We start from the raw sequence: 53,893 nt of genomic DNA, 5'->3' as shown, positions 1-53,893 counted from the left end.
CGCTACGGGTCCGGCAACGGGTCGGGAAGAGAACACCAAGAGGACGGCGATCTTCCGGACCCTGTTTCGCGCCATGCTAGTCACCCCGCGGAGCGCGAAGGCCGGACAACTGGAACAGTCCGCCCAGGAGCCGCCCGCGAGCGAAGTTCGTCGCGATCTCGACCCTCGAACATCATGTCGTGATAGAGGAGTTCGACCTCGATGTCGCCGCCGCCCCGGGCTCCGAAGCCGACATGGCCCCCAGCCCCACGAACCCGGTATCTTCCCCTCTCCGACCAGCCGTATTTCGAACGGCGGCCACCAACTCCCGGAGAGCGACCCCCTCATGACCAGCCGGCAAGCAACGACGACCCTGTGGCGCCCGACGGGCCCCAAGGAGCTGGACCTGGTCCGCGAGCTGAACTGGCGCGCCTGGCCGCCCCGCCTGCCCGAGCAGCCGATCTTCTACCCGGTGCTCAACGAGGACTACGCGATCAGCATCGCGCGGGACTGGAACGTGAAGCACGACGGAGCAGGCTTCGTCACCCGTTTCGAGGTCGACACGGGCTTCGTCAGCCGCTACCCCGTCCAGCAGGCCGGCGGCCGCACGATCCTCGAACTGTGGGTACCGGCCGAAGAGCTCGACGACTTCAATGCCCATATCGTCGGCGAGATCCAGCTGGTCCACGAGTTCCACTGAAGTCCGACTGATCGCGGCCCGGCCGCCGGAGAAATCGACGAGCCGTCGAGCGGCGGCCGCGGATATCTTCGGCGGCATGGTTGACGAAGCGTTCGGGAATCCGCGGTTCGCCGCGCTCTACGATCCGCTCGACCCCGACCGCGGCGATCTCGACGCCTACGTACGCATCGCGGGGGAGTTCGGTGCGCGTCGGGTGCTCGACATCGGCTGTGGGACAGGAGTGTTCGCGCTGCTGCTCGCCGATCGCGGGATCGAGGTCGTCGGCGTCGATCCCGCACGGGCGTCCCTCGATGTCGCCCGTGCCAAGCCGGGCAGCGAGCGGGTGCGGTGGATCTGCGGTGACGCGACGTCGCTCCCGCCGCTGCGGGTCGACCTGGCGACCATGACGGGGAACGTCGCCCAGGCCATCGACGACCCGGAGATGTGGCAACAGACCCTGCGCGGTGCCCATGAGGCCCTGCGGCCGGGCGGGCATCTGGTCCTCGAGACCCGGGATCCGGCCAGACGCGCCTGGGAGGAGTGGAACCGCGACGCTTCTTACGAGGTCATGGAGGTCCCGGGGGTCGGCGCGGTCGAGAAGTGGGTTCAGGTCATCGAGGTCAATGGCCCGCTGGTGACGTTCCGAGGGACCTGCGTGCTCGTCGCGGACGGGGAGGTGCTGACATCGCATTCGACCCTGCGGTTCCGCGAACGGGCGGAGGTCGAGGCGGACTTGACGGCGCACGGGTTCGTGGTGGAGGAGGTTCGTGACGCGCCCGATCGGCCGGGGCGCGAGCTCGTCTTCCTGGCGCGACGCCCGGAGGACGGTGCGAGCTGACCGCCGCGTGCCCGAACATCGCTACGGTGCAGGCGTGATCGGTTCCACGCTGCCCCTCCTCTTCCTCGACGTCGACGGCCCGCTCATTCCCTTCGGGGCGACCCGGCAACAGCTTCCCGACGGATATCCGACGTACGACAGCCCCTTCGCACCCGCGACGGCCGACGCGAACCCGCTGATCACCAGGATCGATCCGGCCCACGGCCGCCGCCTGCGGGCGCTGCCCTGCGAACTCGTGTGGGCCACGACATGGATGTCCGACGCGAACGACTGCATCGCGCCCTGGCTCGGCCTGCCGGAACTCCCCGTGGTGAGCTGGCCGGAGCCGTCCGGCGATGACGAGGCCGGTGGACTCCACGGGAAGACCCGCCCCCTGGTCGACCGGGCCGCGGGCCGCCCCTTCGCCTGGGTGGACGACGAGATCACGTACGCCGACCGCGCGTGGGTGGCGGCGCACCACCCGCAGCCGGCCCTGCTGCATCGCGTCGATGCCCGGCGCGGCCTCACCGACGAGGACTTCGCCACCCTCGACAAGTGGCTGCGCCTTCACGGGAGTTGAGGAATTCCCTCACAGCGGCAGCGGGCGTTCCTGCACCACGTGCTTCATCACGAGCGTGGAACTGAGCCGCATCACACCGGGGAGGGTGGCCAGCTTCTCGTCGTACAGCCGCTGGAAGGCGGGCAGGTCGGGGCTGACGATGCGCAGCAGGAAGTCGGGATCGCCGAAGAGGCGCTGGGCCTGCAGCACGTACGGGATGTCGGCGACGGCCGCCTCGAAGTCGGCGACGGTGTCCCGGTCCTCCTGGCGCATGGTGACGAAGACGAGCGCCTCGAACGTCAGACCCACCTGCTGAGTGTTGAGGATCGCGCGGTAGCCGCGGATGGCGCCGCTGCGCTCCAGTTCGCGCAGCCTGCGGTGGCAGGGCGAGAGGCTGAGCCGTACGCGGGCGGCGAGCTCGGTGACGGTCAGCCGGCCGTCGTCCTGGAGCTCGGCAAGAATCTTCCGGTCCACATCGTCCATGGGGGAGATTCTTCCACGACATACCGCTCTGGCGATCATACTTGGAAACATCTTTGGTCAAATCGGAACTAATCTTCTCTGTGCATCGCAGCATCGCATTCAAACGAGCTCACGAGCTCACGAGCTCACGAGCTCACGAGCTCACGAGCTCACGCGTTCATAGGAGAAGTGTTTCCGTGGCCATCAGCACCATCACCGCCTTCTGGGCGGTGTCCGTCCTCCTCATCCTGGTCCCGGGCGCGGACTGGGCGTACGCCATCACGGCCGGCCTGCGCGGAGGCTCGGTGGTGCCGGCCGTGAGTGGTCTGGTGCTCGGCTATGTGGCCCTGACCGCCGTGGTCGCGGGCGGTGTGGCGGCCGCGGTGGCGAGCAGCCCCGGCGTGCTCACGGCGCTGACGATGACGGGCGCCGCGTACCTGATCTGGCTGGGCGCATCGGCCCTGGCCCGGCCCGGAACACCCGGTGAGGCGACGGACACCTCGGGGGTCCCGCAGGGCGCCACCGGTGGCGCCTCCCGGGCTGCCGGGATCCTCAAGGGGGCGGGCATCAGCGGCCTGAATCCCAAGGCCCTGCTGCTCTTCCTCGCGATACTCCCGCAGTTCACCACCCCGACCGCCGACTGGCCGCTGGCCGCCCAGCTCGGCGCGCTCGGCATGGTGCACACGCTCAGCTGCGCGGTGGTCTACCTCGGTGTGGGCGTGCTGGCCCGCACCGTGCTGAGCACCCGCCCGGCCGCCGCCCGCGCCGTCACCCGCGCATCGGGCGCCGCCATGATCCTGATCGGCGCGTTCTTGATGGCCGAACGCCTGGCTGCGTAGCTCCTGGTGGGCGTGGCCGGAAGGCGTCCGCCCCCCGGCCGACGGGCCCCCGGCCGACGGGCCGCCCCGGCCCTCATCGCCGCCACAGCGAAGGGGCGTAACGTAATAAATGGGGCGCAAAGGTCATGCCGTTCTGAGGAGGGACCATGACACTGGACCCCGCGCGGCAGGAAGAATTCGCCGGCCTGATGGTCGACGTGCTCAACAAGGGGGTGCTCGCCCTCCTGGTCAGCACCGGCCACCAGGCCGGCCTCTTCGACACGATGAGTACGCTGCCGCCCTCCACCAGTGACGACATAGCCAAGGCGGCGCAGCTCGACGAACGTTACGTACGCGAGTGGCTCGGCGGCATGGTCCTCGGCGGTGTCGTCGAGTACGAGCCGGACGGCGCGACCTACCTGTTGCCGCCGGAGCACGCCGCGTCGCTCACCACGGCCGCGGGCCCCGACAACCTCGCCGGGATGACGCCCTACATCGGGCTGATGGGCGAGGTCGAACAGCAGGTCCTCAAGGCCTTCCGGGAGGGCGGCGGAGTCCCGTACTCGGCCTACCCCCGCTTCCAGGCACTCCAGGCACAGGAGACGGCCCGCGTGTACGACGCGGCCCTCGTCGACACGATCATCCCGCTCGTCCCCGGCCTCGCCGAGCAGCTGAGCAACGGCATCGACGCGCTGGACGTGGGCACCGGCCAGGGCCACGCCCCGCTCGTCCTGGCCAAGGCGTTCCCGCGCAGCCTCTTCCACGGCCTCGACCAGTCCGAGGAAGGCATCGCGGCCGCCCGCGATGAGGCCGAACGCCTCGCCCTGGACAACGTCCACTACACGGTCGGCGACGCGACACAGATCACGGGACGCTACGACCTGGTGACCGCCTTCGACGTCATCCACGACCTGGCCCGGCCACAGGAGACCCTGAACGCCGTCGCCGCCGCACTGCGCGACAGCGGCACGTTCCTGATGTGCGACATCGCCGCGTCCAGCAAGCTCGAGGAGAACCTCGACCACCCCTTCGGGCCCGCCCTCTTCGGCTTCTCGGTCTTCTACTGCATGACCACGTCGCTGAGCACGGGCGGCGCGGGACTCGGCACCATGTGGGGCGAGCAGACCGCACGCCGGATGCTCGCCGAGGCAGGCTTCACCGACGTACAGATCCGGTCGATCGAGGGCGACCCGCTGAACGCCTACTACGTGGCGCGGACCGTCGCCTGACTCCAGAACGCCCCTGTCCGACCCGAATCCTCGGGCTGACAGGGGCGGTCTGGCGGAGGGTCAGACGAACAGGACCGAACGGAGCTTGAGGCGCTCGCTCGCGCCGCCGGTGTAGGGGCGCAGCGTGAACTGGTCGCCCGTGCAGTCGGCGTTGGTGAAGACGATCGCGAAGCCGTCGGTGCGGTTCTTGGGCGAATGGGCGGGCGGCTGGGTGTACTCCACGGCTGCCTCGGGCAGCATGATGCACTCCCCGCTCGCGGGGTTGTGGAGGGTGGCCTGCCCCTCCTTGCCCGCGCTGTCGATGAACGTGTACCTGAAGTCGCCCTCGGCCGCGTGCGCGGCACCGGGGACGGTCAGAAGCAGCAGGGCGGCACCGGCCGCGGCGGCCAGTGTGTGACGCAGGCGCATCTAGGCATTCCTTTACCGGAAGAGCGATGGGACGCATCCCGCATTCCCGCACTGACCAGCGGTGATACCTGTGATTGCGGTGATCGGCGGAGAAAGCGGTTCGCTGTCACCCGATTGGCCCCTCGCTGTGATGCAATTCCTGGTGAGCGGAGTCCCGTTGGAGGGAACCCCGGTGAAGGAAGAAGGGACGGCAGGCATGCCGAACAGCGCTCTCCTGGTGATGGACATCCAACGGGACATCGTCGCCATCGCCGACGACGGCTCCGGATATCTGACCCGCCTGCGCCGGGCGATCGACGGTGCCCGCGCTGCGGACATACCCGTGATCTACGTGGTCATCGCGTTACGGCCGGGCAATCCCGACGTCAGCCCGCACAATCGCGCGGTCACCTCGGCCGTGCGGGCCGGTCTGTTCACCGAGGGCGACCACGGCACCGGGATCCACGACGACGTCGCGCCGCAACAGGGCGACATCGTGGTCACCAAACGGCGGGGCAGCGCGTTCTCGGGCAGCGACCTCGACCTGGTGCTCAGGACGCGCGGCATCGACAGCCTCGTCCTCACCGGCATCGCCACCAGCGCCGTGGTCCTGTACACCCTGTGCCAGGCCAACGACATGGACTTCGGCCTCACGGTCCTGCACGACGCCTGCCTCGACACCGACCCCGAGGCACACGATTTCCTCACCGAGAAACTGTTCCCGCTGTGGGCGGACGTCCGCACCGTGGACGACTGGGTGAAAGCCGTAGAGGCGCGTTAGCCGCGCACCAGGGCGAGTTGATGACGGGGCGGGGGATTCCGGCCGGGCTGCGACCCGCTCCGTTTCCCTGACAGGCATAGCCGTATGGGATTCTTCAGGCCACCGTCTTCCCGTTCTGGCGGCGCACCATCTCGCCGATCCAGGTGGGTGCGTACGGAGACGTGCAGCCCGGGGAAGTCGGATAGTCCTTGAGCACCTGCAGGCGCTCACCGATGTCGATGGCACGGGTGCGGTGCTCGGCGTGCTCGATCCCGATCTGGGCCAGGCAGTGGTTCATCGCCCACTGCAGGCGATCCGGGGCGTCCTTCATCTCCGCCTCGATGACGTCGAGCAGCCCGGCCAGGTCGAGGCCCTTGGGCTTCTTCGCCACGCGTTCGGTGGTCAGCGCCCAGCCGGCGCTCGCGACCACGGGATCCGGATCGGCGGACCAGGCCCGGCGCAGCTCTTCGGCGTGCGGGTTCTTCTTCACCACGTAGTTCACGAGCCAGTCGTGCACCTTGGGGGTGCGCGCCTCGCGCATCATGGCGTCCAGCGCGTCACCGTCGAACGCCTTCGGGCGGCAGATCAGCAGCGCGAGCAGCCGCGCCGCGGTGTCGTCCGTCTCCCAGAGCCGGCACGCGAGTTCCTGCTGCGTCTTCAGCCGCTTCGCGAGCGCGCGCAGCTTGCCGAGGTTCACACCGTGATCGTCACCGTGCTTCTCGTTCACCGCACGGGCCTTCGGGTCCTCGAGCCCGGCCAGCTCGGCCATCACCTCGGCCACCATCGCCTCGGACACCTCAGCCTCCTGTTTGGTGCGTCTGCTGCGTGCGCGTTGCGTGCGCGATGCAGCCTATGAGGGTCCTGTACGGATCAGGTCAGACCGCCGTGCGCTCCACGGGGATCCACAGCTCCGCGTCCGCCTGTGCCGCGTCCTGCGACAGGCGGGTCCGCAGGATCTCCGGGCCCGGCCTGCTCTCGTACGGGTTGGACGGGAACCACTGCGTGAACACGTCCCGCCACAGGTACTGGAGCGACTCCGGGAACGGGCCCGAGTTCTCGAAGACCGCCCAGGTACCCGCCGGGACGGCGAGCGCGTCCAGGTCCTCCGGCGCGGCGGTCGCGGTCACCACCGCGTGGTAGTAGTCGAGTTCGGTTCCCTCCGCACGGCTCAGGTCGAGGTTGTCACTGACCCCCACGATCCCCTCCGGCTGCTGGTCGGACAGCGCCCTGACGCGCTGCATCGTCTCCGCGTCGATGCCCCGGATGAAGTCGGCGATCGCCGGATTCATCCCCACGTGGACGAGAGGGACCCGGACCTTCTTGCCGACCACCTGGAACTCGTCCTTCTCCACGACCCGGTATCGCATGCTGCTACTGCCTTCGACAATGAGACGGAAGGACATCCGAGGGTGAGCGTGCAGAGCGGCACCGTCCCGCCGGGCCTCGCCCGGCCCCACACCGTGTACGGCGCGGAACGCACGCGCGAACGCTTCCCCCGAGCCGTAGCCGTAGCGCACCGCGATGTCCAGCAGCGTCCGCTCCCCGGCGAGCACCTCGGCGCCCGCGACGGTCAGCCGCCTGCGCCGGATGTACTCCGACAGCGAGATCCCCGCCAGCGCGGAGAACATCCGACGGAAGTGGTACTCCGACGTCATCGCGATCCGCGCCAGATCGGTCACCTCGATCCGCTGATCGAGATGCGACTCGATGTGATCCAGGGCCTCGTTCAGCCGCTCAAGCACTTCGGGCTTCCTTCCCTTTACGTCCTTCACATTAGGAAGGCCGCACCCTGCAGGACCCGACATCCTGTGCCCGGTCCGATCGGGTGCGACAGGGCGCCGACGATCCCCCTGAGCAGCAGATATACAGCACACGTCGCACGGCTCACTCGCGCAGGAGCCGGGCGATCCCGTCGTACCCCTGCTGCTCGGCGTGGTCGAGCGCGGTCGCGCCGTCCTTGTCCTCGATGGACGCGTCGGCTCCGGCGTCCAGGAGGAGCCTCACCGTCTCCTGATGGTCGCGCCCGCCGTCGCCGAGGATGACGGCCTCCAGGAGCGCGGTCCAGCCGAGGTTGTTGACGTGGTCGACGTCCACATCGATGTCCGGGTTGGTGGTGACCTCCCGGATATAGGCGACGTGGCCGTGCTCGCCGGCCGGGATGAGGGAGGTGCCGCCATACCGGTTGAGGATCGTGTAGTCGGGCTCGGCCGCCGCCAGAGTGCGCGCCATGGCCGCGCTGCCGGTCACGCCGGTCACCAGCCACGGGGTGTCGTGCTGCTGGTCCAGGGCATCCGGGTCGGCCCCGGCTTCGACGAGCAGCCGGGCGGCTTCGACGTGATCGCCGGTGGCGGCCAGGAGGAGCGGCGTACGGCGGCTGCTGTCGCGGGTCTCCAGATCGGCACCCCGCTTGATGGCGCCGCGCACCGCGTCGGCGTCACCGGATCGCGCGGCGTCGAGCAGGGCCCCGTCGGCGGCCGTCCCCTTCGGCTTCGCGCTGGGGGAGGGCGAGTCGGCCCGGGTGGCCGACGGCTTGCGCTCGGCGGCGGCGCCGCTGTCGGGCGCGGAACTTCCGGAGGCGGTCGCGAGCAGGCCCAGGCCGAGGAGGGGGACGAGCAGGAGGGGCGCGTGACGTGTGGAGGCCATGGTTCCTCTTTCGGTGGGGGTGGTTGTCCTTGCCGCCTTCCTCGGCTGGTGGATCGGCATCGGCGGCGGGACGTCATGCGCGGGCGGGGCGTGCGTCCTGGGCCCGCACTGTCCATGCTCGGGCGGTCCGGGGGCCTGAGCTGTCGCTGAACCGGATAGAGCTGCGGGGGCGTTGAGCCGACGTTCGTGTCAGCTGTTCGGTTGATGCGGGGGAGCGCATGTCTGTGGTGGTGCGTGGTGCGTGGTGCGTGGTGCGTGGTCCGTTGGGCGTGGTGTGGGTACGTCGTGCGGTCGCGGCCGATGTGGGGGCGTCGGCGGGTCGGGTTGCAGCGGCGTCGAGGATGTGGCGGTGCTGATCCTGGAGTGGCTCGGGGAGCAGGGCGTGGGGCGATGATCCGAGTCGATGCGGAGCGCTTGCGGGACGGACGGCCGGCGTGGACGTTCGCCGCCGGTGGTGGACCGTTGCCCGCCGGGCTGCGGGCCGACGGGCCTCGGTTGCCGAGTGCATGGACAGGGCGCTGCTTCGGCTGGGTGAGGCCGGGCCGGCTGTTCCCTTCTGAGGTTGCGCGGCGGCCGTTGTGTGTGGGTGATGCCTGGCAGCCACGAGGGCCTGGCTAGGGTTCGGTCGTATGACCGATCGCGTACTGGAGCTCTTGCGCAGCCGCCCCGACCTGGCCGAACTGGCCGCGTTTCCCTTCAACTTCGACGTGAGCCGGGCGTACCACGTCGAGGACGTGCACCTGGCGTCAGGTGCGTCGCTGGAGGCGATCGCCGGCGACGACACCGGCGGTACGTACTTCCTGTGCGCGGATCAGGCGGTGCTCCACGCGTCCTCCGAGGGTGACGCCGTACTGATCGCCGACAGTGTCGGCGAGGCGCTCGAGATGCTCGTCCGGTTGCCCGAATGGTGCGAAGGGCTCACCGCCGAGCTGGACGAGGAGGGGCTGCGGGCCCAGGTGCGTGCGGGAGACGATGAAGCCCGCGAGGAGTTCGCCCCCGAACTGGACGCGCAGCGGGCCGCGTTGATCAGTGGCCTTGGACTGCCGGACCGGCCGCTGGCCGAGCTCTTCGCCCTGACGGAGTCGGCCGCCGGGCGCACCGAACCCGACCATGTGCTGCTCAACTCCCGTGACCTGTGCGCGTACCAGCTGCACGAGTCCTATCGGCAGTGTCTGCGCGACGTCGTCCTCGGCCCGGGGCGGGAGATCCTGGAGCGGATGCACTCCGGCGACCTCGGCGCGCGGGAGGAGGCGGCCGCGGATCCGGTGCTCCGGGCGGGGGCGCTGCGGGCGGCGCAGTTCGACCGCCGGGACGGCGACCTGCCGTTTCTGCGTTTCCTGCTGGAGCGCGAGGGTGCCGAGCGGACCGAGCCGTTCGAGGAGCAGCGGCTTACCGCGGTGTTGGTGGCGTCGTACGGGCAGGACCAGGATGTTCCGCTGCTGCGGTCGGCCTCTTGGGGGCAGGTCACCGACAGCGCCGGTGCCGTGGAGTGGGCCCGCGCCGAGGAGGCGAAGCGGCACGGGCGGGATGCGGCTGCGGAGAGCGAGTTCACCTGGATCGAGCTGGCCCATCGGCAGGGGCGCACCGAGCACGCCCGGGTGGCCCTCATCCGCCTCCTGGACGACACGGGCCCGCACGCGGACCGGCTCCGGGAACTGAGCCGCGCGCTGGAGCGCATAGGCGACCACGCACAGGCGGCCCGCGCCCAGTTCAACCTCCTCTCGCTCCAGGACACCGCATGGGACCGGGCCTCGGAGGCGTACATCCTGGCCCGCCTGGAGCGCGGCAAGGGCGACCTCGCGGCAGCGGGACGAGCCCTGGAGCGGGCGCGGGCGGCGGTCGGCGTCAACGGCACGGCTCCGGACAGCACGGTGGCGGAGTGGCACCGCCGAGGGCTCGGCCGGCTGATCACGGAGCAGCACCTTGAGCTGACGCTGGCGGCGGTCGAGGCGGGCGACGCGGACCTCGCGCGGGCCACGATGACCCACGGCAAGCTCCTGCTCAACACGATCGCCAAGCAGTCGGCGAAGGCGCTGAGCGGCCTCTCGACACGGGCGAAGTGGGCGGTGGCCGGGCTGCGCGGGCCGGTGGCCTGACGCGGAGGGATCTCGAGCGGGGAGGGGCGGCGCGGCGGCTTGCGGGCATGCAGGCTTGGGTGGGCTGAGGCGTCCGGGTCTGGCTGCGATGGCCTGCGGCGTGGTCTCGGGCCGGGGGTGTCGGTCCGCCGAGGTGGGGCTGTGGTGGCGAGAGGGCGCGTCCGCTTCGGTGCGCAGGCTTGGGTGGGCTGAGGCTTCCGGGTCTGGCTGCGATGGCCTGCGGCGTGGTCTCGGGTCGGGGGTGTCGGTCCGCCGAGGTGGGGCTGTGGTGGCGAGAGGGCGCGTCCGCTTCGGTGCGCAGGCTTGGGTGGGCTGACCCTTCCGGGCCCGGCTGCGATCACCTCCGGCATGGTCTCGGGCCTGGGTTGTCGGTCCGCCGAGGTCGGTCCGTGGCGGCGGCTTGAGGGCGCGACTGCTTCGGTGTGCGGGCCCGGATGGGCTGACGCTTCCGGCCTGGCTGCGATGGCCTCGGGCCTGGGGCGTCAGTCCTCTGGCATCCGTCCGCACCGACCCCAGGGCGCGGCCGCACGCAGGCAAGCGCAGGCCGACTCCTCCGGCCAGGTCCCGGCCACCCTCGGCGCGAGCTCAGCGCAGGCTCGCATCACACCCCCGGCACCGGCCCACGTCAGCCCCAGCTGAACCGCCCACCGCATGTCCGGATGTGACAGGGAATCGTCATTGCGGCCATAGGCGGTGGCGGTGAGGATGGGGTCATGCCCACTCCGCACCGTGTCGTCATCGCGGTCTTCCCCGATGTCGATCTCCTCGACGTCACCGGCCCCGCCGAGGTCTTCGCGCTGGCCAACCGGGAAACCGCGGGCCGCGCCGGATACCAGGTCCGCCTCGCCGGGCCCGTCGGCGGCGAGGTGCGGACTTCCGCTGGGGTGCGCCTCGTTGCCGATCTCGCCTTTCACGAGGTCGGCGGCCAGGTGGACACCCTGCTGGTGCCCGGCGCGGTCGACATGACCGAGGACGGCCCGGTCGCCCGCATCGACACCGACGTCGTGGACTGGGTCAAGGAGACCGCCCCGCACGCCCGGCGCGTCGCGTCGGTGTGCGTGGGCGCACATGTCCTTGCCGCGGCCGGACTCCTCGACGGGAAGACGGCGACCACCCACTGGTCGACCGCCGCCCAGCTGGCCGCCGACCATCCTGCCGTCACGGTCGACCCGGACCCCATCTTCGTACGTACGGACCGGGGCCGGCTGTGGACCGGCGCCGGGATCAGTGCCTGCCTGGACCTCGCGCTGGCCCTGGTGGCCGAGGACCTCGGCGAGGACAGCGCGCTCGCGGTGGCCCGGCAGCTGGTGATGTACCTCAAGCGGCAGGGCGGCCAGAGCCAGTTCTCCGTCCCGCTCAGCCGCCCCGCCGCCTCCCGGCGTGACATCGACGAACTGCGCCTGTGGATCGCCGAGCACCTCGACGCGGATCTGTCCGCGGAGGCCCTGGCGGCCCGGATGTGCCTGAGCGAGCGGCACTTCGCCCGCGTCTTCAAACAGGAGACGGGCACCAGTACGGCCGGCTATGTCGAGGCCGCCCGCGTGGAGGCGGCCCGCCGCCTGCTCGAGACCACCGACTGCCCGCTCGACCAGGTCGCCACCGCCGCAGGGCTCGGCTCGGCGGAAACCCTGCACCGGGCGTTCAAGCGGCAGCTCGCGACCACCCCGGGGGCCTACCGCCGCCGCTTCCGCACCCAGACCACCTGACCCTCTTCACCCAGCCACAAACAGCCACACCAGCCACACCCATCCGCATCCATCCGCATCCATCCACATCCATCCATCTTTTCGTCGGCAGGCGAGCCCCCTGTGGCTTCGCCATGCCCTTTTCCCCTTGGAAAGGTTCCCCATGAGCACGAATCAGCCTTCGACGACCCTGCGTGACGTGATCGGCCTGGACAACCAGCCGCCCCGGCTCAGCGAATCCGTCTTGATCCTGATCGACTTCCAGAACACCTACCGCAGCGGCGTCATGGCCCTGGACGGCGCCGAGCAGGCCGTCGCGGCGGGCGCCCGCCTGCTGGAGCGTGCGCGCGCCGCGGGCACCCCGGTCGTCCACGTCATCAACGACGGCGGCGAGGGCACCCCGTACGACATCCGCGCCCACATCGGGGCGATCAGCGACGAGGTCGCCCCCGTGGACGGCGAGGCCGTCGTGGTCAAGCAGTTCCCCAACTCCTTCCACCTCACGGAACTGGAGAAGACGCTGACCGACCTCGGCGCCGCGCCGGGCAGCGGCAAGGACCTGATCCTCGGCGGCTTCATGACGCACATGTGCGTCAACTACACGGCCCAGGGCGCCTTCAACCTCGGCTACCGGCCCACCGTCGTCGCCGAGACCACCGCCACGCGCGCCCTGGCCACACCCGACGGCGGCGTCCTGCCCGCCGCCGGTCTCCAGTCCGCCGCGCTGACCGCGATCACCGACCTGTTCGGCACGGTCGTCCCCGACGTCGAGGCTCTCCCGGCCTGAAGGGACTGAAGAGACTGAGAGGACTGAGAGGACTGAGAGTTACGGCTTGCGGGCGAGACCGCCGTGCTCGCCAATGGGCTCCAGAGCAGCAGCGGTGCCGTCCGGCCGCCAGAGCGGGACCGAGACGACGCCGGGGTCCAGGAGTTCCAAGCCGTCGAAGAACGCCGTGATCTCGTCGACGGGGCGCAGGAAGTACGGGACGGCGCCGGTTTCGTTGTAGGCATCCTGGGCCTGCTCGTAATCGGCGTCCGTGCCCCGTGAACCGTCGTTGACGGAGAGATAACTGCCGGACGGCAGCCCCTCCATCAGGCGGGCGACGATGGATCGCGCCTGGTCGTAATCGGCTACGTGGCCAAGGATGTTGCTGAGGATCAGGCCCGTGGGACGCGTGAGATCCAGCGTCTTGGCGGCCGCCGCCAGGATGCGGTCGGGGTCGGACAGATCGGCGTCGACGTAGGCGGTCGCCCCCTCCGGGGTGGAGGTGAGCAGGGCGCGGGCATGTGCGAGCACCATCGGGTCGTGGTCGACGTAGACGATCCGGGTCTCGGGAGCGAGCCGCTGGGCGACCTCATGGGTGTTGTCCCCGGTCGGCAGTCCCGTGCCGATGTCGAGGAACTGCCGGATGCCCGCGTCGTCGACCAGGTACGTGATGTTCCGGCGCAGGAAGGCGCGGCTGCTGCGGGCGACGGTGACGATGCCGGGGAAGACGGCGCTGTACGCGTCGCCTGCCGCCTCGTCGACGGCGTAGTTGTCCTTGCCGCCCAGCCAGTAGTTCCAGATCCGCGCCGAGTGCGGCACAGAGGTGTCGATCTGCTGCTGCGCCGCAGACCCGGGCGTCGTCGCAGGGTCGGTCATGGGTTCCGTCCGTCTTTCCACCGAGGCGTGAACTGTTCCACCGCACAACCTACGTCCCAACGATCAGTGCGTGTACACCAGTTCATGCTGTCGGCCCCGGCCTCGAAGCGGTGGCCAGCGCCGCGGCCGCGGCGTCGAGGATGCCGCCGAACGTGCGGGTGATGATCGGCCTCGCGAGGCGCCGGGTGAGCAGCGGGCCGAGCAACGGGACGCTGATCTCGGCACGGGTGGTCCAGCGCACCAGGGTGCCGCCGTCGACCTCCTCGAACGTCATACGGCCGATCTCGTGCCGGGCCGGCGGCAGGCTGCGCTCGACGACGTACTCGGTGGCGTACGGCGGTTCGTAGCGGGTGATGCGTTCCCGGAACCAGCCGATCAGCCAGAGGTGACTGCGCACCGCGCCGACGCCGTAGGGCGCGCTCTCGCCGCGCCGCGTCAGGCGGCAGCGCACCACCAGGGGCGAACGCGTGTAGTTGGTGGTCGTGGTGAGCCAGGCGAACACCTCCTCGACCGGAGCGGCGATGACGCGTTCGACCGTCATGGTTTCCATGGTCAGAGACCTCCTCTGTCGAGTGGACGCACCGCGTCGGCGCGGCGCAGCTTGTCCGGGTTGCGCATGCCGTAGAGGCCGGTGATCCGTCCGTCGTGGATCTCGAACGCGACCAGCCAGTCGAGTGCGTCGCCGGTCAGGAACCGGGCCGCGGGCATGCCGTTGTAGGTGGCGGGCTCGACACGGGTCGTCGAGCCGGTGGTGCGGATCACGCCGAGGACGAACCGGGCGACCTCGTCGCGGCCGGTGATCGGCCGGCGGGCGGCGACCACCTTCCCTCCGCCGTCGGAGATCTGCACGACATCGGGCGCCAGCAGATCCATCAGATCCTGGATCCGGCCGGTCGACGCCGCGAGCAGGAAGCGCTGGACGATCTGCCGGGTGGCGTCGGAGTCGGGCTCGAAGCGGCGGCGCCGCGCATGGACGTGCCGGCGTGCGCGGTGGGCGATCTGACGGACGGTCGCCTCGGCCTTGCCGATCGACGCGGCGATCTCGCCGTGGGTGTAGCCGAACACGTCGTGCAGCACGAACACCGCGCGCTCGGTCGGATTGAGCGTCTCCAGGACGAGCAGCATGGCCATCGACACCGACTCGGCCAGGATCGCGTCCTCGCTCACCTCGGGTACGGTGCGGATCGGCTCGGGCAGCCATGGGCCGACGTACTCCTCGCGCCGCGCCCTGACCGCGCGCATGTGGTTGAGGCCCTGCCGGGTCACCAGGCGGACCAGGTAGGCGCGCGGATGCTCGACCGTCGCCGGATCGACCGCGCTCCACCGCAGATAGCTCTCCTGCAGCACGTCCTCGGCGTCGGCGGCGCTGCCCAGCATCTCGTACGCGATGGTGAACAGCAGCGGACGGTGCTCGGTGAAGGCGTCCTCAGCCATGGCCCGCCCCCGCGGCGAACACCCGTCGGTACCTCGGCATCACACCCGGCTCCTCTCGTCGGACTCGTCGTACGCCCATCGAGACACTCCGGAGCGGCGAACCGTGACAGTCCGCCGCGGTGATTCACTTCACATCCGGTCGGGGTGGCCGGTCAGCGCTGCCGCGGGAGGCCCAACGTCCTCACCAGCTGGGCGAGTTCCTCCTGGAAGAGCTTGTCCGGGCTTGCGGTCTGGGTGCGCAGGTGGCCGTAGACCTCTAGTGACACCAGGCCGTGCAGATGACCCCAGATGCGGAGCGCGAGGGCGACGGCCGCCGGCGGCAGCTCCGGGAAGGCCGGGCGTACCTTGCCGAGCAGCCCCGCGTCGAAGTCCGACCAGGTGAACTCGCTGCCCTCGTAGAGGCGTTCGGCGTGCGGCCAGGCGGCGGCCGCCAGGGCGGTGAGCCCGGTGCAGACACGGCGTGCGGCGTCCGGGGCGGCGCCGCCTTCGGGGGAGTGGTAGCCGGGAACGGGATCGCCGTAGATGAGCCGGAAGCCCTGTGGATTGGCCAGGGCCCAGTTCCGGAAGGTGCGGGACCATGCGTGGATCCGCGCGGCCGGGCTCTCGCCGGAGGTGGCATCCCAGGAGCTGTCCACGGCGTCCGCGAGGGCCGTGTACACGTCGTTGATGAGCGTGGTGATCAGGTCGTCCCGGGTGGCGAAGTACCCGTAAATAGCGTTCGCGGTCATGCCCATCTCGCGGGCGATGGCCCGCAGAGTGATGGCGTCGGGACCGCCCGATGCCATCAACGCCAAGGCCACGTCCTTGATTTCGGCGGTCGTCTCGGCCCGTAGCCGCTCGCGCCTGCCCTTGCTGCCTGTATCTGCCACGCGGCCAATCTACAGCGTCAATTTAATGCGCGCCGTGCGAAAACTTCACGGCGTATAGTTTTCGCACGGCGTCACCATCAGGGGGCGTCGTACATCGGCATGCACAGGGGAGAGCCATGCACATCGGAGTCATCGGAGCCACGGGAACCATCGGCAGCAGGGTCGTCACCGAAGCGCTGGGCCGGGGGCACCACGTCAAGGCGTTCAGCCGCGACGCCTCGTCGGCCGCGAACAAGGAGCAGCGGGAGAACATCACTTGGTCCAGCGTCGACGTCCTGGACCCCGCGGCCGTCGCCGCCGCCCTGCCCGGTCTCGACGTCCTGATCAGCGGATTCCAGCCCGGCAACGCCGCGCACGACATCACCGACACCGTGCGGCGCTCGATCGCCGACCCCACCGTCTACGCCGCTGCTGCGCGCGCCCTCCTCAAGGCGCTGGAGCGGCATCCCCGCACCCGGCTGATCGTGATCGGCGGCGCGGGCAGCCTGGAGGCGGAACCGGGAGTGGTGCGGGCCGACTCCGACGACCTGCTGCACGCGACCCTGGACCAGGTCGGCCTGCCCCGCGCCTACGCGGCCGCCGTGCGCGGCCATCGGGACGCCCTGAACGTCCTGCGCACGTCGAACCGCCTGTGGACCTACTTCAGCCCCGCCGAGGACATCGCCCCCGGCGAGCGCACGGGCCGCTTCCGCACCGGCGGTGACCAGCCCGTCGTGGACGCCGACGGCCGCAGCCGCATCTCGGCCGAGGACGCCGCCGTCGCCCTGATCGACGAGGCGGAACTGCCCCGCTTCGTGCAGCGCCGCTTCACCATCGGGTACTGAAGTCGCAGCCGGCGTGAGCGATGAGTTTGGGCGGCGGATCGGGTCTGCCCTGGTATGACGCGCATCATCGCTGACATCTCGGTCTCCCTCGACGGCTTCGTCACCGGTCCCGACCCCGGCCCGGACAACGGCCTGGGCACGGGCGGCGAGGCCCTGCACACCTGGGCGTTCTCCGACGACCCCGACGAGCGCCGGATCCTGCACGAGGCGACCGCCCGCTCGGGCGCCGTCATCCTCGGCCGCCACCTCTTCGACGTGGTCGACGGGCCGCACGGCTGGGACGACAAGGTCGGCTACGGCGCGGCAGAGGTGGGCAAGCCCGCCTTCGTCGTCGTGACGAGCTCGCCGCCGGAGTCGGTGCGGCTGACCGGCCTCGACTGGACGTTCGTCACCACCGGTCTGCCCGACGCCGTCACCGCCGCGTGCGAGCACGCCGAGGCGGCGTCGGCGGCCGGCGGCAAGGATCTCGACGTCGTCCTCATGGGCGGCGGCGCCACGATCCGCTCGGCGCTCGACGCCGGCCTTGTCGACGTGCTGTCGCTGCACCTCGCGCCCGTCGTGCTGGGTGCCGGGACACCCCTGTTCACCGGCGGAGCGCCGCGCACGCTGGTGCAGCGGAGCGTGACCGTCACATCGACCGCGACGCACCTGACGTACGACGTCCTCTGACGACGGCGTCGCAGACAGGCCGTCCCCGAGCCGAACCCCAGCTCCTGGGGCGGAGGTTCACGCCTGCTTCGTCTCAAGCACGTCCACCTTCGCCAAGGAACGGTGCCGGTGATGCGCCTCGGCGATCCCCGCAAGCGCGGGACGATCCAGCGCGCGATAGGCCAGCACGAGCAGTTCGTGGGCGAGCGCCTCACGGTCCGGGTCGCCGCCCGACGCCCAGTGCAGGTCGCGGCCGAGGAGGAGCGCCTCCGTCGGATCGCCCGCCGAGCAACGGCTGCGGGCCTCCTCCAGGTTCGCCCGCAGCGCCTCGGCGTCGTCGAAGAGGGCGTACATGTACGTCGCGAACTTGTACTCGTCGGCGCCGTTGTGGGCAGGGCGGTCAAGGACGGATTCCCCCGCGGCGAGTGCGCCCGCGCTGTCCAGCGTCGTGACCCGGTCGGGGTCCTCGGCCTTGATCGTCCAGTCGTACGTCTTGGAGTAGGCGAGGCCGACCTCGGGGCGGTCGCCGGTCTCGAAGCCGGTCAGGGCATCGCGCAGCAGGGCCAGGCGGGAGCGCCGTGCGGTCACCTCCTCGTCCTGTACGTCGTCGTCGAGGTCGCGCCAGACGAGTTCGAGGATCGCGCGCACCGCCTCCAGCGGGGTGGCCGCGTGCGTGTTGATGCCGCCGCCGTCGTTGTTGTAGTACGACGCGACGCCGCTGCAGGTGCGGCCGTCGTCGAACCAGAGGCCGTGGTGGAGGCCGTCGGAGCCGCCGTGCAGGAAGGTCAGGAACTCGGGCGGGTCGCGGTAGTAGCGGCCGTGCACGCGTACGTCGATGCCGTCGCGCGGCAGCAGACCGGGGTCGGCGAACAGGTCCATGATGCCGACAGGGCTCACGTCCAGCTCCCCGAGCGCCTGCTGCTCCACGGGGCCGAGCGAGCCGAGGAACGCCCAGAACCGGAAGACCGACTCGGGCAGTTCGAACCCCCACTCGCGCAGGAAGCGCTCTTCGACGGCGGCCCGGACCGCCGCACTCTCCGTCTGCTCCGTCATCCCAAGCCCCCAGGTTCCGAGGCGCGTGCACGCCCACTGCCACACAAGACACAAGAGCCCCGAGGCTATCGAACCGTCGACACGGCCGACACGGAGCTCCACCTCGACCCGACAGCGAAGGCGGTGCTTGGCATGGCGGCAGGCTGGGAGTGGGACGAGACCCTGTTCTCGGGCACGGCCGCCTACTACCGGCGCGGTCGGCTTCCCTACGCCCCCGGGCTCGCGGACGAACTCGCCGAGGTTCTGCACCTGGAGGGACGCGGACGCCTCATCGACGTGGGCTGCGGGCCCGGAACCATCGCCCTGACGCTGGCGCACCTGTTCGCCGAGGTCGTCGGCGTCGACCCGGACCGCGGGATGATCGCCGAGGCAGGGCGCGCGGCCACCGAGCGTGGAGTGGCCGGGAAGACGCGGTGGGTCCGGGCCCGCGCCGAGGAACTGCCTGCAGGGCTCGGTACGTTCACCGTCGCGACCTTCGCGCAGTCCTTCCACTGGATGGACCGCGACCGGGTGGCGACCACCATCAGGGACATGCTCCGGCCCGGCGGAGTCCTCGTACACATCTCGGACGAGAAGTCGCAGCCCCGGACCACCGAGGGCCTGCCGTATCCGGCGGTGCCCTACGCGGCGATGGACGAGCTGGTCAGACGCCACTTGGGACCGGTCCGCAGGGCAGGCCGGGGCGTGCTGCCCCAGGGAACACCCGGCGGTGAGGCGCTGGTGTTCGCCCGCGCGGGATTCGCCGGCCCCCGGCGGCACGTCGTGCCCGGAGGCCAGGAGTTGGTGCGCACGGTCGACGACGCGGTCGCCGGGGTGTTCTCGATGTCGTTCTCGGCACCGCACCTCTTCGGCGAGGACCGCGACGCCTTCGAGGCGGACCTGCGCCACCTGCTCCTTGGCAGCTCCCCGTCCGGCCGCTTCTCCGAGCGCCGGCCGGGCACCGAGGTCTTCGTGTGGGCGAAAGGCTCCGCCGAGCCGAAGCCGCGATGCGGCGCGGCATGACCCGGCGTCAGCCGTCGTGCTGCCAACTCGTAGGGTCAGCGGGGTGAATCACGACGACGCCAACGCCGCGCCAGCAACTCCCGATCCCGCCTTGCCGATGCTGACCGTCGCGCAGGCCGAACGCCTGCGGGCACTGGCCGCACCGTACTGCGAGGACGGTCGCGGCTACTCCCTGCACAACCTGGCGCAGCAGTGCCGCCATGCACCGCAGGACCGCTGGCCGGCCCTGGTGGACGAGCACTTCGCCGCCTTGCGGGAGGGGAGCCGGGGTGGCGAGAGCGCCGCGGAGTTGCTGCGCGGTGTGCACGCGCGGCTGCTGCCCGCGGATTCGATCGGCCCTGAGCTCGCCGGTGCCCTGCGTTACGCACGCGTGGTGGCCGAAGGGCTTGTCTTCGCGTACGCCCTCGACATGCCGACCAGCGTGCGGATCCTGACGGACGCCGACGTGGAGCGTGCCGGTCTGGAGGAACTGGGCCAGGCGGCGTACGCGAACCTGATGCGCGTGCCCGTCGAGCACGACGAAGTGTCCGTCGAGGGAGGGGCGTTGCTGCACTCCCTGTACGGCGAATCCCCGTTCATCGCGAGCAAGGCGCTGTTCCTGTCCGAAGCGGCCCGGCAGATCACCGGCGAGGCACTGCCCGACGCCGGGGCCCTCGTCGTCATGCCGAACCGCAATCTCCTCGCGTACCACCCGATCACCGACGGTTCCGTCGTCGATGCCGTCAACGGCCTTGCCGCGTACGCCCTCGGGGCCCACGAGGACGGGCCGGGCGCCCTGTCCCCACGGGTCTACTGGTGGCACAAGGGCACCCTGACATCGCTCACGGTCATCGACCCCGACACCCGCACCTTCTCGCTGCGGCCGCCGCCGGAACTGCTCGGCCTGATGAAGGGCCTGGTCCGCCTCGACGGCGCCGGACGGCTCGCCACGAGCTCCACCGCCAAGGCTCCCGACACGGCCGAACTCACCCACACCACAGCCGAGTCGATAACCCGGCTCGCCCAGGAGCCGGCCGGACTGCGCGACGCCTTCGCCTCGGCGCTCACCCTCGCCCACAGCCATTGCGCCGCCGACCCCCGAGTGGCGCACATCGACACGTGGGACGCCTGGGCCACCGCCGTGCAGCTCGGCTCCGCGCTGTTCACCGGTGCGCAGGCGCAGAAATGCCGCCTTGGCGAGGACATCGAGCCGCAGCTGCCGGCCCTCCCCGCCGAGCCGCCCGCGGACGCCCGCGCCTGGCTCGACGCCTTCTACCTCGCCCTCGCGTGCCGCCGGCAGGACCGCGCCGACCGGCTGTGCCAGGTGCCGCTGGAGGCGCTGCGACAGGACGACTCGGTCGACGCCTACGTCCTGCACTGGATCGACACACTGCAGACCTACTGGTCCCAGCGCCCCATGGACGACGTCGTACAGAAACTCCTGGCGACCATGGAAACGTCCATGCCCGAGTCCGTGACCCACGCGCCGATGGACTTCGTGAACCAGATCGACTACCAGCCCGTCGCTCTCTTCCACCGCCTCATCGCACGCGACCACGACGCCTTCACCAAGACCCTCGCCGAAGCGGTCGCCCACCACGGCGCGTACTGGGGCGACTCGGCGGCGCCCCGCGCCCAAGTCGCGCTCGGCCCGCTCGCGATGGCGAGCCTGGCCCACGACTACGGATTCCCCGTCGCTCTGCAGCAGCCACACCTGCCCACGTACCTCCTCAACCGCGAGCGCATCGAGGAGTTCCCCGGCTGAAAGCCAGGAGCCGGCACGGCGGTCCGCGCCGGCTCCTGGCCGCACCTACACCGGCTCTTCGTAGAGGCGCAGACCGACCGGCACGCGACCGCGCCCCGTAAGGGGCGCGGGGAACTGCGCGACCAGCCCCCACCAGCCCGCGGGTTCATCACCGCACTTCCCGCGGAGCATTCAGGCGCCCCCGCCCGGGGCGATCAGCCCCGTCTCGTAGGCGAAGACGACGGCCTGGACGCGGTCGCGCAGGTCCAGCTTCGACAGGATGCGGCCGACGTGGCTCTTGACCGTGGTCGGGCTGAGGAACAGCCGGGAGGCGAGTTCGGCATTGCTGAGGCCCGTCGCGAGCAGGCGGAGGACCTCTAGCTCGCGCGGGGTCAGGCCGGACAGATCGCGGTGCGGGGCGACGGTCTGCGGTGCCTCGTGATGGGCGAAGCGCTCGATCAGACGACGAGTGATCGTGGGCGCGAGGAGAGCGTCGCCGGTCTGCACCAGGCGCAGGGCGGCGACCAGATGTTCCGGTGACACGTCCTTGAGCAGGAAGCCGCTGGCGCCGGCCGTGAGCGCGGCGTAGACGTAGTGGTCGAGGTCGTACGTGGTGAGGATGACGACCCGCGTTCCGGCCGGTCCTGCATCGCCGATGATGCGCCTGGTCGCCTCGATGCCGTCCATCTCCGGCATCCGGATGTCCATGAGGACGACGTCGGGCCGCGTACGCCGGACCGCCGCGACAGCCTCGGCCCCGTCGGCCGCCTCGGCCGTCACGTCGATGCCGTCCGCGGCCAGGATCATCTTGAAACCGGTGCGTACGAGGGCCTGGTCGTCGGCGATGACGGCACGCAGCGGCGGCTGGTCCGCATTCATGCCGTGCCCCGCATTCATACGGTGCTCCGCGGGATGCGCGCCGTGACCCGGTAGCCGCCGGCAGCCGTCGGCCCGGCCGTCAACTCGCCCTCGTACACGGCCAACCGCTCGCGCAGCCCCATGTGGCCACGGCCGTTGCCCTCCACCGGCGGGGAATCCTTGGCGCCGCCGGTGTCCGTGACGCCGATCTCCAGACAGTCGTCGGTGTAACCGATGGCGACGGACGCCTGCGCGCCTCGCGCGTGTTTGATCGTGTTGGTCAGCGCCTCTTGTATGACGCGATACGCCGCGAGGTCCACACCCGGCGGCAGCGGATCCGGCGGCAGCGACACCCCGACGCTCACGGGCGTCCCGGCGGCGCGTACCCGTGCGACCAGCGCGTCGAGCTGCGCGAGCCCGGGCTGCGGCTCCAGACCGTCGGGCCGCTCGTGGTCCGGGGCGGCCAACAGGCCCATCACATGGCGCAGTTCGGCCATGGCGGCCCGACCGCCCGCCTCGACGGCAAGCAGCGCCTCCTTCGACTGCTCGGGCACCACGTCCATCACTTTGCGGGCCGCGCCGGCCTGGATCACCATCACGCTCACATTGTGGGTCACCACGTCGTGCAGTTCGGCGGCGATGCGGGCCCGCTCCTCCTCGACGGCTCGGCGCGTGGCCTCCTCCTGGGCCGCCTGCAGTTCCGTGACCCGGTCCCGGCTTGACGCAAGGCGCAGTTGCAGGAAGCGGACGAGACTGGCCAGCATCCCGGCCACCAGCAGGATGAATCCCGGGCTGGACCATCCCGGGAGCACGGGGTCCGCGTTGCGGAACGCGATACCGGACAGCGCGGCGGCGATCACCAGGACGGCAATCGCCGCTGTCCGGTAACGGCTGTGCACGACGGCACTGTAGGCGCCGATGACACAGGCCAGGACGGTGATCCAGGAGGCGGAGCCGCCGATGACCAGTGCCGCGCCGAGGACCACCACGAAAAGGGTCAGCGGATACCGGCGCCGCCCGGCCAGCGGCAGCGTCGAAAGGATCACCATGGCCCAGGGCACGGCGGAGGGCTCCTCCTCCACGGGCACCTCACCAGGGCCGGGCGGCGGGGGAGGAGCCGGGATCCCGGTTCCGGTGTCGGCCGTCGGGGGGGTTGATGCTGACCGGCCCGTCGCCGGGATAACGCACCGCCACGAACAGGGCGATGACGGTCAGTACCACCGCCAGCAACAGATCGGCGCGCACCGCTCGACGCGGCAGCGGGGCGGCCTTCGCCTCCGGGCGCAGCGCGTCGACGAGCTGCTGATGCCGGCTGCGCCGGTCTTCCGTCTCCATCCGCACATTGTGCTGCGCTCACCGCCCGGTCCGCGTCCGCCTGTTCGATCAGAGCGTTGCTCCGGAGGTACTCATCCGCAGGTAGGACTCCGCGGCCGGATCCTCCGCGGGGAGGGCCTGATGTCGGTTCCGCGGCCGACGCGTCCCCTGCGCGACGGCTTCTAGGTTCGCGGGGCCGACAACGGCATGTGCCTCCCGCGACCGACCTCAAGGACGGACAACTCATATGCGTCAAGTGATCGAACTGGCGGGTGTGGCGAAGCGCTACGACAGCGCCGGCGCGCCCGCGCTCGGACCGCTCACGCTCGGCGTCGCCGAGGGGGAGGCCCTCGCCGTGACGGGCCCTTCCGGCAGCGGCAAGTCCACGCTCCTGAACCTCGTCGCCGGCCTGGACAAGCCGACCGACGGCGCCGTGACCGTGGCCGGGCGGCGGATCGACCAGCTGAGCGAGCACGCCCTCGCCAGGTTCCGTCGCGAGCACATCGGCATGGCCTTCCAGTTCTTCAATCTCCTCGACGACCTCACCGTCGCCGACAACATCCGGCTCCCGGCCCAGCTGACCGGGACCGGTCGGCGCAAGGCCGCGGCTCGCGCCGGTGAGCTCATGGAGATGCTGGGCATCCAGAAGCATGCCCGCGCCTACCCGGGGCGGCTGTCCGGAGGCGAACGCCAACGGGTCGCCGTCGCCCGGGCGTTGGTCAACTGGCCCGCGCTGCTGCTCGCCGACGAGCCCACCGGTGCGCTGGACTCCGCCTCGGGCCACGACGTCCGCGATCTGCTGACGGATCTGCACCGCGCCGGCCAGACCATCGTGCTGGTGACGCACGACCTGGCGCTGGCGCAGGCATGCGCGAGCCGCACGATCCACCTGGTCGACGGTCGTGTCGCCCTCGATTCGTCCACGCGGGCCGTCCGATGAGGCTGTTCGGTACCGGCGCGACGGGCCAGGTCGTACGCTCCGGCGTCGGCCGGCGGCGGGTGCAGACCGTGGTGATCGCCGTGGCCACGATGATGGCGGTGGCCTCGGCCGTGGTCGCCGGGTCGCTGATGGTCGCCGCGGCCGCGCCCTTCGACCACGCCTTCGGCAAGCAGCAAGGTGCGCACATCACCGCACAGTTCGATCCGGCCAAGGCGAGTGCGGCGCAGCTGGCAGAGAGCGGGAAGCCGGCCGGGGTCACCGCGAGCGCGGGGCCGTACCCGTCCACGGCGTTCCGCCCGGTGGATCGGGCGGGCTTCCCACTGCCGACGCTGACCCTGGTCGGGCGGTCCGGTCCGGGCGGCGACGTGGACCGCGTGGATCTGAAGTCCGGCCGGTGGGCGCAGAAGCCGGGCGAGATCGTGCTCGCCGCGTCGTTCGAGGGGCCCGCCATCGGGATCGGCGCCAGGCTCAAGGCTTCGGACAGTGCGAAGGCCCCGACCCTTTCGGTCGTCGGCTTCGCCGTGTCCGCCAGCAAGACCGCCGACTCCTGGGCGACCCCCGCGCAGGTCGACGCACTGGCGTCGGAGCAGAACCCAGTAACGAGCCAGATGCTCTACCGCTTCGACTCCGCGAGCACGAAGGAGCAGATCCTCGCCGACCGGAAGAAGGTGGCGGCCTCCGTGGAGTCCGGAGCGCTCCTTGGCACCCAGTCCTGGCTGGACACCAAACGCGCCGCCGATCAGGGTGCCGCGGCGACCGTCCCGTTCGTGATGGCCTTCGGCGTGCTCGGCATCGTGATGTCGGTGATCATCGTCAGCAGCGTGATCAGTGGTGCGGTCGGCACCAGCCTGCGCAGAATCGGCATTCTCAAGGCCATCGGCTTCACTCCCCGCGAGGTCGTACGCGCCTACGTGGCCCAGGCGCTGATCCCGTCCTGCGCCGGCATCGCCCTGGGGGTCGTCCTGGGAAACCTCCTCGCAGTGCCGCTGCTGTCCGACACCGAGGAGGTGTACGGCACCGTCTCCCTTTCGGTGGCCTGGTGGGTGGACGTCACCGTGCCGGCCGCCGCGCTGGTCATCGTGGGGCTCGCGGCGCTGATCCCCGCACTGCGGGCCGGAAGGCTGCGTACGGTCGAGGCCATCGCGGTCGGCCGGTCGCCGCGCACAGGGCGCGGCCAGTGGGCGCACCGGGCGATGGGGCGGCTGCCGCTGCCACGACCGGTGACCTACGGTCTGGCCACCCCCTTCACGCATCCGGTCCGTACCCTCGCGATGCTGCTCGCGGTGGCGTTCGGTACGGTCGCGGCGACCTTCGCGGTGGGGCTGACCTCGTCCCTGACCGCGATCGGCACCTCGCAGGACCCCGAGAGCCGTGCCGCGGTCACGGTCACGACGACCAAGCCGCCGAAGGTCGCCGACCCGGCGAAGGTGCGGTCCGCCATCAAGTCGCAGGCGGGCACGGGGTCGTACTACGGCACATCCCGGACCGAGGCCGCCGTGGCCGGGATCTCCGGCTCGGTTCAGGTCAGCCTCTACGAGGGCGATGCGCGCTCCGGCAGCTACGAGATGATCTCCGGGCACTGGCTCACCGGTACGGGGCAGGTCGTGGTGCCCACCCGCTTCCTGGAGAGGACCAGCACCAAGATCGGTGACACGGTCCGGGTGACGAACGAGAAAGAAGTCGCGAACCTGCGGATCGTGGGCGAGTCCTTCGACACCTCGGGCAGCGAGCTGCAGATCCACGCGGACATGGCCGACTTCGCGTCAGCCGAGCCCGGTTCGTTCCTCGTCGAGGTGAAGTCCGGCGTAGCCGCCGACGAGTACGCCCGGAAGCTCGCCGCGGTCGTACGGCCACTGGGCGGCGACGCCACGACCAACGCCTCCTCGGGGCAGGACGGCGTCATCCTCATCATGTCCGCGATGGCAGTACTGCTCACTCTCATGCTGGCCTCCGTGGCCGGCCTCGGCGTACTCAACTCCGTGCTCCTCGACACCCGGGAACGCGTCCACGACCTGGGCGTCTGCAAGGCGATCGGCATGTCGCCGCGGCAGACCATGAGCCTCGTGCTCGCCTCGGTTGCCGTGATCGGCATGATCGGAGGGCTGATCGGCGTGCCGGCGGGGTACGCGCTGCACGGCCTCGTCATGCCGGTGATGGGGCGTGCCGTGGGCACCGGCCTGCCGTCGGCGGTCCTCGATGTGTACGAGCCTCTTCAGCTGCTCCTGCTGGGCCTTGGCGGGATCGTGCTCGCGATGCTGGGCGCGCTGCTCCCGGCCGGCTGGGCGGCCAAGGCCCGTACGGCCACGGCGCTCCGCACCGAGTAGCGTCCCGCTCGCCGCGCCGGGCCCGTGGAGGTGCCGAAAGACCCGCCTCTACGATGGACCGATGTCGTCGATCAAGCAGTTCCAAATCACTTTCGACTGCGTGGAACCTGAGCGCGTCGCCCGTTTCTGGTGCGAGGTGCTGGGGTACGTCGTACCGCCGCCCCCAGAGGGGTTTGCCACTTGGGACGATTTCGACCGTGCGCTGCCGGCCGAGCGTCAGGGTTCGGCGTTCGCCTGCATCGATCCGTCAGGTGTCGGCCCGCGACTGTTCTTCCAGCGCGTTCCCGAAGGCAAGGTCGTCAAGAACCGGGTGCACATTGACGTGCGGGTCGGCACCGGGCTCGTGGGTGAAGAGCGCGTGGCCGCGCTTGAGGCCGAGTGCGCACGGCTGATCGCACTCGGCGCCTCACGCGTGCAACTACTGCTTGCCGATGGCTTCGACGAGTCGTGCCTCGCGATGCAGGACATCGAGGGCAACGAGTTCTGTCTCGACTAGAGCCGTCAACGGAAGGGAACCTTCGGCATGGCCGTCATCCACCACACCGCCCTCAAGCCGACCAAGCTGGAACTGCTCACCTCCTGGCTGCCCTCGCGTCCGTGGTACCGCGGTGGCGCGGCCGAACCGCAGTTGGCCAAGGCCGGCGGCTTCCGTCTTGACGACCCGCAAGGCGAGGTGGGGATCGAGTTCATCGTGGTCACCGACGCCTCCGGCCCTCACCCGACCGCCTATCTGGTGCCGCTCGCCTATCGCGGTGCCCCGCTCGACGGGGCGGAGCAGGCCCTCGTCGGGACCATGGAGCACGGGGTGCTGGGGCGGCGTTGGGCCTATGACGGCTGCCACGACCCCGTGTTGGTCGCCCAGTTGGCGGCCCTGATCGAGGGGCGGGCGCAGGCCCAGGACCAGAACATCACCGGCGTCCCCGACCGGGAGGTCATCGCCTCCTACACCGGTGAAGGCTCCATCTCCACAGACTTCACCGCCACCGACGATCAAGAAGGCACCCGGCTGACCACGCCGCATGGCATGACCCTCCGCTTGCACCGGGTCCTGCAGCCCACCACCACCCCTCCGCAGGGAGCGATCGGCCACTTCACCGCCTCCTGGCAGATCCCCGGTGACACCCGTGCCCGGGGGGTGTTCGCCGTTCTGCACGGCTGCAAGTGAAAGGTCGGCACCAGTGAGCAGTGTCAGTGGCGAAGGCGTTCCCGTCCCCGGCACCGAAACGCCGGGAACGGGAACGCTGCGTCGCAGGGGGCGGCGACTGCGCCGTGGCGTCAGGCCCCTGATCCCGGATCGGCGGCCCGCCGCTCCCGAGGGCTGATCCACAGGGCCTCGCCCAGCGCGCACAGTTCGCCGTCCGCCGTCGCGAGCGCCACCCCCACGGTGACCTTGCGGCCCTCGGCGGCGATGGGCCAGGCGTAGGACACATGGCGCTCGCCCGCCCGCACCGGCCGCAGCTGCCTCCCGGTGAGCGCGGCCGTCACCGCGCCCGGCTTCGTCAGGCCGAACCTGATGCCTGCCCAGCCGCCGGGGCAGTCGAGGGTCGACCAGACCATCTCGGGTGGCAACGTCCCGTCGTCAAGCGCGAGTTCGGCGTCGGGGACCCAGGCCGCGGCGAGCAGCTCGCGCCCGGGGACGCGGGACGGAAAGACCCGTACGCCGAGCCCCACCGGCACCGGGCTGCAGCCGAAACAGTCGGGAATCGGCGGCGGCGACTTGCGGATGTGCCCGAGGTAGTCCTCCGTGGCCGCTTGCGCCTGCTCCCAGGTCGGCATCTCCGGCGGATCGAGCAGCAGCTCGGCGGGCGCGCACGCCACCAAGGCGCCGTTCTCGGCGTCGCCGAGCAGGCAGCCGCCGTCCGGGGTCTGCGTGACCTCCAGCGGAGTGTCGGGACGCACCGCGCCACGGAAGTCGACGCGTACCGTCTTGGCCTCCGCGCGGGCGGCGAGCAGCCCCGCGACATAGCCGCCGAAGGCCACCCCCGGGTAGCCCGTCGCGTGGGTGGGGACGCTCAGAATCCGGCTCGCTGTCATGGTCGACCACCCCATCACACCACCGCGCGGCAGGCGAGGCGCGCAGAGGAACAGTGATGAAGATCGCGGATCGCGCGCCGTCTCTCGCCGAACCGCCTTGATGTCAGGGTCACTTGAGGTTCCAGGATGCGGTCGCCGTCATGCTCACGCCGCCCCTCGGCCGACCGGTGCCGTACTCGTACGCACGATCAACTTCGGTTCGACGGACGCCGGTTCATGCTCGGCCTCGGGATTCTCGATCAGCCGCAGCAGATGGCCGAAGGCCAACGCGCCCATCTCGGCGAAGGGTTGGGCGACGGTGGTCAGGGACGGCGAGCAGTACTCGGCGAGGTCGATGTTGTCGACGCCGACCACGGAGATGTCCTGCGGGACGCGCCGGTCCAGTTCATGCAGGGCGCGGATCACGCCGAAGGCCATCTCGTCGCTGGCGGCGAACACCGCCGTCACGTCGGGGATGCGGCCCAGGATGAGACCGTTGCGGTAGCCGGACGAGGGGGACCAGTCGCCCTCCAGGACGGGCGGGGCCGTGCGTCCCTCCGCCTCCAGGGTCTCCCGCCAGCCCTGCAGACGGCTCGCCGCGTCGAGCCACTCGCCGGGGCCCGCGACATGCCAGACCGTCTCGTGCCCGAGGTCGAGCAGATGGCGCGTGGCCAGCCGCGCGGCCTGCACCTGGTCCACCGCGACGACCTCGGAGGCCGCCGTGCGCGACCCGTCGACGGTCACCGTGGGCAGGGAGTCCGTCAACTGCTCGATGCGGGGGCTCACATGGATGAGCGGGATGGCGAGGATGATCCCCTCGACACGCTGGTCCGCGAGCCGGGAGAGCGCCGCCTCGACGGCGGAGGTGTCCAGCGAGGCGGTGGAGGCGGTGGAGACCGAGTAGCCGGCCTCGTACGCGGCGCTCTCGATGCCGAAGGTCAGCGTGAGGCGGGAGTAGAACGTGGTCTGCAGCGTGACCACGCCGATCGTCCGGCTGCGCCCGGAGGACAGGATCCGGGCGGCGCTGTTCTTGCGGTAGCCGAGCCGTTCCACGGCGGCGAGCACCTTGGCCCGCGTCTCCTCCCGGACGTTGGGATGGTCGGAGAGGGCGCGCGAGACCGTCTGCGCGGAGACTCCCGCGACCCGGGCCACGTCGGCCATGCCGGGCGGCCGTCCGCCGCCCTCGCCACCGCTCACCGCATCCATGCGTCCCCTGTCTCCACGCGTCCTCACTTCGTTCCGTACGTCGATGCATGCGTCGTTCCGTACGTCGCTCCGTACGTCGCTCCGTGCGCCGGATGATACCGGCCTCATCGCCGCCGTACCGGCCTGACAGCGCAAGAGGAAAGACCTATTGGCATCGATAACATTCTCTGCCATAGTTCCGGCCATCGGCGCGCTGAATGAGGCCCCATGTGACCCACGGTGCATCGATCCCACAGCAGGCCCCGCCCTCGGTGTCCGGGTCTGATCCCTGCCCACGAACACAAGGAGGGGCCGTGCAGAGGACCCGTATGCGCACGGCGGGCATCGCCGCAGCCGCCACTCTCACGCTGGTGCTCGGCGGATGCTCGTCGTCCGGTTCGGATTCCGCCGGCGGAGGCGGTGACGGGACCGGGACGCTGAAGTTCTGGGGCTGGTCACCCGGGTACGCCGACGCCGTCAAGGCGTTCAACAAGGCGCACCCCGACATCAAGGTCGAGTACCAGGAAGTGCAGCCCGGCGCCAAGGGCGGCTACCAGAAGATGCTCAACGCGGTGCAGGCCGGCAACGCGCCCTGCCTGGCCCAGGTCGGCTACGAGACCCTGCCGAGCTTCGCCGCGCAGGGCGCCCTCAGCGACGTATCGAAGTACGCGAACGGCGACAAGGGCGACTTCCAGCAGGCGGCCTGGCGCTCGGTCTCCCTGGGGGACGCCGTGTACGGGGCGCCCGTCGACACCGGCCCGATGGCCCTCTTCTACAACAAGAAGGTCTACGACGAGCTGGACCTGAAGCCCCCGAAGACCTGGGCCGAGTACAAGACCCAGGCCAAGAAGATCCACGCCTCCGACCCCGAGCGCTACATCTCCTCGCCCTATCTGAACTACGACTACGCGGGCCTGTCCTGGCAGGCGGGCGCCAGCTGGTTCGGCATCGACGGCGACGCCTGGAAGGTGGGCCTCGCCTCGAAGGCCAATGAGAAGGTCGCCGGCTACTGGCAGGGCCTGGCCGACGACGGCCTGATCAGCAAGGCGCCCATGTACGACCAGTCCTGGTACACCGGAATTGGCAACGGTAACATCGCCTCCGTCGTCGGCGCCGTCTGGCAGGCCGGCGTCATCAAGGGCGGCGCCAAGGACGGCTCCGGCGACTGGGCCGTCGCGCCGATGCCGCAGTGGCAGGCGGGCGACACCGCGGTCGGCAACGCGGGCGGCTCGGCGACCGCGGTCCTCAAGGGCTGCGAGTCCACCAAGGCCGCGTGGACCTTCGCCCACTGGCTGAGCACCGACCGCAAGGCGTACGGCGGCCTCGTCGACAAGGCATCCCTCTACCCGGCCGCGCCCGCCCTCCTCGACCTGCCCCAGCTCAAGGCCAAGGACCCCTACTTCGGCGGCCAGAAGATCTACGACGTCTTCGCGGAGGCGGCACCCAAGGTCAACTCCGACTGGACCTGGGGCCCGGTCATGACCAAGACCTCCGCGGACCTGGACGACGCGCTGGGCAAGGCCTGGGCCGGCAAGGGCACCTTCAAGGACGCCCTGCGCACCACCCAGGACAAGACGGTCGGCGAACTGAAGAACCAGGGCCTGAAGGTGACCGAGTAGGGCGGACACCCCGTCGCTCCCGATGCACTTGTTGCTCCCGATCCACCCGGGGCGGCCGGCCGCTGGGACCGGCCGCCCCCGCCAGGCGTCGAACCGGAAGAGAGCTCGTGACCACAACACTCAGCGCGGCCGAACCCGCCGCACCGCAGCGGCAGGAAGCCCGGCCGCCCAGGCGCCGCCGCCGGGAGACGGCACTCAGCAGACGCACCCTGCTGCTGTTCGGCGGTCCGTTCGTGGCCCTGTTCGCGGCGATGTACATCGCGCCCATCGGCTACGCGACCGTGAGCAGCCTGTACGTCGTCAAGCGCTCGGGCCTCGGACTCACCGCGCCGAGCAAGGAGTTCGACCCGCTGCACAACTTCGCGCAGGCCTTCGGCGACCACGACTTCCTCGCCGCCCTTGGCCGGGTGGGCCTGTTCGCCGTCGTCCAGGTCCCCCTGATGCTGGGCCTCGCCCTCGGCCTCGCGCTGCTCATCGACGCCAAGTCGGCGCGCGGCAAGGGCTTCTTCCGTCTCGCGTCGTTCCTGCCCTATGCGATCCCGGGTGTCAGCGCGGCCCTGGTGTGGTCGTTCATGTACTCCTCCGGGTCCAGCCCGATCAACGACCTCCTCGAGCCGCTCGGCATCCAGATCCCGTTCTTCTCCAGCGGCTCGGTCCTGTGGTCGGTGGCGAACATCGTCACGTGGAGCTGGACCGGCTACAACATGATCATTATCTACAGTGCGCTGCAGCTGATCCCCGGTGAGGTCCTGGAGGCCGCGAAGATGGACGGCGCGTCCGCCCTGCGGATCGCCTGGAACATCAAGATCCCGGCCGTACGCGGCTCACTGGTGCTCACCGCGGTCTTCTCGATCATCGGCTCCGCACAGCTCTACAACGAACCGACGGTGCTCCAGCCCATCTCCGGCGGCTCCGTCTCCTCGACGTTCACCCCGATCATGTCCGCGCAGTCGGCGGTGGCGGCGGGCAACTACCACTACGCCGCCGCCCAGTCGGTGATCCTCGCCGTCGCCGTCGGCATGCTGTCCTTCGTCTTCTTCAAGCTGACCAACCGGGGTGACAAGGCATGAGCACCACCGTGACGCGACCCGCCGCCCCGTCCAAGGCGCGCCGCACCGCCAAGGCCGCGGCGCGCCGGGAGACCACGGCGGCAAGCCGCGGTGTCGTCCTGACCCTGCTGCTGATCTCCACCGCGTACTTCCTCTTCCCGCTGTGGTGGCTCCTGGTCTCGGTGACCAAGCCGTTCGGCCGCCAATTCAGCGGCAGCGGACTGTGGTTCGACGGCTTCGGCCTCTTCGACAACCTCAGCCGGCTGACCGCGCAGAGCGACGGCATCTTCTGGCGCTGGATGCTCAACAGCGTCCTGTACTGCGGGATCGGCGCGCTCGGCGCCACCCTGCTGTCGGCGATGGCCGGCTACCTGCTTGCCAAGTACGAATTCCGGGGCAAGGGCGCGCTGTTCGGGGCCGTCCTTGCGGCCGTACTGGTCCCGAAGATCCTCTTCACGCTGCCGCTGTACCTGATGTTCTCCGAGGTCGGCCTGATCAACAATCCGCTCGCCGTGCTGCTGCCCAGCATCGTCAGCCCGTTCGGCGTCTATCTGGCACGGGTCTTCGCCGCGCAGGCGGTGCCGGGCGAGGTGATCGAGGCCGGACGCCTCGACGGCGCCGGGGAGTTCCGCATCTTCCGGACGATCGCGTTGCCGATGATGCTGCCGGCGCTGGTGACGATCTTCCCGTTCCAGTTCGTGGAGATCTGGAACAACTACCTGCTTCCCGCGATGGTGTTGGGGGACGACCGCCTGCAGCCGGTCACCGTGGGTCTTGTGGGATGGAACGCGGCTCATGGGGTGGCGGTTCCGGCGTCGTTGGTCGTGGTGGGCTCGCTGGTGTCGGTGGTCCCGCTGATCGTGGCGTTCCTGGCGCTGCAGCGGTTCTGGCGTGCGGGGATGACGGCGGGCGCGGTCAAGTGACGTGACCGGCGGTCCGCTTCCGGGCGATAGCGTGCTCCGATGACATGGCGAGAACCAACGCATCGGACAGTGGACGGGCAGACGATCGACGGGGCCTGGTGCCACGTCTGGCGGCGCGGGCAGTGGGACGACAGGCACTTCCTCGACGACCTGATCGTCTTCGCGGACGGCGCCGTCAAGTGCGAGGAGTGGACCGATCTGCCCGGCCTGGAGAAACTCCTGGAATCGGGCGACATCGCGGTCACGGAGCCGGGAGCGGCAGAAGTGCCCGCCCCGCTGTCGAAGTGGGCCGCCCGATACGGCGAACCACTGACCCCGCAGGGGTTCCTCCTCGAAGTCGCCGACAAGGTCGAAGAGTTGAGCGGGCGACCGACGGCCGGACAGCGCTGCTGGGAGGCGATCCGGCGCTTCCAGCGGGACCCGGGCGAACCCAACCGCGACCTTCTGCGAGCGGCCTACCTCGCGGTGCCACCGCACCTGCGTGTCTTCGTCCTCGGTGACATGGACCGCCAGGACCGCCCGCTGCGGATTCTGCTCACCGAGGTGGGGGAGGCCGTCGACGGGGACGGCCCGGTGGCGACGCCGGACATGCACCAGCAGGCCCTGGACTACTTCAACCAACTGGACCAGGCGGTCGAACGGGCGCAGGAGCAGCGCGCGGAGCGGTACGCAGACGACCCGGCCGAGGCCGGCCAGGCCGCCCTCACTTCGCTGGAAACCGTCTATCCACGGGGCTGGCCGGAGGCGCTCGGCCCGTTCGTTCTCCGCAACGAGTACCCGGTGCCGGTGGAGTTCGCCGGGGAAACCTACCCCTCCGTGATCCACGGCTACTGGGCACTGTCGGCGGCCGACCCTCTCGACCACGACCGGATACGGGACGCGCCGAGCGTTCGGGACGCGCGCGAGATGGGCGGCCGGGTGGAGCGGAGAGCGGATTGGCCCGATGTGCGCCTTGCGGTCATGGAGGGCCTCCTGGAGGTGAAGTTCACTCAGCACCCCGAGCTCGCCGAGATCCTCCTGGCCACCGGGGACAGCGTGATCAGCTACACCGGCCTGTCGGACTCCTCCTTCTGGAGGGATGCAGGCGACGGCCGCGGCCGCAACTGGGTGGGCCGCCTGCTGGAGTTGACCCGCGCCCGGCTAGTCGCCCGACGGGTGTTCCCGTAGTGACGGCTGGCTGCGGGCGGAAAGTCAGTGCTCAGCTACCACCCCGGGCGCGTTCGGCGACCCCCTCGGTGAGGGTTTCGGTGAGGTCCTCGAAGTTCCATCTCCCTTTCGGGTAGGCATGGTTGCTGACCCAGTAGACGAGGACGCCGTCGCGGAGGGAGCGTGTCAGGACGGCCAGCAACCAGCCGTTGCCGCCGTCGTGCCAGGCCAGTGGCCCCTCAGGGGTGGCTGAGGATCCCTAGGAGCCGGGTGACTTCCGTGGCGACGGCGTCGCGCGCGGGGCCGAGGTACTTGCGGGGGTCGGCGAGATCCGGCGCCGCGGCGAGGCGTTCGCGCACCGTACTGGTGAACAGTCTGTTCAGGTGCGTGGATATGTTCACCTTCGTCATGCCGGCCGCGATGGCCTTGGCCAGGTCGGTGTCGCCGACGCCGGATGAGCCGTGCAGGACCAGGGGAACGGCGAGGGCGCTGTGCAGCCGCTGGATGAGCGCGAAGTCGAGGGCGGCGTCGCGGGTGTGCATGGCGTGCGAGCTGCCGACGGCGACGGCGAGCGCGTCGACGGCCGTGGCGTCGGTGAACGTACGGGCCTCGTCGGGGTCGGTGCGGACGCCCGGGGCATGAGCGCCGTCCTTGCCGCCGATCTCGCCGAGCTCCGCCTCGACCCAGACGTCGGCGCGGTGGCAGTACTCCGTGATGGAGCGGGTGGCGGCCACGTTCTCCTCGTACGGCAGTGTCGATGCGTCGAACATGACGGAGGTGAAGCCGAGTTCGACGGCTTCATAGACCAGGTCGGCCGATTCGGCGTGGTCGAGGTGGACGGCCACGGGGACGTGCGCGGCGCGGGCGATCGCGAGGGTCGCCAGGGCGAGCGGGGCCAGGGCGCCGTGGTAGCGGGCGGTGTTCTCGCTGATCTGGAGGATGACGGGCCGTTGCGCGCCTTCCGCCCCGGTGACGATGGCTTCGGCGTGCTCGATCTGGACGACGTTGAAGGCGCCGACGCCCGAGCGTTGTCGGCGGGCGGCGTGGGTGATGGTGCCGGTGGGGGAGAGTGGCATGGGGCTTCTCCAGGGAGTGGCGGCCGAACGGGTGCGGGGCGTAAGGGACTTGGCCGGCAGACAGACAGGGACCGACGCCGCCTCGATCAGGAATCGATCAGGAATCGATCAGGACTTGATCATGGCTTGACCAGCACTCGATCAGGACTGGCCGTCGGCGAGGATCACCGAGCGGGTCAGGTTGCGGGGGCGGTCCGGGTCGTATCCGCGGTCCTGCGCGATGAGGACCGCCAGACGCTGTACGAGGATCAGGTCGGCCAGCGGATCGAGGCCGCCCGCACCTTCGGAACCGGCGACGAAGGCACCGCCGACCTTCGCGACGTCGTCGGCCAGGCCCTGCGGAGCGGTTCCGAACAGCCACGCCACCCGGTTCGGCCCGGTGATGCTGATCGGCCCGTGGCGGTACTCCATCGCCGGATACGCCTCGGTCCAGGCGCCCGCCGCCTCACGCATCTTGAGCCCGGCCTCCAGCGCGAGCCCGTACGACCAGCCGGTGCCGAGGAAGGTGAACTGCTCGGCGCCGCGCATGTCCTCGCCGATCGGGGCGTCGACGGCGCGCTGCGCGTCCTCGATCGCGTCGGCCATCGGACGTACCCCGTCCGGCAGGGCGCTCTCCGCCTCCAGATGCGCGCGGAGCAGGGCGAGGACCGAGGTGGCGAAGCGCGTCTGGACCACCGACTCCTCGTCGGCGAAGTCCAGGACGGCGACGCTGTCGGCCAGGTCCATGACGGCGGTGGCGGGATCGGCGGTGATCGCCGAGGTCGGCACGGTGCCCTTGAGGCGGGCCAGCAGGTCCAGGACCTCCGTCGTGGTGCCGGACCGCGTGATGGCGAGGACCCGGTCGTAGGCACGCCCGGTCGGGAACTCGGACGCGGCGAAGGCATCCGTCTCGCCGTGCCCGCCGGTCTCCCGCAGCTGCGCGTACGCGAGGGCCATGAACCACGAGGTGCCACAGCCCACGACGGCTATGCGCTCGCCGCGCCGGGGCAGGGCCGCGGAGAGCGATCCGGCGGAAGCGGCGGCCTGGCGCCAGGCGTCCGGCTGGGAAGCGATCTCCACGGAGGTGCGGCAGGTGTGCGGGGCGGCCATGGCGGGTGCTCCTTGGTGAGGGGACGTCTCCTGCGCCGAGCACGCTGTCGTATCGACACGCATGATGTCAATAGTTGCTCGTTAAGGCGCCAAAGAATGCAGAATCGAGCATAGTGAGTGTGTGCACTGTTCATGGTGCGTGGTGAGGTTCCGTGTCGGCCCTCTGCCGGGGCCGGTCACTACGATCAGTGACTGAGCCGGTGGATCAGTCAGAGCGGGCAGGAGTCCGAGAACAATGTCCAAACGCGACCGCTGGAGCGCGCTGCTTGAACTGCTGGCCGCCGAGGGCCGGTTGGACGTCGAGGAGGCCGCGGGCGCCCTCGACGTCTCCAGCGCCACCATCCGCAGGGATCTCGACGAACTGGCCGAGCAGCAGATGCTGGTCCGCACGCGTGGCGGCGCGGTCGCCCACGGCGTCTCCTACGAACTGCCGCTGCGCTACAAGACGTCCCGGCGCGCGCCCGAGAAGCAGCGCATCGCCGCAGCGGCCGCCGACCTCATCGGCGACGGCGAGGTGGTGGGCCTCAACGGTGGTACGACCACGACCGAGGTCGCCCGGGTGCTCGCGCTGCGGGTCGGCGGCAGCCGGCGGGACGGCGCCGACGCGGGAGCCCCCGCCGCCACCGCACCCGCGCTGACCGTCGTCACCAACGCCCTGAACATCGCCGCTGAACTCGCCGTCCGCCCTCAGGTCAAGATCGTGTCCACCGGCGGCGTCGCCCGCCCGCAGTCCTACGAACTCGTCGGGCCGCTGACCGGCGGCGTACTGAAAGAGGTCGTGCTCGACGCCGCCGTTCTCGGCGTCGACGGCATCGACCCGCAGCTCGGCGCCATGGCGCACCACGAGGACGAGGCAGGCGTCAGCAGGCTCTTCACCGAGCGGGCCAACCGCGTGATCGTGGTGACCGACTCGTCCAAACTGGGCAAGCGCGCCTTCGCCAGGATCTGCGACCTCGACCGGGTGGACACCCTGGTCACCGACGTCAACATCTCCCCGGAGACCTCCGCTCGCCTCACGGAGGCCGGCGTGAAGGTGATCGCGGTGTGACGCCGGGCCCCGGCAGCGGCGGGGAGCCGTCCTGCTGCCGGCTCGCCGCAGGTCCGGGCCGGGGCGAGGATGTTCGCGAGACGTCGCGATCCACGGAAGGCAGCGTCCATGGAGCAGGTCCCTCGCGAGCGCGATGCGCGCACCCGGCTGGATCTCCACGCCGTCGGTGCACTGCTGTCGGCCCAGCGGCAGCGGATCGGCGTCTACGCCCACGCCCACAGGCCGCACCCCCACGACGCGGAGCGGCCGCTCGAACGGCGCCCCGATGCGATCCCTGTCGCCGTCGTGGAGCTTCTGGAGGCCATGCCGATGGCCGCGATGCTGGTGACGCCCGTGCTCGACGAGCGGGGCGAGGTCGAGGACATCCTGTACCTGGCCCAGAACAAGCACGCCCGCGCCTACTCGACCACCCACGTGCCGCTGGACGCCGTGCCGCGGTGGACCGGACCGGTCCGTCTGTTCGAGCGCTTTCCCTTCCTGAAGAACACGCGCCTTCCCCGGATGCTCGCCGCCGCCCACCGTGAACGCACACCACAGGGGCCCGAGGCGGTGGAGTGGTTCATCCCCAGGCCGTCCGATCCGCCGGCCCGGCTGAGCAACGAGGTGCACGTCGCCCCGTGCGGCGAGCATCTCCTCGTGAGCTGGGAGCCAGGACACTTACTCCGCATGGCGCTGGGCGCCCAGAAGCTGGTGAAGACCTGCTGGGCCGAATGGAACCTGGCCGACGACACGGTCGAACCCTCCGTGGGATTCGGCTACGTACTCGGCCTGGACGAGACCGCGCCCGCTCCCGACCTCCTCGGGATGGCCGCGCTCGTCGCCCCCGAGAGCCTGCCCGACCTGTACCGCACCCTGTACGAAGTGCTGCTGCGCAAGCACCGGTCCGAGTGCGAGTTGTGGATGCCGGGCCCGGGCCCGTACAAGCGCGTCATCCGCGTGGTCGCCGAGCCGGTGCGCCCCGAAGGAGGGGGACCGGTGTGGGCGGTGCGGGCCGTCCTCGTCGACGTCACCGACGACCGTCGCCGCCGCGGTCAGGCCCGGGCGGCCGGCGAGGAAGCGCGCCGCCAGAGGGGGCGCGCCGAAGCCCTGGCCGAGGTCTCCCACGTGCTCCGGGACGCGGTCCTGCCCCGCTTCGCCGGCGAACTCGCGTCCTACGGCCTCGATGCCGTCGCCGTGTACCGGCCGGACGCCACCGGATCAGGCGTCGGCGGCGACTGGTACAAGGCACGAGGGCTCCCGGGCGGACGCATCCTCGTCGCCCTCGGCGACGCCCGCGGGCACGGCCTCGACGCGGTCACCCTCATGGCGAAGCTCCGCTACGCCCTGGGCGGCCTCGCCTACACCAAGGCGCCGGTGGAGCAGCTCACCCGATGGCTGAACGAGGTCGCATGCGACGACGGCGCCGAGTCGACCGCGACCGCCGTCATCGCCCGCTACCACCCCGAGCGTTCGCTGCTGCGCTGGACCTGCGCGGGACATCCGCGCCCGGTCCTCCTGCGGGAGGGCCGCGCCACACAGCTGCCCGCTCCGGAGGGCGGCCCCGGAGTCACCCTCGGCGTCATGCCGGGCATCAGCTACACGGCAGTCGAGACCTTTCTCGACGACACGGACATCGTCCTCCTCTACTCGGACGGGCTGACCGAGCGGCGGGACACCGACCCCGACGAGGACACGACCCGCCTGCTGAACGAGGCGGAGGACTGCCTGCACGGGGCGGGACCCCCGCGCGGCCACGACGGGCTGCAGAAGTACGCGGAGCGCCTCCTGGACCGGCTCGACGGACCCCACCGCGCCGACGACGCCACCTTGCTCGCACTCCGACGCGTCCCTGTACCGAAGGAGCCGACGGGCTCCCGGTGACGCATCGGAGGCGGGCGCACCGGCACACGCTCGTATCAGACCGTGGCGTCAGACCGTGGTGGTCAGGGCGGGCTCGTCCGGACCGGTGGCGAGGGGCTGGTGCCCGCTCTTGTCCTTGCGCGGGAGGAGGAACGGGGTCGCCAGGAGCAGTACGCCGGCGATGCCGATCGCGATGCGGGCGTCGGTGACGGCGGCCAGGACGCCCCACAGGGCGGTCAGTACGGCGATCGCGCCGGTGCCGGTCACGTTCCAGGCCACCAGGACCCGCCCGCCGACGCCACCGGCCGACGCGTGGACGCCGGGTTGGGCGGGCTCCTGACGCCGACGGCACGACCTGGGGGCCTCTGCCAGACGTGGTCCAGGACCACCACCGGGATTTAGGATCCGGACGTGGCAGACATTTCGGATGAATTGATCAGGCTGGAACGCTGGGCCGAGGAAGAGCGCGCGAAGCTCGCGGGCCTTGAGGGCGAGGAGTACGCAGTGCAGCAGCGCCGGTGGCGTGAGGCATCGACGATGGCGCAGACAGCCATCACGCACCACGCGAGGACGACCGGGCAGGACGGCTCCGAGGTCGGGCATGCGGTGCGGCAGGCCGTCCGGCACGCGGAGGAGGACCCTGCGGAGTAGCTGCCGAGCCGCCGGCGTCAAAAGGTGGGAGGGCGGTCGACCGGTGCGCCAGCCCGCCGCGCTTCTCGGCCCGCCGCCGCGCGCAGGTGCTGCTCGGCGAGGTCGAAGTCGCCTGCGCGGCGGGCCCCGAGGGCGAGACCGATCTCGGCGTGGATCTCGCCGGCCGCGTACCCGTGGTCGGCGGCGAGGGCCATGGCGTGGCGATGGAGCTCGGCGGCGCGCGGAAAGTCGCCGGTCAGAAGGGCAACGCGACCGAGCCCGGTGAGCCGGTCGGCGGCATCCGCCCAGAATTCCAGTTCCTGGGCGAGACGCAGACTCTGCTCATGCAGGTGCGCGGCATGGGCGTGGTCACCGGTGATCGTGGCCAGCGCCGCCGAGGGATACGAGGTCTGGAGTCGCCCCAGGCGTCGCCGCGCTCCTCGAAGAAGGCGTGGGCTTCCGCCGCGCTGCTCCGCACCGTGGCGAGGTCGCCCCGCGGTGGCGAAGGGCCACATGTCGTTCGTGACCTCCCTGATGGCGGATCACGCGCGCCAGATCGAGGAGGGCCGCTACGTGGACGACGACGGCACCGTGGAGGTGCACCGCGCGGCGGCCGACGGCCACGGCATGGGCGGCATCGCGAGTGTCGTGGAAGCGATCTCCAACTGGCCGGCAGCCGCCTGGCATGCTGATCCGAGGTGCCGGGCCCGACGCGCGGGCAAGGCCACGGAGCGGGGGGATCGCGTTGATCGTCTGGGTGAACGGCGCGTTCGGCAGCGGAAAGAGCACACTGGTGGAGGAGTTGAGCCCGCGCTGGCCCGAAGCCCTGGTCTATGACCCGGAGATGGTCGGCTTCGTACTGCGGGAGATCGTGGAGGTGCCGACCGGCGACTTCCAGGATCTCCGGTTGTGGCGGCGGCAGGTTGCCGACCTGGCGGTGGGACTGGTCGAGGAGTACCGGCGTCCGGTCCTGGTTCCCATGACCTTGGTCAACCCCGACTACGTAGGCGAGATCTTCAGCGCGTTGAAGGATGCGGGCATCGACGTGCACCACTTCTTCCTCAAGGTGTCCCGGGACGTCTTGGAGAGGCGGATCGACGGCCGGGCCTTCTTCCCCGACGATCCCGAGCGGGAGGAGCGGGTCCGGCGTTGGGCCAAGGAGAAGATCGAGGCGTGCATGGCCGCGGCCGACACCCTGCCCGGCGACACGGTCTTCCTGGACGGCGGGCTGCCCCCTCGGGAGCTGGCCGAGCAGGTACTGGCGCGGGTCCACCTCAGCCCAAGCGCATAGGCAGTTCGGCCAGGCCGCGCAGCAGAGTGCTGGTCCGCCAAGTGAGTTGGGCCGGATCGGTGGCGAAGGCGAGCGCGGGGCGGTCGGCCAGGAGCCGACGCACGGCGATCGTGGCCTCCGCGCGCGCCAGCGAGGCACCGAGGCAGTGGTGCAGGCCGTGACCGAACCCAAGGTGGCCCTGCGCGCGGCGGGTGAGGTCGAAGCGGTCGAGGTCGGGGAAGTGAAGGGGATCGCGGGAGGCCGCGGCTTCCCCACGCGAGAGGCCCTCATCGACGCCGTGTTCCACGACGTCCTGACGGACAGCATGGCCGCCGGCGAAGAGCCGAGGGCCGAGGCGGACGCCTGGCCGGCGCTGAACGGCTACCTCCAGGCGGTCTTCGTCACCCTGGCTGCCGACCGCGGCACCAACGACCTCATGACCACGCACCTTCGGGGCGTCGAGGCGCTGGAGGCCGTCCATGCCCACAATCGCCAGACGGTCGACGTCCTGCTGGGCCGCGGCCGCGAGCAGGGCACGGTGCGCGCCGACGTCACCACCGAAGACGTCCTGTTCTCGCTCGCCGCCCTCCGCCGCGCCATCCCCGCCCTGACCGCCGCGACCACGCCCGAGGCCTGGCGCCGCCCCCTGGCCCTGTTCCTCGACGGCCCGCACGCCTCACCGGCCACGCCGCCCCTCCCTGGCTCGCCTCTGACCGCCATCCAACTCGGTTACGTTCTTGAGGACTTGGGCCCGCATCGCATGCCTCGTAAAGGATTGACGGGCGAATGACCGGCGTTGGTGGCCGAGTTGTCACGGATCCGACCAGTAAGGTCGGAAGACATGACAGCAGAGTCACCGGCGCAGACCGTGCAACGCTTGTTCCCGCTGCTCGCCGAGGGGAAGAGCGCGGAGGCGGCGGCCCTGTTCGCCGACTCGGTGTCGTTCTCGATCCCGCACCCGCCGGGCATTCCGTGGGTACCGGAGGTCGACTCGGCAGACGGCATGCGGACGTTCTTCGAACTGCTGCGGACCCACGTGCAGGCCAAGGAGTTCGACCTCCGCCAGATCATCGCCGATGGCGACGACGTGGTACTCATCGGGCGCATGGTCTCCGAGGTCAAGAAGACGGGCCGGGACATCGACACCACGTTCGCCCTGCACACCACGGTCCGGGACGGACGAATCACCCGCTACCACCTCTACGAGGACACCTACGCCGTTGCCAGGGCCTACTTCGACGACTGATCGTCAGGGGGCCAGGGCCAGGGCCAGGGCCAGGGCCAGAGGCAGGACCAGGGGCACGACCAGCACTTGAACCGTCCTCAGTGCCCACGCAGCGCCGCCCCCCCGCCCGCGCTGTTCTGCCGACGGCTAATCCCGGCCCGGCAGGGCTCGACGATCACTACCGTCCAGTCTCATGACGACGATGACGACGATTACGACGCACACGGTCGAATACCCGGCCGACGGCCTGACGATGATCGGGCACCTCGCGCTCCCCGCCGGTGCCGACCGTCGGCCCGCGGTCCTGGTCGGGCCCGAGGGGCCGGGCCTGAACGACTTCCAGCGCAGCCGGGCCGATGCCCTGGCCGAACTGGGGTACGTGGCCCTGGCCTTCGACATCAACGGCGGGCGCTGGTTCACCGACCCGCAGGAGATGCTGGCGCACGTGACCCCCCTGCTCGCCGACATCGACCGGATGCGGGGCATCGGCCACGCGGCACTCGACGTACTGCGCGCCGAGCCGCGCACCGACCCCGACCGGATCGCCGCCATCGGCTACGGCACCGGCGGCGCGATCGCGCTGGAACTTGGCCGCGACGGCGTCGACCTGCGGGCGATCGGGACGGTCAACGCACTGACCACGGGCCGACCGGGGGAGGCGGCGCACATCCGTTGCCCCGTGTGGGCCGGGGTCGGATCGGAGGACCCGATCATGCCCGCCGAGCAACGGGACGCCTTCGCCGCCGAGATGCAGGCCGCGGGCGTCGACTGGCGCCTCATGGTCTACGGCGGAGCCCTGCACGCCTTCCACCACCCGCCGGTCGACCACGAGCAGACCGTGCTCCCCGGTGTCGGCCACCACCCGCGGCACGCGCAGCGAGCCTGGCACGACGTCGTCGACCTGCTCGCCGAGTGCCTGCCCGTACGCTGTCCCTAGGTCCACACCAGAGGCCAGCGGTCAAGTTAAGCCGTGGTGACCCGGTCAAGGCGTTCACGCAGGTTCGCGGCGAACTCCTCGGCCCGCGCCAGTTGCGTACGCAGCTTCTCCATCTGCTCGGACGCGCTCTGCTCGTACATGCGCACACGCTCCAGCAGGGCCTCCCGCTCACCGGCCGCCAGTTCCTCACCGGAGTCGAGGCGGTCGGTGGCGTCCAGCAGGTCGCGCATCTGGTCCAGGGTGAAGCCGAGCGGCTTCATGCGGCGAATGACCATGAGCCGGGCGACGTCGGCCTCGGTGTAGAGGCGGAAGCCGCCTTGGGAGCGGGCGGAGGGGATGACGAGGCCGGTCTCCTCGTAGTGCCGGATGGTGCGCAGCGAAAGCTCGGTCCGCGTGGCGACCTCGCCGATCTGCATGTGCTCGCCGCTCACTGCGCGGACACCTTTCTCTGCTGTCGCCAAGGCCGCAGGCGGCCGCCGGTGGACGTCGATCTCTACCGTAACGTCAGGGTAGAGTATGGGGTCGTCGGGATCGGCTCCAAGCTGCCCCGCGCCACGGTGCGGGTCGGATCGACTTCCTCACCGTCAGCCGTGTCGGGGCCGACGATGCCCCCGGCGAAGACCGATGCCTGCAGGAGAGAGCGCGTGCGCATGCCCCAGATGCCCAGCGCCGCCGGCTGCCCGCCGTGAACGTTCGCCCCTGAAGCAGCCGCGCACACTCCTGCCCGCGCCCGCTGCGTCTTCTGACTTCGGCCCGCACCCGTACGTGGGCTTCGCAGATGGCCACCCCGGCCATCCGGCGCATTCCGCACGCCCCCGACGACGGCCGGGTGTGCCCGAGCACGACAGGTACCCGTCTTGTCCACGTCCGCACTGTCCCCGGCCGCGCGCCTGCGCGGTCTGCGCCCCGACTGGCTGAACGACCCGAAGGTCTGGCGCACCGAGATCCTGGGCGGTCTCGTCGTCGGTCTCGCGCTGATCCCCGAGGCGATCTCGTTCTCCATCATCGCCGGAGTCGACCCCGCCATCGGTCTGTTCGCCTCGTTCACCATGGCCGTCACCATCTCCATCGTCGGCGGGCGCCGCGCAATGATCTCCGCAGCCACCGGCGCCGTCGCCCTGGTCATCGCCCCGCTCAACCGCGAACACGGCCTGGGCTACCTGGTCGCCGCGGTCATCCTGGCCGGCGTCCTCCAAATCGCCCTCGGAGCGCTCGGCGTCGCCAAGCTGATGCGGTTCATACCCCGCTCGGTGATGGTCGGCTTCGTCAACTCCCTGGCCATCCTCGTCTTCGTGGCCCAGGTCCCGGAAATGCACGACGTGCCGTGGCCCGTCTACCCGCTGCTCGCCGGCGGCCTCGTACTCATGGTGTTCTTTCCGAAGGTCACCAAGTCGATCCCGGCGCCGCTCGTCTCCATCGTCATCCTCACCGTGATCACGGTCGCCGCGGGCATCGCGGTGCCCACGGTCGGCGACAAGGGCGAGCTGCCCTCGTCGCTGCCGGTGCCGGGCCTGCCCGACGTGCCCTTCACCATGGACACGCTGACCACCATCGCGCCGTACGCCCTCGCCATGGCGCTGGTCGGTCTGATGGAGTCGCTGATGACGGCCAAGCTGGTCGACGAGATCACCGACACCCACTCCTCGAAGACCCGCGAGTCCATCGGCCAGGGCATCGCCAACATCGTCACCGGCTTCTTCGGCGGCATGGGCGGCTGCGCCATGATCGGCCAGACGATGATCAACGTAAAGGTGTCCGGCGCCCGCACCCGCCTGTCCACCTTCCTGGCCGGTGCGTTCCTGATGGTGCTGTGCGTCGTCTTCGGCCCGGTCGTCTCCGACATCCCCATGGCCGCCCTCGTCGCCGTGATGGTCATGGTGTCCTTCGCGACCTTCGACTGGCACTCCATCGCCCCCAAGACCCTCAAGCGGATGCCCGCGGGGGAGAGCGCCGTCATGGTCGTCACGGTTGCCTGCGTGGTCGCCACCGGCAATCTCGCCATCGGCGTCGTCGTCGGCTCTCTCACCGCCATGGTCATCTTCGCCAAGCGCGTGGCTCACCTCGCCAACGTCACCTCGGTCACCGACCCCGACGGCGACAGCGTCGTCTACTCCGTGACCGGCGAGCTGTTCTTCGCCTCGTCCAACGACCTCGTCGGCCAGTTCAACTACGCCACCGACCCCGACAAGGTCGTCATCGACCTGACGGCGGCCCACATCTGGGACGCCTCGTCCGTGGCCGCGCTGGACGCCATCGAGACGAAGTACGCCCAGCGCGGCAAGAAGGTCGAGATCATCGGCCTGAACAGCCCGAGCGCCCAGATCCACGAAAAGCTCAGCGGCGAACTCACGGGCAGCAACTGACCGCCGACGCTGGTGTTCCTGCCGCTGTGGTGGGTGCTGCGGCTCTTCTTGGCGGTCGACTTCTATGGCGTGGCGACGGTGGCCGAGGTCATCGTGTACGTCGTGCCGCTTCCGGGGCGTGGGCACGGGGCATGTCCTGAGCGTCGCGTCGGAGCGGGGATGGAACCTCCATCCGGTGCTGAGTTCGCACCCCCCGGCGCCCCCTCCGTCAGCACGGGGGCGAGATGCTCCCCGACTTGATAGGCAAGTGAGTGTTTGCCTATCCTGGGGTCGTGGCCGACGACCTTTTCAAAGCCTTGGCCGACCCCACCCGCCGCATCATCCTCGACGAGCTCACGGAGAAGTCCGGACAGACACTGTTCGAGATCTGCTCGCGGCTGAGCATGAAGCATCAGCTGGGCATCTCGCGCCAGGGGATCTCCCAGCACCTTGCCGTGCTGGAGGCCGCCGGGCTCGTCGAGACGAGGCGGGGGGGCCGCTACAAGTTCCACGACCTGAACACGGCCCCGCTGCGGCAGATCGCCGAGCGATGGCCCGTGCCCGATCCCCCCGGACCGCAGGAGAGCACCCCATGAAGATCCACATGACCAGCGTCTTTGTCGACGACCAGGCCAAGGCCCTGAGCTTCTACACCGAGATCCTCGGCTTCGTGAAGAAGTACGACGTCCCGTTGGGCGAGAAGGACCGGTGGCTGACCGTCGTATCGCCCGACGAGCCCGGCGGCACCGAACTCCTCCTGGAGCCCGCCGGTCACCCGGCCGTCAAGACGTACCGCGACGCGCTCGTCCAGGACGGCATCCCGCTCGCCCAGTTCGCCGTCGACGACGTGCGGGCCGAGTACGAGCGCATGCACGGCCTCGGCGTCCGCTTCACCCAGGAGCCCCTGGAGATGGGCCCCGTCACCACCGCCGTCTTCGACGACACCTGCGGCAATCTGATCCAGATCGCGACGCAGCCGCAGTAGCCGCCCGGCTCAGTCGGTGCCCGGGCCGTAGTGCGCGGCGATGTCTTTGGAGGAGGCCCACCGGCTGTAGGTGGGTTCCTGCGGCCAGCCGTCGGGCGAGTCCTGCCACTCCTCCTGTCGACCGTATGGCAACAGGTCGATCAGCGCGAAGGTGTGAGTGAGCTGCTCGGCTCCACGGCCGGTGGTGTGCCAGGTGCGATAGACGGTGTCGCCGTCGCGCAGAAACACATTGAAGGCGAATCCTCCACCGGGCGGTGCGCCGACATCCGTTCCGAACGGGCTGTTCGCCGTGGAATACCAGGTCATTTTGTTCCCGACCCGTCGCTTGTAAGCGAGTGCCTCGTCGATCGGGCCCTGGGTGACGATGACGAACCGGGCATCGTAATTGTCCAGGAATTCCAACCGGGTGAACTGCGAGGTGAGTCCCGTGCAGCCCGGGCACTGCCACTGCTCGCCGGGAAACCACATGTGGTTGTAGACGATCAGCTGCGGCTTGCCTTCGAAGATGTCCGCCAGCCGAATCGGTCCGCCCTCGCCCTCAAGGGTGTAGTCGGGCATCTTGACCATCGGCAGACGGCGGCGCTGCGCGGCGATCGCGTCGAGTTCCCGCGTGGCGGCCTTCTCCCGAATGCGCAGGGCATCGAGCTCGTGCTGCCAGGTGTCGGCGTCGGCGACGGGAGGTAGTGCGTGTGCGCTCATGATCCCTCACTGATCCTGTGTACGGCTTGCGGTGTGTGGGTGTAGACCCCGCCCGTTCGTCGAACTCATCGGTGGCGGGGCATTCCCGTCGCTGTCCCCTGCGCGGCAGGCTCATGCGGGAGGTCCGGGTCAGCCGAGTGCCGTCGGTGTGAGGCATCATGCTGGCATGAATGATCATCGGGGGCATTACCAGCATCATGCTCAGCAACAGACACCGCACGGCGGGCAGGCGCCACCAGCACCGCATCCCTACGCGCGGCAGACGCCGTACGCACACCAGACGCCCTACGGGCAACCCGCGCCTTATGGGCAACCCGCACCTTACGGAGATCCGCCGGCGTACGGAGACCCTTCGGCGTACGGAACGCCGAACTCCCCTTCAGGGCAGAACCCGTCGAGCCGGCTGCCGGCCCTGGCAGGGGACGCGCGCCGATACCTCGCAGTGACGGTCGACCTGATCGTCGCCCTGTACGGCGCGGTGGCAATCGCCGGCCTGGCCCCGGAGTCCAGCCCGTGGTGGACCCTGTACGCCCTCATACCGGTGGTGTCCTTCACCAATCAGTGCGTCCTGACGCTGCTGTTCCGCGGCAGTGTCGGCAAGCTGCTCTTCGGCATCCGCGTGATGCGCGCCGCCGACGCGGGTCGCCCGGGCCCGATCCGCGCCCTGAACCGCTGGCTCGCGGGCCTGTGCTGGCTTCCGCTGCAGCCCTGGTACTGGCTCCGGGAGAACTTCGGCGGCAGTACGGAGAACTCGGTGAAGAAGAGCTGGACCGGCGAGCTCTATGACACGGACATCGCCGGACTCCGCGCCGTACGCCGCAAGGACCTCGCCGCCTGGCAGCGGGGCCACTGAGCCCTGTAGGACACGCAGCCTCGACGGCCCGCCGCCCTTCGCGGGCGGCGGTCCGTCCCGTCCCGGTCCTGGGCGACCTACACCGCCCTGCGGACGTAGCCCCGAAGAAGGCTGAAAGCCACTCAACCGCCCTGTGGGCGGGCAACCTTCGCGCACACCGCCCGGGTCCCTCCCGTCGATCGTCATCAACGACAGAGGGACGGCACATGACAACCCGCACGATGAGATTCGGCTTGGCGGCCACGGCGGCAGCAGCCATGACGGCGTCGTCACTCGCAGCGCCCGCCGCAGCGCCCGCCGCGGCGGACCCTGCTGCTGCCTCCGCCCTCGCCCCTGACAGAGACCACCACCGGTCGACCCAGCAGGCCATGGACGCCGCCGTCAAGGACGGCGTGCCCGGAGTGACCGGCCAGGCGATGGACAAGTACGGGACCTGGAACGGCACTTCGGGCGTCGGAAACCAGAAGACCCGGCAGCCGCGCGGCGCCAAGGACCGCTACCGCGTCGCCAGCACCACCAAGACCTTCGTGTCGACCGTGCTGCTCCAGCTGGAGGCGGAGGGGGAGATCGGGCTCGACGACACCGTCGAGCAGTGGCTGCCCGGCGTCGTCCACGGGCATGGCCATGACGGCAGCAAGATCACCGTACGCCAACTCCTCAACCACACCAGCGGCATCTACAACTGGACCCTGGACCCGGAGATCCAACGGACGCTGTTCAGCAAGGAGTTCCTCAAACACCGCCATCGCACTTGGACCCCCGAGCAGCAGGTGCGGATCGCCATGCGCCATGAGCCGAAATTCGCGCCGGGCCAGGGCTGGAACTACTCCGACACCAACTACATCGTGGCCGGAATGATCACCAAGAAGGTCACCGGCCAGTCGTACGGGGACGAGATCCGCCGGCGCATCATCGAGCCACTCGACCTGGAGGCCACGAGCCTGCCCGGAACCGACCCGCACCTGCCGCAGCCCAGCAGCCGGGCCTACTCGACATTGCGGGACCCGAAAGGGAAGAAGACGTACGACGTCACCGAGTACAACCCGTCCGTCGCGGGCGCGGCCGGCGAGATGGTCTCCGACTCGGCGGATCTGAACCGCTTCTTCACGGCACTGATGCGCGGCAAGCTGCTGCCGAAGCAGCAGCTTGCCGAGATGATGACGACCGTCCCGATGGACGAGGAGAACCCAGACCTCGGTTACGGCCTCGGCCTCCGCCGGTCCAAGGCGAGTTGCGGCAAGGAAGTCTGGGCACACGGCGGCAGCTTCCACGGCACGGTCGCGGTCGGCGCGACGACCCGCGACGGGAGCCACGCACTGGCGGTCAACTTCAACGGCGAATGGGCCGGCGACATCGAGGCGGTCATCGACGCCGAGTTCTGCGGCAGGTGAGCCCGGCGGAAGGCGCTGCTGCTTGAAGTGCGGCAGTCGGCGGGAGTGTGCGTCGGCACCATGGCCGCACGCCGGTACGCGGGTGCGGCGCCGCCGATGGTGATCTGGTCGGCGAGATCCTTGAGGGACGCCGACCCCTGGCGCGCCAATGGGTGGCTGGAGGAGACGGCGAGCACGACCGGTTCGACGTGGATGACGGGACCCACCGTCAGATCGGGCTCCCGGACGGGGAGCCACACCATGACGAGATCGAGATCTCCGGCCCGCAGCCCGGCGTACGGGTCGCTTGAACCTGGCGGTGCGCCCGCTCCCAGGTCGTTGGTCAGCTGCCGGCCGATCGGTGTCAGCTCCGCCTTTCGGCTGGTCCGCTCGAACAGCGCGGCACCGATCCGGCGCTCCTGCGCCTTGACGCATGTGCTGACCTTGAAGGGGTGATGTGCAGCCGCTGAGCGGTTCGGCCGAAGTGCAGTTACTCGGCGAGCACCACCAGAATCTCGATGTCCCGCAACTCCACGGCGCCCTCGTCATCCGCCCGTTCGGCCCGCACTACTCACCCCGCCAGCTCCGCCAGCCACGGATGCCCGGGGTGGATGAGTTCGAGCCACCCGCTCAGGGCATCCCGTCGCGTCCGGCCAAGCAACGGCAGCACCCCGTCGAAGTCCGCCTGATCCTTGGGACGTAGCGCCTTCGCCTTGAACAGCAGCACCAACTCCGGTACCAGATACGGGACTCCGTCCGGCGTGCGCTCGATGATCGCGTCGTACGGCAGACGCAATTTCTCGTCCCTCCGGCAGAACCACGTCCCGCCCTCGTGTGGCTCGCGGAAGACGTCGAACAGGAACTGCCCGCTCGCCGGATCGCGCAGCCAGGTCTGATGCGTGGCCGCCAGCACCTCCGCTCCCGCCTCCGGCCAGACCCGCCCTGAACCGACCGCGTCAAACGCATACTCGGGGAAGCGGTCCCGAATCTCCGGGAACTCCGCCGCGGGTACCGCGATCTCCAGATCGCCGTGCGGCCGCGACTCCTCCCCGCGGAACAGATCCAGCGCCCAGCCCGCCGCGACGCACCAGGGCGTACCGACCCCGTCCAGGCGTTCCGCGACGCGTTCCGGACGCCAGGCGTCCACCCAACGGGCCTTCAGCTCGTCCATGGTGAGCACATCGCCGCCGGGTGGCAGGGATTCGGTCATCGGCACAACCTACTGGGGAAGCCGGACCTGGCTGGTGTGAACGGCGACGGCGCCCACGGACGCCGTGGTGACAAGGGCAATGGCAAACCTTTGACGAGGACCACGGATACCTCCTGAGCAGGCGAAAGCCCCCTGCCGGCTACGCCTGGGCGAGCCACAGGTCCGGGCCGAACACCTCATAGTGGATGTCGGCGGCGGCCACACCCTTGTCCAGGAGCTGCCCGCGCACCGCCCGCATGAACGGCAGCGGTCCGCAGAGGTAGGCGCGGGTTCCCGTTTCGAGGGGTACGTCGGTGAGGTCGACGCGGCCGGTGCGGTGGCCGGAGTCGGGGTCCTCGTACCAGAAGTGGGCCGTGGCGGCGGGGAGTTTGGCCGTGAGCGCCTCGTGGTCGGCGCGCAGTGCGTGGTCGCCGGGGGAGAGGTCGGCGTGCACGACGGTCACGGGGCCCGGGTGCCCCGTGGCCACGAGCTGCTCGAGCATGGCCAGCATGGGCGTGCAGCCGATGCCCGCGGAGGCGAGCAGCAGGGGCGCGTCGCCGGGTTCGAGGACGAGGTCGCCGTAGGGCGCCGAGACCCGCAGCTGGTCGCCCTGCCGGACGTGCGTGTGCAGGTGGCGCGAGACCTCCCCGTCGGGATCGCCACCCGTGCCCGTGACCTGCTTGACGGCGATCGCACGGGTCGTGGCGGACGGCGCGCCGGTGAGGCTGTACTGGCGTATCTGCCGTGCGCCGTCGGCCAGTTGGACCTGCACGGAGACGTACTGCCCGGCCCTGAACGTGGGCGCCGGGTGACCGTCGGCCGGGCGCAGCAGGAACGACGCGACCTGGGGCGTCTCCTCGGTGCGGGCCACCACCTCCCACTGGCGCCACACATCACCGCCGGTCACGCCCTGCTCCGCGTACAGCCGCGTCTCGATCGCGATCAGGGCGTTCGCCATCAGCCAGTACACCTCGTCCCAGGCGGCGGCGACCTCGGGCGTGACCGCGTCGCCCAGCACCTCGGCGATGGCCTCGAACAGGTGCCGGTGCACCAGGGGGTACTGGTCGGCCCGCACGCCGAGCGACGCGTGCTTGTGCGCGATGCGGTTCAGCATCACGTCGGGCCGCTCGTCGGGGTGCTCGACCAGATACGTGGCGAAGGCGGCGATGGATCCCGCGAGCGCCTGGCGCTGTGTGCGGGCGGCCTGGTTGCCGCGGTTGAACAGGTCGCGCAGCAACTCGGGCCGGGCCGCGAACAGCTTCCCGTAGAAGCGTTCGGTGATGTCCTCGATGGCGGCGCCGACGGCGGGAAGCGTGGCGCGGACGACGGCGGCCGAAGACTCGGTGAGCATCGACGGGCTCCTTAATATGCATGTGAGATTCGTATTAAGCGGTACGCGGCGGCGCGGGCCGTCGGCGGCGGTCGTGGTGTGGTCAGTCCGCCCGGGGTGTGGCGGAGAGCGTGACCAGCAGCGGGCCGGTGGGTGCCTTGGTGAGATCGCTGAGGGTCAGCGGGTCGAGCGCGGCGAAGAACGCCTCCTGCGCCTGGCGCAGTGCGCCGCGCAGTCGGCAGGCGGAGCGCAGCGGGCACGGTGTCGTGCCGTCGCAGTCCACGACATCCCCGGGCCCTTCAAGTTCCCGTACGAGAGCGCCGACCGAGGCCCGGCGTCCGGCTGCGGTGAGCGCAAGCCCGCCGCCCCGGCCGCGACGTGCCTCGACCAGTCCCATGTGCTGCAACTTGGCGACGACCTTCGCGGTGTGCGTGTACGGCACGTCCATGGCGGCGGCGACCTCGCGCGTGGTGGGCAGTTCGCCCTCTTCGACGGAGAGGCGCATCAGCACGCGCAGAGCCAGATCCGTGAACCGTGTCAGCCGCATGAGGGCAAGCTATTAAAGTTGCATCTGAAAGGCAAGTTATTACCCCGGGGGGCTGGCGGTGTGCCAGCGGTGCCGGCAGGTCAGGCGTAGATCTGGGTGTAGAGGTCCTGGATCTCTTCGGTGGTGGGTACGACGGGGTTGTTCGCGGGGGAGCCGGAGGCCAAGGCCTGCTGCGCCATGAGGGGTGTCAGGCGGTTCCAGGCCTCCTGGTCGATGCCGTGGTCGCGGGGGGTGGGGACGTGCAGGTCCCGGCACAGGCCGTGCAGGGCGTCGACGAGCTTGGCGGCCGCGGTGGCATCGCCGTCCGCGGGCGTCGCGGCATCCAGGGCGCGGGCGCAGTCGGCGTACCGCGTGGTCGCCGCAGGGAGGGAGAAGGCGGTCACGGCGGGGAAGAGCATGGCGTTCGACAGGCCGTGGGCGACGTGGAAGTGCGCGCCGATCGGGCGGCTCATGCCGTGGACGAGGGCCACGCTGGAGTTGGAGAACGCGATGCCGGCCTGCGTCGCGGCGAGCATCATCGCCTCGCGGGCCCGGATGTCGCCGCCGTCGGCGTAGGCGTGACGCAGATGGCGGCCGATGGTGGCGATCGCGGTGAGGGCGAGACTGTCGGAGAACGGGTTGGCCTTGCGGCTGACGTACGCCTCGACGGCGTGCGTCAGGGCGTCGATGGCGGTGTCGGCGGTCAGCCGCGGCGGCCTCGACCGGGTCAGCTCGACGTCGGGGCCGGCGGCGAGCGGGAGGTCCGCCGGGGCCCCGCAGAGCCTCATCTCCGGGGTGGCGCGGG

At 70.4% G+C, this 53,893-nt stretch carries 58 protein-coding genes and 2 pseudogenes; 33 read left to right on the top strand and 27 right to left on the bottom strand.

All coding sequences use genetic code 11. The features are described from left to right. The first annotated feature begins 325 nt into the window (after positions 1-325). The 3 genes from ACFWY6_RS04835 to ACFWY6_RS04825 all read left to right on the top strand — a co-directional run bounded on the left by ACFWY6_RS04835 (position 326) and on the right by ACFWY6_RS04825 (position 2,055). Positions 326-679 (top strand): hypothetical protein, encoded by a 354-nt coding sequence (locus tag ACFWY6_RS04835; protein WP_384686406.1) that lies wholly within the window; start codon positions 326-328, stop codon positions 677-679. Positions 680-755: 76 nt separating this feature from the next. Next, positions 756-1,496 (top strand): class I SAM-dependent methyltransferase, encoded by a 741-nt coding sequence (locus tag ACFWY6_RS04830; protein WP_384686404.1) that lies wholly within the window; start codon positions 756-758, stop codon positions 1,494-1,496. Positions 1,497-1,530: 34 nt separating this feature from the next. Continuing rightward, positions 1,531-2,055 carry an HAD domain-containing protein gene (locus ACFWY6_RS04825; RefSeq protein WP_384686402.1) on the top strand — a complete coding sequence of 175 codons (525 nt, stop codon included), beginning with the start codon at positions 1,531-1,533 and terminating at the stop codon, positions 2,053-2,055. 9 nt (positions 2,056-2,064) lie between these two features. On the opposite strand, the gene ACFWY6_RS04820 is transcribed toward ACFWY6_RS04825, so the two are convergent. After that, positions 2,065-2,517 (bottom strand): Lrp/AsnC family transcriptional regulator, encoded by a 453-nt coding sequence (locus tag ACFWY6_RS04820; protein ID WP_266874251.1) that lies wholly within the window; start codon positions 2,515-2,517, stop codon positions 2,065-2,067. 176 nt (positions 2,518-2,693) lie between these two features. Between ACFWY6_RS04820 and ACFWY6_RS04815 the strand changes: the two genes are divergently transcribed. Together ACFWY6_RS04815 and ACFWY6_RS04810 are read left to right on the top strand one after the other, a co-directional pair. Further along, the gene (locus ACFWY6_RS04815) at positions 2,694-3,335 is read left to right on the top strand and encodes a LysE family translocator (protein WP_384686400.1); all 642 of its coding nucleotides are present in this window, start codon (positions 2,694-2,696) and stop codon (positions 3,333-3,335) included. A gap of 146 nt (positions 3,336-3,481) precedes the next feature. Continuing rightward, positions 3,482-4,543 carry a class I SAM-dependent methyltransferase gene (locus ACFWY6_RS04810; RefSeq protein WP_384686398.1) on the top strand — a complete coding sequence of 354 codons (1,062 nt, stop codon included), beginning with the start codon at positions 3,482-3,484 and terminating at the stop codon, positions 4,541-4,543. A gap of 60 nt (positions 4,544-4,603) precedes the next feature. Here the strand turns inward: ACFWY6_RS04810 and ACFWY6_RS04805 are convergent, their stop codons facing one another. Then, positions 4,604-4,951: a hypothetical protein gene (locus ACFWY6_RS04805; RefSeq protein ID WP_384686396.1), complete on the bottom strand. Its 348-nt coding sequence runs from the start codon at positions 4,949-4,951 to the stop codon at positions 4,604-4,606. A gap of 196 nt (positions 4,952-5,147) precedes the next feature. Here ACFWY6_RS04805 and ACFWY6_RS04800 point away from each other — a divergent pair, with 196 nt between their 5' ends. Further along, positions 5,148-5,711, top strand: a complete 564-nt coding sequence (locus tag ACFWY6_RS04800) for a cysteine hydrolase family protein (RefSeq protein WP_384686394.1) — start codon at positions 5,148-5,150, stop codon at positions 5,709-5,711. A gap of 94 nt (positions 5,712-5,805) precedes the next feature. Here the strand turns inward: ACFWY6_RS04800 and ACFWY6_RS04795 are convergent, their stop codons facing one another. The 3 genes from ACFWY6_RS04795 to ACFWY6_RS04785 form a co-directional block, all read right to left on the bottom strand. After that, positions 5,806-6,474, bottom strand: coding sequence for a DNA alkylation repair protein (locus ACFWY6_RS04795; RefSeq protein ID WP_384686431.1), 669 nt, complete (start codon positions 6,472-6,474; stop codon positions 5,806-5,808). 91 nt (positions 6,475-6,565) lie between these two features. Further along, positions 6,566-7,432 carry a GyrI-like domain-containing protein gene (locus ACFWY6_RS04790; protein ID WP_384686392.1) on the bottom strand — a complete coding sequence of 289 codons (867 nt, stop codon included), beginning with the start codon at positions 7,430-7,432 and terminating at the stop codon, positions 6,566-6,568. A 142-nt stretch (positions 7,433-7,574) separates the two neighbouring features. Continuing rightward, positions 7,575-8,150: an ankyrin repeat domain-containing protein gene (locus ACFWY6_RS04785; RefSeq protein ID WP_384686429.1), complete on the bottom strand. Its 576-nt coding sequence runs from the start codon at positions 8,148-8,150 to the stop codon at positions 7,575-7,577. Between the two features lie 812 nt (positions 8,151-8,962). On the opposite strand from ACFWY6_RS04785, the gene ACFWY6_RS04780 reads away from it, so the two are divergent. The 3 genes from ACFWY6_RS04780 (at position 8,963) to ACFWY6_RS04770 (ending at position 12,901) form a co-directional block, all read left to right on the top strand. Next, positions 8,963-10,429 carry a hypothetical protein gene (locus ACFWY6_RS04780; RefSeq protein WP_384686390.1) on the top strand — a complete coding sequence of 489 codons (1,467 nt, stop codon included), beginning with the start codon at positions 8,963-8,965 and terminating at the stop codon, positions 10,427-10,429. 713 nt (positions 10,430-11,142) lie between these two features. Next, positions 11,143-12,135, top strand: coding sequence for a GlxA family transcriptional regulator (locus tag ACFWY6_RS04775; protein ID WP_384686387.1), 993 nt, complete (start codon positions 11,143-11,145; stop codon positions 12,133-12,135). Positions 12,136-12,277: 142 nt separating this feature from the next. Next, the gene (locus ACFWY6_RS04770) at positions 12,278-12,901 is read left to right on the top strand and encodes a cysteine hydrolase family protein (protein ID WP_384686385.1); all 624 of its coding nucleotides are present in this window, start codon (positions 12,278-12,280) and stop codon (positions 12,899-12,901) included. A 39-nt stretch (positions 12,902-12,940) separates the two neighbouring features. On the opposite strand, the gene ACFWY6_RS04765 is transcribed toward ACFWY6_RS04770, so the two are convergent. From ACFWY6_RS04765 to ACFWY6_RS04750, 4 genes are all read right to left on the bottom strand, one after another. Continuing rightward, on the bottom strand, positions 12,941-13,756 hold the full coding sequence (locus ACFWY6_RS04765) for an SAM-dependent methyltransferase (RefSeq protein WP_384686383.1): 816 nt from the start codon (positions 13,754-13,756) through the stop codon (positions 12,941-12,943). Between the two features lie 82 nt (positions 13,757-13,838). Then, complete coding sequence (locus ACFWY6_RS04760) at positions 13,839-14,306, bottom strand: SRPBCC family protein (RefSeq protein WP_384686381.1); 468 nt, start codon at positions 14,304-14,306, stop codon at positions 13,839-13,841. Positions 14,307-14,308: 2 nt separating this feature from the next. Then, positions 14,309-15,190 carry an RNA polymerase sigma-70 factor gene (locus ACFWY6_RS04755; protein WP_384686379.1) on the bottom strand — a complete coding sequence of 294 codons (882 nt, stop codon included), beginning with the start codon at positions 15,188-15,190 and terminating at the stop codon, positions 14,309-14,311. Between the two features lie 152 nt (positions 15,191-15,342). Then, on the bottom strand, positions 15,343-16,059 hold the full coding sequence (locus ACFWY6_RS04750) for a TetR/AcrR family transcriptional regulator (RefSeq protein WP_384686377.1): 717 nt from the start codon (positions 16,057-16,059) through the stop codon (positions 15,343-15,345). Between the two features lie 116 nt (positions 16,060-16,175). Here ACFWY6_RS04750 and ACFWY6_RS04745 point away from each other — a divergent pair, with 116 nt between their 5' ends. Together ACFWY6_RS04745 and ACFWY6_RS04740 are read left to right on the top strand one after the other, a co-directional pair. Next, positions 16,176-16,883 carry an NAD(P)-dependent oxidoreductase gene (locus tag ACFWY6_RS04745; RefSeq protein ID WP_384686375.1) on the top strand — a complete coding sequence of 236 codons (708 nt, stop codon included), beginning with the start codon at positions 16,176-16,178 and terminating at the stop codon, positions 16,881-16,883. Between the two features lie 54 nt (positions 16,884-16,937). Then, on the top strand, positions 16,938-17,552 hold the full coding sequence (locus ACFWY6_RS04740; protein WP_384686373.1) for a dihydrofolate reductase family protein: 615 nt from the start codon (positions 16,938-16,940) through the stop codon (positions 17,550-17,552). A 57-nt stretch (positions 17,553-17,609) separates the two neighbouring features. Here ACFWY6_RS04740 and ACFWY6_RS04735 read toward each other — a convergent pair whose 3' ends face one another. Continuing rightward, positions 17,610-18,584: an ADP-ribosylation family protein gene (locus ACFWY6_RS04735; RefSeq protein WP_384686371.1), complete on the bottom strand. Its 975-nt coding sequence runs from the start codon at positions 18,582-18,584 to the stop codon at positions 17,610-17,612. 132 nt (positions 18,585-18,716) lie between these two features. On the opposite strand from ACFWY6_RS04735, the gene ACFWY6_RS04730 reads away from it, so the two are divergent. Further along, on the top strand, positions 18,717-19,586 hold the full coding sequence (locus ACFWY6_RS04730) for a class I SAM-dependent methyltransferase (RefSeq protein WP_384686369.1): 870 nt from the start codon (positions 18,717-18,719) through the stop codon (positions 19,584-19,586). Between the two features lie 43 nt (positions 19,587-19,629). Beyond that, positions 19,630-21,330, top strand: coding sequence for an immunity 49 family protein (locus ACFWY6_RS04725; RefSeq protein WP_384686367.1), 1,701 nt, complete (start codon positions 19,630-19,632; stop codon positions 21,328-21,330). Positions 21,331-21,501: 171 nt separating this feature from the next. Here ACFWY6_RS04725 and ACFWY6_RS04720 read toward each other — a convergent pair whose 3' ends face one another. Genes ACFWY6_RS04720 through ACFWY6_RS04710 form a run of 3 tightly spaced genes read right to left on the bottom strand, consistent with a single transcriptional unit; the run spans position 21,502 to position 23,502 of the window. Beyond that, positions 21,502-22,188 (bottom strand): response regulator, encoded by a 687-nt coding sequence (locus ACFWY6_RS04720; protein WP_384686365.1) that lies wholly within the window; start codon positions 22,186-22,188, stop codon positions 21,502-21,504. A 14-nt stretch (positions 22,189-22,202) separates the two neighbouring features. Then, a complete protein-coding gene (locus ACFWY6_RS04715; protein WP_384686363.1) occupies positions 22,203-23,249 on the bottom strand; it encodes a sensor histidine kinase in 1,047 nt (348 codons plus the stop codon). A 7-nt stretch (positions 23,250-23,256) separates the two neighbouring features. Continuing rightward, complete coding sequence (locus tag ACFWY6_RS04710; protein ID WP_384686361.1) at positions 23,257-23,502, bottom strand: hypothetical protein; 246 nt, start codon at positions 23,500-23,502, stop codon at positions 23,257-23,259. Between the two features lie 226 nt (positions 23,503-23,728). On the opposite strand from ACFWY6_RS04710, the gene ACFWY6_RS04705 reads away from it, so the two are divergent. The 4 genes from ACFWY6_RS04705 to ACFWY6_RS04690 all read left to right on the top strand — a co-directional run bounded on the left by ACFWY6_RS04705 (position 23,729) and on the right by ACFWY6_RS04690 (position 27,910). Then, a complete protein-coding gene (locus tag ACFWY6_RS04705; protein ID WP_384686359.1) occupies positions 23,729-24,421 on the top strand; it encodes an ABC transporter ATP-binding protein in 693 nt (230 codons plus the stop codon). Next, positions 24,418-26,745 carry an ABC transporter permease gene (locus ACFWY6_RS04700; RefSeq protein WP_384686357.1) on the top strand — a complete coding sequence of 776 codons (2,328 nt, stop codon included), beginning with the start codon at positions 24,418-24,420 and terminating at the stop codon, positions 26,743-26,745. The genes ACFWY6_RS04705 and ACFWY6_RS04700 overlap by 4 nt, the downstream gene beginning before the upstream one ends. A 61-nt stretch (positions 26,746-26,806) precedes the next feature. Further along, positions 26,807-27,241, top strand: a complete 435-nt coding sequence (locus ACFWY6_RS04695; protein ID WP_384686355.1) for a VOC family protein — start codon at positions 26,807-26,809, stop codon at positions 27,239-27,241. 27 nt (positions 27,242-27,268) lie between these two features. After that, complete coding sequence (locus ACFWY6_RS04690; protein WP_384686353.1) at positions 27,269-27,910, top strand: 1,4-alpha-glucan branching protein; 642 nt, start codon at positions 27,269-27,271, stop codon at positions 27,908-27,910. 110 nt (positions 27,911-28,020) lie between these two features. Here ACFWY6_RS04690 and ACFWY6_RS04685 read toward each other — a convergent pair whose 3' ends face one another. Beyond that, positions 28,021-28,779 carry a PaaI family thioesterase gene (locus ACFWY6_RS04685; RefSeq protein ID WP_384686351.1) on the bottom strand — a complete coding sequence of 253 codons (759 nt, stop codon included), beginning with the start codon at positions 28,777-28,779 and terminating at the stop codon, positions 28,021-28,023. Between the two features lie 144 nt (positions 28,780-28,923). Beyond that, complete coding sequence (locus tag ACFWY6_RS04680) at positions 28,924-29,964, bottom strand: LacI family DNA-binding transcriptional regulator (RefSeq protein ID WP_384686349.1); 1,041 nt, start codon at positions 29,962-29,964, stop codon at positions 28,924-28,926. 293 nt (positions 29,965-30,257) lie between these two features. Here ACFWY6_RS04680 and ACFWY6_RS04675 point away from each other — a divergent pair, with 293 nt between their 5' ends. The 4 genes from ACFWY6_RS04675 (at position 30,258) to ACFWY6_RS04660 (ending at position 34,701) form a co-directional block, all read left to right on the top strand. Next, positions 30,258-31,562, top strand: coding sequence for an ABC transporter substrate-binding protein (locus tag ACFWY6_RS04675; protein ID WP_384686347.1), 1,305 nt, complete (start codon positions 30,258-30,260; stop codon positions 31,560-31,562). A 107-nt stretch (positions 31,563-31,669) separates the two neighbouring features. Continuing rightward, positions 31,670-32,632, top strand: a complete 963-nt coding sequence (locus tag ACFWY6_RS04670) for a carbohydrate ABC transporter permease (RefSeq protein WP_384686345.1) — start codon at positions 31,670-31,672, stop codon at positions 32,630-32,632. Continuing rightward, positions 32,629-33,534 (top strand): carbohydrate ABC transporter permease, encoded by a 906-nt coding sequence (locus tag ACFWY6_RS04665; RefSeq protein WP_384686343.1) that lies wholly within the window; start codon positions 32,629-32,631, stop codon positions 33,532-33,534. Before ACFWY6_RS04670 ends, ACFWY6_RS04665 begins: the two co-directional genes overlap by 4 nt. Before the next feature lie 69 nt (positions 33,535-33,603). Beyond that, positions 33,604-34,701: an NADAR family protein gene (locus ACFWY6_RS04660; protein WP_384686341.1), complete on the top strand. Its 1,098-nt coding sequence runs from the start codon at positions 33,604-33,606 to the stop codon at positions 34,699-34,701. Positions 34,702-34,919: 218 nt separating this feature from the next. Here ACFWY6_RS04660 and ACFWY6_RS04655 read toward each other — a convergent pair whose 3' ends face one another. After that, positions 34,920-35,756: a ketose-bisphosphate aldolase gene (locus ACFWY6_RS04655; RefSeq protein ID WP_384686339.1), complete on the bottom strand. Its 837-nt coding sequence runs from the start codon at positions 35,754-35,756 to the stop codon at positions 34,920-34,922. A 141-nt stretch (positions 35,757-35,897) separates the two neighbouring features. Further along, complete coding sequence (locus ACFWY6_RS04650; protein ID WP_384686337.1) at positions 35,898-36,845, bottom strand: SIS domain-containing protein; 948 nt, start codon at positions 36,843-36,845, stop codon at positions 35,898-35,900. Positions 36,846-37,080: 235 nt separating this feature from the next. On the opposite strand from ACFWY6_RS04650, the gene ACFWY6_RS04645 reads away from it, so the two are divergent. Together ACFWY6_RS04645 and ACFWY6_RS04640 are read left to right on the top strand one after the other, a co-directional pair. Then, on the top strand, positions 37,081-37,893 hold the full coding sequence (locus ACFWY6_RS04645; protein ID WP_384686335.1) for a DeoR/GlpR family DNA-binding transcription regulator: 813 nt from the start codon (positions 37,081-37,083) through the stop codon (positions 37,891-37,893). Positions 37,894-38,001: 108 nt separating this feature from the next. Beyond that, positions 38,002-39,753 carry a PP2C family protein-serine/threonine phosphatase gene (locus tag ACFWY6_RS04640; RefSeq protein WP_384686333.1) on the top strand — a complete coding sequence of 584 codons (1,752 nt, stop codon included), beginning with the start codon at positions 38,002-38,004 and terminating at the stop codon, positions 39,751-39,753. A 48-nt stretch (positions 39,754-39,801) separates the two neighbouring features. On the opposite strand, the gene ACFWY6_RS04635 is transcribed toward ACFWY6_RS04640, so the two are convergent. Next, positions 39,802-40,011 (bottom strand): hypothetical protein, encoded by a 210-nt coding sequence (locus ACFWY6_RS04635; RefSeq protein WP_384686331.1) that lies wholly within the window; start codon positions 40,009-40,011, stop codon positions 39,802-39,804. 132 nt (positions 40,012-40,143) lie between these two features. Here ACFWY6_RS04635 and ACFWY6_RS04630 point away from each other — a divergent pair, with 132 nt between their 5' ends. Further along, entirely contained in the window at positions 40,144-40,383 is a 240-nt protein-coding gene (locus tag ACFWY6_RS04630; RefSeq protein WP_384686329.1) for a hypothetical protein, read from the top strand. Positions 40,384-40,400: 17 nt separating this feature from the next. On the opposite strand, the gene ACFWY6_RS04625 is transcribed toward ACFWY6_RS04630, so the two are convergent. Then, a complete protein-coding gene (locus tag ACFWY6_RS04625) occupies positions 40,401-40,877 on the bottom strand; it encodes a tetratricopeptide repeat protein (protein WP_384686327.1) in 477 nt (158 codons plus the stop codon). 230 nt (positions 40,878-41,107) lie between these two features. On the opposite strand from ACFWY6_RS04625, the gene ACFWY6_RS04620 reads away from it, so the two are divergent. Beyond that, a complete protein-coding gene (locus tag ACFWY6_RS04620) occupies positions 41,108-41,653 on the top strand; it encodes an AAA family ATPase (RefSeq protein WP_384686325.1) in 546 nt (181 codons plus the stop codon). Here ACFWY6_RS04620 and ACFWY6_RS04615 read toward each other — a convergent pair. Further along, positions 41,637-41,900: pseudogene (locus tag ACFWY6_RS04615) on the bottom strand (cytochrome P450); the annotation flags it as partial. The gene ACFWY6_RS04620 and the pseudogene ACFWY6_RS04615 overlap by 17 nt on opposite strands. Between ACFWY6_RS04615 and ACFWY6_RS04610 the strand changes: the two are divergent. From ACFWY6_RS04610 to ACFWY6_RS04600, 3 genes are all read left to right on the top strand, one after another. Beyond that, a complete protein-coding gene (locus ACFWY6_RS04610; RefSeq protein ID WP_384686323.1) occupies positions 41,811-42,422 on the top strand; it encodes a TetR/AcrR family transcriptional regulator in 612 nt (203 codons plus the stop codon). The pseudogene ACFWY6_RS04615 and the gene ACFWY6_RS04610 sit on opposite strands and share 90 nt — an antisense overlap. A gap of 51 nt (positions 42,423-42,473) precedes the next feature. Then, positions 42,474-42,878: a nuclear transport factor 2 family protein gene (locus ACFWY6_RS04605; RefSeq protein WP_384686321.1), complete on the top strand. Its 405-nt coding sequence runs from the start codon at positions 42,474-42,476 to the stop codon at positions 42,876-42,878. A 181-nt stretch (positions 42,879-43,059) separates the two neighbouring features. Next, a complete protein-coding gene (locus ACFWY6_RS04600; RefSeq protein WP_384686427.1) occupies positions 43,060-43,794 on the top strand; it encodes a dienelactone hydrolase family protein in 735 nt (244 codons plus the stop codon). A gap of 26 nt (positions 43,795-43,820) precedes the next feature. Here ACFWY6_RS04600 and ACFWY6_RS04595 read toward each other — a convergent pair whose 3' ends face one another. Then, positions 43,821-44,225: a MerR family transcriptional regulator gene (locus tag ACFWY6_RS04595; RefSeq protein ID WP_384686319.1), complete on the bottom strand. Its 405-nt coding sequence runs from the start codon at positions 44,223-44,225 to the stop codon at positions 43,821-43,823. Between the two features lie 426 nt (positions 44,226-44,651). Between ACFWY6_RS04595 and ACFWY6_RS04590 the strand changes: the two genes are divergently transcribed. The 3 genes from ACFWY6_RS04590 (at position 44,652) to ACFWY6_RS04580 (ending at position 47,121) form a co-directional block, all read left to right on the top strand. Beyond that, the gene (locus ACFWY6_RS04590) at positions 44,652-46,157 is read left to right on the top strand and encodes a SulP family inorganic anion transporter (RefSeq protein WP_384686317.1); all 1,506 of its coding nucleotides are present in this window, start codon (positions 44,652-44,654) and stop codon (positions 46,155-46,157) included. A gap of 272 nt (positions 46,158-46,429) precedes the next feature. Further along, the gene (locus tag ACFWY6_RS04585; RefSeq protein WP_384686315.1) at positions 46,430-46,732 is read left to right on the top strand and encodes an ArsR/SmtB family transcription factor; all 303 of its coding nucleotides are present in this window, start codon (positions 46,430-46,432) and stop codon (positions 46,730-46,732) included. Beyond that, on the top strand, positions 46,729-47,121 hold the full coding sequence (locus tag ACFWY6_RS04580; protein ID WP_384686313.1) for a VOC family protein: 393 nt from the start codon (positions 46,729-46,731) through the stop codon (positions 47,119-47,121). The genes ACFWY6_RS04585 and ACFWY6_RS04580 overlap by 4 nt, the downstream gene beginning before the upstream one ends. Before the next feature lie 9 nt (positions 47,122-47,130). Here the strand turns inward: ACFWY6_RS04580 and ACFWY6_RS04575 are convergent, their stop codons facing one another. Next, positions 47,131-47,820, bottom strand: coding sequence for a DUF899 domain-containing protein (locus ACFWY6_RS04575; RefSeq protein ID WP_384686311.1), 690 nt, complete (start codon positions 47,818-47,820; stop codon positions 47,131-47,133). Positions 47,821-47,986: 166 nt separating this feature from the next. On the opposite strand from ACFWY6_RS04575, the gene ACFWY6_RS04570 reads away from it, so the two are divergent. Together ACFWY6_RS04570 and ACFWY6_RS04565 are read left to right on the top strand one after the other, a co-directional pair. Beyond that, on the top strand, positions 47,987-48,673 hold the full coding sequence (locus ACFWY6_RS04570; protein WP_384686309.1) for an RDD family protein: 687 nt from the start codon (positions 47,987-47,989) through the stop codon (positions 48,671-48,673). Positions 48,674-48,879: 206 nt separating this feature from the next. Further along, positions 48,880-50,064, top strand: a complete 1,185-nt coding sequence (locus ACFWY6_RS04565; protein WP_384686307.1) for a serine hydrolase domain-containing protein — start codon at positions 48,880-48,882, stop codon at positions 50,062-50,064. Between the two features lie 152 nt (positions 50,065-50,216). Here ACFWY6_RS04565 and ACFWY6_RS04560 read toward each other — a convergent pair. The 5 genes and pseudogenes from ACFWY6_RS04560 to ACFWY6_RS04540 all read right to left on the bottom strand — a co-directional run. Next, positions 50,217-50,306, bottom strand: a pseudogene (locus ACFWY6_RS04560) (LysR family transcriptional regulator); the annotation flags it as partial. 308 nt (positions 50,307-50,614) lie between these two features. Next, positions 50,615-51,253 (bottom strand): nucleotidyltransferase domain-containing protein, encoded by a 639-nt coding sequence (locus ACFWY6_RS04555; RefSeq protein WP_384686305.1) that lies wholly within the window; start codon positions 51,251-51,253, stop codon positions 50,615-50,617. 139 nt (positions 51,254-51,392) lie between these two features. Next, positions 51,393-52,583 (bottom strand): globin domain-containing protein, encoded by a 1,191-nt coding sequence (locus ACFWY6_RS04550; protein WP_384686303.1) that lies wholly within the window; start codon positions 52,581-52,583, stop codon positions 51,393-51,395. Between the two features lie 82 nt (positions 52,584-52,665). Beyond that, positions 52,666-53,109, bottom strand: coding sequence for an RrF2 family transcriptional regulator (locus tag ACFWY6_RS04545; RefSeq protein WP_384686301.1), 444 nt, complete (start codon positions 53,107-53,109; stop codon positions 52,666-52,668). An 80-nt stretch (positions 53,110-53,189) separates the two neighbouring features. Beyond that, positions 53,190-53,893 (bottom strand): iron-containing alcohol dehydrogenase (locus ACFWY6_RS04540; protein WP_384686299.1); only part of this gene is annotated, 704 nt, incomplete at its 5' end.

It is taken from the genome of Streptomyces sp. NPDC059037 (assembly GCF_042740015.1).
GTDB lineage: Bacteria > Actinomycetota > Actinomycetes > Streptomycetales > Streptomycetaceae > Streptomyces.
Note: the sequence above shows the minus strand (reverse complement) of the source record. Positions and strands in the feature narration are given on the sequence as shown.

Excerpts from the sequence above, each read along its gene's own strand:
- ACFWY6_RS04645 (WP_384686335.1), top strand. The coding sequence starts at position 37,081 with ATGTCCAAACGCGACCGCTGGAGCGCGCTGCTTGAACTGCTGGCCGCC.
- ACFWY6_RS04710 (WP_384686361.1), bottom strand. The coding sequence starts at position 23,502 with ATGGAGACGGAAGACCGGCGCAGCCGGCATCAGCAGCTCGTCGACGCG.
- ACFWY6_RS04690 (WP_384686353.1), top strand. The coding sequence starts at position 27,269 with ATGGCCGTCATCCACCACACCGCCCTCAAGCCGACCAAGCTGGAACTG.
- ACFWY6_RS04800 (WP_384686394.1), top strand. The coding sequence starts at position 5,148 with ATGCCGAACAGCGCTCTCCTGGTGATGGACATCCAACGGGACATCGTC.
- ACFWY6_RS04765 (WP_384686383.1), bottom strand. The coding sequence starts at position 13,756 with ATGACCGACCCTGCGACGACGCCCGGGTCTGCGGCGCAGCAGCAGATC.
- ACFWY6_RS04745 (WP_384686375.1), top strand. The coding sequence starts at position 16,176 with ATGCACATCGGAGTCATCGGAGCCACGGGAACCATCGGCAGCAGGGTC.
- ACFWY6_RS04820 (WP_266874251.1), bottom strand. The coding sequence starts at position 2,517 with ATGGACGATGTGGACCGGAAGATTCTTGCCGAGCTCCAGGACGACGGC.
- ACFWY6_RS04545 (WP_384686301.1), bottom strand. The coding sequence starts at position 53,109 with ATGCGGCTGACACGGTTCACGGATCTGGCTCTGCGCGTGCTGATGCGC.
- ACFWY6_RS04655 (WP_384686339.1), bottom strand. The coding sequence starts at position 35,756 with ATGCCACTCTCCCCCACCGGCACCATCACCCACGCCGCCCGCCGACAA.
- ACFWY6_RS04640 (WP_384686333.1), top strand. The coding sequence starts at position 38,002 with ATGGAGCAGGTCCCTCGCGAGCGCGATGCGCGCACCCGGCTGGATCTC.
- ACFWY6_RS04770 (WP_384686385.1), top strand. The coding sequence starts at position 12,278 with ATGAGCACGAATCAGCCTTCGACGACCCTGCGTGACGTGATCGGCCTG.
- ACFWY6_RS04695 (WP_384686355.1), top strand. The coding sequence starts at position 26,807 with ATGTCGTCGATCAAGCAGTTCCAAATCACTTTCGACTGCGTGGAACCT.
- ACFWY6_RS04705 (WP_384686359.1), top strand. The coding sequence starts at position 23,729 with ATGCGTCAAGTGATCGAACTGGCGGGTGTGGCGAAGCGCTACGACAGC.
- ACFWY6_RS04575 (WP_384686311.1), bottom strand. The coding sequence starts at position 47,820 with ATGAGCGCACACGCACTACCTCCCGTCGCCGACGCCGACACCTGGCAG.
- ACFWY6_RS04605 (WP_384686321.1), top strand. The coding sequence starts at position 42,474 with ATGACAGCAGAGTCACCGGCGCAGACCGTGCAACGCTTGTTCCCGCTG.
- ACFWY6_RS04740 (WP_384686373.1), top strand. The coding sequence starts at position 16,938 with ATGACGCGCATCATCGCTGACATCTCGGTCTCCCTCGACGGCTTCGTC.
- ACFWY6_RS04775 (WP_384686387.1), top strand. The coding sequence starts at position 11,143 with ATGCCCACTCCGCACCGTGTCGTCATCGCGGTCTTCCCCGATGTCGAT.
- ACFWY6_RS04665 (WP_384686343.1), top strand. The coding sequence starts at position 32,629 with ATGAGCACCACCGTGACGCGACCCGCCGCCCCGTCCAAGGCGCGCCGC.
- ACFWY6_RS04625 (WP_384686327.1), bottom strand. The coding sequence starts at position 40,877 with ATGTGGCCCTTCGCCACCGCGGGGCGACCTCGCCACGGTGCGGAGCAG.
- ACFWY6_RS04730 (WP_384686369.1), top strand. The coding sequence starts at position 18,717 with ATGGCGGCAGGCTGGGAGTGGGACGAGACCCTGTTCTCGGGCACGGCC.
- ACFWY6_RS04680 (WP_384686349.1), bottom strand. The coding sequence starts at position 29,964 with ATGGATGCGGTGAGCGGTGGCGAGGGCGGCGGACGGCCGCCCGGCATG.
- ACFWY6_RS04685 (WP_384686351.1), bottom strand. The coding sequence starts at position 28,779 with ATGACAGCGAGCCGGATTCTGAGCGTCCCCACCCACGCGACGGGCTAC.
- ACFWY6_RS04735 (WP_384686371.1), bottom strand. The coding sequence starts at position 18,584 with ATGACGGAGCAGACGGAGAGTGCGGCGGTCCGGGCCGCCGTCGAAGAG.
- ACFWY6_RS04780 (WP_384686390.1), top strand. The coding sequence starts at position 8,963 with ATGACCGATCGCGTACTGGAGCTCTTGCGCAGCCGCCCCGACCTGGCC.
- ACFWY6_RS04700 (WP_384686357.1), top strand. The coding sequence starts at position 24,418 with ATGAGGCTGTTCGGTACCGGCGCGACGGGCCAGGTCGTACGCTCCGGC.
- ACFWY6_RS04650 (WP_384686337.1), bottom strand. The coding sequence starts at position 36,845 with ATGGCCGCCCCGCACACCTGCCGCACCTCCGTGGAGATCGCTTCCCAG.
- ACFWY6_RS04835 (WP_384686406.1), top strand. The coding sequence starts at position 326 with ATGACCAGCCGGCAAGCAACGACGACCCTGTGGCGCCCGACGGGCCCC.
- ACFWY6_RS04555 (WP_384686305.1), bottom strand. The coding sequence starts at position 51,253 with ATGACCGAATCCCTGCCACCCGGCGGCGATGTGCTCACCATGGACGAG.
- ACFWY6_RS04810 (WP_384686398.1), top strand. The coding sequence starts at position 3,482 with ATGACACTGGACCCCGCGCGGCAGGAAGAATTCGCCGGCCTGATGGTC.
- ACFWY6_RS04755 (WP_384686379.1), bottom strand. The coding sequence starts at position 15,190 with ATGGCTGAGGACGCCTTCACCGAGCACCGTCCGCTGCTGTTCACCATC.
- ACFWY6_RS04570 (WP_384686309.1), top strand. The coding sequence starts at position 47,987 with ATGAATGATCATCGGGGGCATTACCAGCATCATGCTCAGCAACAGACA.
- ACFWY6_RS04580 (WP_384686313.1), top strand. The coding sequence starts at position 46,729 with ATGAAGATCCACATGACCAGCGTCTTTGTCGACGACCAGGCCAAGGCC.
- ACFWY6_RS04550 (WP_384686303.1), bottom strand. The coding sequence starts at position 52,583 with ATGCTCACCGAGTCTTCGGCCGCCGTCGTCCGCGCCACGCTTCCCGCC.
- ACFWY6_RS04720 (WP_384686365.1), bottom strand. The coding sequence starts at position 22,188 with ATGAATGCGGACCAGCCGCCGCTGCGTGCCGTCATCGCCGACGACCAG.
- ACFWY6_RS04760 (WP_384686381.1), bottom strand. The coding sequence starts at position 14,306 with ATGGAAACCATGACGGTCGAACGCGTCATCGCCGCTCCGGTCGAGGAG.
- ACFWY6_RS04830 (WP_384686404.1), top strand. The coding sequence starts at position 756 with ATGGTTGACGAAGCGTTCGGGAATCCGCGGTTCGCCGCGCTCTACGAT.
- ACFWY6_RS04565 (WP_384686307.1), top strand. The coding sequence starts at position 48,880 with ATGACAACCCGCACGATGAGATTCGGCTTGGCGGCCACGGCGGCAGCA.
- ACFWY6_RS04600 (WP_384686427.1), top strand. The coding sequence starts at position 43,060 with ATGACGACGATTACGACGCACACGGTCGAATACCCGGCCGACGGCCTG.
- ACFWY6_RS04805 (WP_384686396.1), bottom strand. The coding sequence starts at position 4,951 with ATGCGCCTGCGTCACACACTGGCCGCCGCGGCCGGTGCCGCCCTGCTG.
- ACFWY6_RS04795 (WP_384686431.1), bottom strand. The coding sequence starts at position 6,474 with ATGGTGGCCGAGGTGATGGCCGAGCTGGCCGGGCTCGAGGACCCGAAG.